Here is a 57671-nt window from a genome sequence, read left to right as displayed (position 1 = left end):
GATACATCACGAAGACCATCGCCAGAACAACGAGCATGACGCCGATGACAACGGCAAGGCCCTGAATGCCGGGTTGCTGGCCCGCAAGCAGAATCATCGTTGCAATCGAGCCGGGGCCTGCAATCAGTGGAATGCCCAGGGGAAAAACGGACGGGTCTGGATGTTCCTCTTCCTCGGCGCTGCTTTCGCGTCGCTTGGTGCGGCGTTCAAACAGCATATCCAGCGCGGTTAGGAACAGCAGGACGCCTCCTGCGACGCGGAACGCCTCCATCGAAATGCCAACAAACCCCAGAAGGGCTTCGCCAAAGGCAGCAAACAGGGCCAGGATAAAGCCTGCTGTCAGGCAGGCCCGAACCGCGATGGAGCGGCGCGTATGCCAGTCCATGCCTTGTGTCAGAGCCACGAAGATCGGAGTTTGCGCGGGCGGGTCAAGGACCACGAAAAGCGTTGTGAACGCGGTAATCAGGAATGCGCTGTCCATTGCTATTTGCTGCTCCGTTGCAGGTCTTGCAGGATATTCAGGGCATCTTGCGAACAACCTGACGGGACATAGACATGATCGTGGTGATACCCCGCGACCATGTTCGCTGGGATGCCCGCCTGAGCCAGCGCGCTGGAAACGGCCGCGGTCAGACCAACACCTTCCAGCGAGGAATGGACCTGCAAGGTAATGCAACGCATCGCGACGGCATCTTGCGGTGCCGCAGCGATCGGGACGACAAGAGACAGCCCTTCGGCCTCGACACAGCTGGCCCGCGTGCCCTCAGGCCAGGGTTTGTTCTCAGGCCACACGACAAAGGCAAATTCACCGGGCTGCAAGTCGGGATGCATACCGGAAATCATAGCTCCGGTGTCTTTGACGGGTGTTTTCATGCTGTTTCTGCCTGTTCAAGTCGTTCGGCGGCGGCGACCCATAGAGCCTCGGCTTTTTGCATGGCCTCGGTGACTTCGGTGAACTTGCGGCTCCAGGTTTCCAGATCGTTGATCTTATCGTCCTCGTACAACGCCGGGTCGGACAGTTTGGCGGAAAGCCTGTCATGCATATCGGTCAGCTTTTCGATCCGGTCTTCGCATTTGCGCAGATCGGCGCGCAGAGCCAACAACGCCTCGCGTGTGGGGCGTTTTGATTTGACAGTCTGGGACTTTTCCCTGACGGGTCTGTCGCGCGCCAGCAGCAGGGACCGATAGGCTTCAAGGTCGCCGTCAAAGGGTTTGGCCGTACCATCCGAAACCAGCCAGAGGCGATCCGCGACAAGGCTCAGCAGATGCATGTCGTGGCTGACCAGAACCACCGCGCCGGAATAAGCAGTCAGCGCCTCGACCAGCGCCTCGCGGCTTTCGATATCAAGGTGGTTGGTCGGCTCATCAAGGATCAGCATATGGGGCGCATCGATCGTGGCGAGCAGCAGTGAAAGGCGCGCTTTCTGTCCACCCGACAGACGCCCGACCTTGGTTTCCGCCTGATCCGCGTTCAACCCGAAACCGGCCAGTCGCGAACGCCACTTGCCGGGCGCCTCGTCAGGGCGCAGGCGGCGCAGGTGGTCCAGCGGTGTTTCGTCCACATAGAGCTCATCCACCTGATGCTGTGCAAAATAGCCGATGCGCAGCTTGTTGCTGCGGGTCATCCTGCCTGCCATCAGGGGCAGCCGGTCCGAGAGCAGCTTGGACAGGGTCGATTTCCCCTGACCGTTCTTGCCCAACAGCGCAATGCGGTCGTCTTGGTCGATGCGCAGGTTCAGACGCCGCAGCACCTCTGTCTCGCCATAACCTGTGACGCCGCCCTCAATCTGGATAATCGGTGGCGACAGTTCCTCGGGTTCCGGAAAGCTGAACGCACGGAGTGCTGCTTCTTGTGGGGTCGAGACCAGTTGGATGCGTTCGATCATCTTCAGGCGCGACTGGGCCTGAACAGCTTTCGATGCCTTATAGCGGAACCGATCCACAAAGCTTTGCAAATGTGCGATGCGGGCTTTGGCCTTGACGTTTTCCGATTCCGCCTGTGCCAGACGTTCCGCACGGCGTTCCGCAAACTTGTCGTATGGCACCGCGTAATAGGTCAGCTTGCGGTCTTCCAGATGCAGGATCGACCCCACGGCGCGGTTCAGAAGACCTCGGTCGTGGCTGATGATGATCACCGTGTGAGGATACTTGGCCAGATAGCTCTCGAGCCACAGCGCGCCTTCGAGGTCCAGATAGTTTGTCGGTTCGTCCAGCAGCAGCAGATCTGGTTGAGAAAACAGCACCGCCGCCAGCGCAACGCGCATCCGCCACCCGCCCGAGAAATCCGAGCACGGGCGCAGTTGGTCTTCGTCATCAAACCCCAGCCCCTTGAGGATCGAAGCCGCGCGGGCCTCGGCGGACCAGGCGTCGATATCGGCCAGACGGGTCTGAATTTCGGCGATACGTGTCGGGTCTTCGGCGCTTTCGGCCTCGGCCATCAATGCACTGCGTTCGGTATCGGCGGCCAGAACCGTGTTGATCAGCGAGACATCAGAGGAGGGCACCTCTTGCGCCACACCGCCAATCCGAGCGCGTTTCGGGACCGAGATATTACCGGATTCCAAAGCCAACTCGCCCCGGATCAGGCGGAACAGCGTGGTCTTTCCGGTTCCGTTCCGACCGACAAGGCCAACCTTGTGACCATCGGGAATCGTTGCGGTTGCGCCATCAAACAATGGACGACCTTCAACGGCATAGGTGATGTCTTCGATCCGTAACATGGAGCGCTCTTAGCAGAGCTGTGATGCCGCCGCCAGCGGCTTGGCATGTTCAATCTGCAAGCAATGTGTTAGCGCTGTATCGTTTGCTTTTCTGAACGGTTTTCACATGCGCGCGGCCCGGACGCCTCCACACTTGGTCACTCTGATCTTTGCCACAGCATTGTCGGTTTTGTCGCTGAATATGTTCCTGCCTTCTCTGGCCCATATGAGCGAAGACTTCGGGGTGGATTATGGCCTCATGAATCTGTCGGTCGCGGGGTATTTAGCGGTCTCGGCCGTGCTGCAACTGATCATGGGGCCTTTGTCGGATCGTTTCGGTCGCAGGCCGATCCTCTTGATCTGTATGTCCATCTTCGTCATCGCCTCAATCGGATGCTCTCTGGCCGGGTCCATCTGGACCTTTCTTGGCTTCCGTCTTTTGCAGGCCGCGGTGGTGGCTGGGTCGGTTCTGTCCAGCGCATCGATCAGAGATCGGTATCCGCCGAACGAGGCTGCAAGCAAACTCGGTTATGTCGCGATGGCCATGGCTTTGGCGCCAATGCTTGGCCCGATGCTGGGTGGGACGCTGGATATGCTGTTCGGCTGGCGTTCGGGATTTGTGCTCTACACAGTACTAGGGGCAGGGCTGTTGGGGCTGCTGTGGTTCGATATGGGTGAGACGAACATGAACCGCTCTTCGACTTTCGCGGCCCAGTTGCGGGAATACCCGCATCTTTTACGCGCCCGCCGGTTCTGGGGGTATGCCCTGTGCGCGGCGTTTTCCATCGGCGGGTTCTACAGCTTTATCACCGGTGCTCCGCTGGTTGCGGCCGCGTGGTTCGACCTGAGCCCCGCATTGCTGGGTCTTGGAATTGGCATTATCACGGGTGGGTTCATGGTCGGGAACTTCGTAACCGGCCGGATCGCGGCGCACACACGTCTGACCACGATGATCTTGATCGGCCGGGTTGTGGCTTCGACCGGGCCTTTCTGCGGACTGCTGCTATTTCTGGCTGATCTGGGGTCGGTCTGGGTGTTCTTCGGCTCGGCCATCTGTGTCGGGTTCGGCAACGGGCTGACCAATGCAAACGCCTCGGCGGGCGTCATGTCCGTTCGCCCCAAGCTGGCAGGAAGTGCGGCGGGGTTGTCGGGGGCGATGGTTGTAGCGCTGGGTGCGATCCTGACTTCGATGACCGGCGCATTTGTCAGCCCCGAAAACGGGCCGTTTCTGGTTCTGGGCATGATGTGGGCAAGCAGCTTTGCAGGCCTACTTGCAGTGCTTTACGTTCGGCGTCTGGACAGGAAGGACCCTTTACCGGACATATTCTGAACCTCAAAGCGGCAGGCAGACCATCATAACACTTTTCATGAGCGATAGACCGTGATACGCGGCGCGCGATGGATTTCGGCGCGGACCCGCGCCACATTGTAAGGAGAGGCCGACATGGCACTGGAACGCACATTTTCGATCATCAAACCCGACGCAACCCGCCGCAACCTGACTGGCAAGATCAACGCCAAGTTCGAAGACGCCGGTCTGCGCATCGTTGCGCAAAAGCGCATCCACATGACCAAGGAACAAGCCGGCAAGTTCTACGAAGTTCACGCCGAGCGTCCGTTCTATGATGAATTGTGCGAGTTCATGTCGTCGGCTCCGGTTGTTGTTCAGGTTCTGGAAGGCGAAGGTGCCATTGCAAAGAACCGCGAAGTCATGGGCGCAACTAACCCGGCAGACGCAGCACCCGGCACCATCCGTGCCGAGTTCGCTGAATCGGTTGGTGAAAACTCGGTTCATGGTTCGGATGCACCGGAAACTGCGGCTGTTGAGATCGCGTATTTCTTCTCGGGTATCGAACTGGTCGGTTAAGCCGGTTTTCTGCCGAAAGATCGGGCCGCTCTGCAAGGGGGCGGCCTTTTTTGTTCAGACTTGCTTTAGGTCTTTGGGAGCGACGCGAACGCCGATTGCGTCCAGGTCCGCAACCATCTGGTTCTCCGGCGCCGCGCTGTTACCGGCCTTGATCGCGTCGAAACGCTGTCGCAGCTTTTTTTTCTCTTCACCCTTGCAATCATTCCAGGGGCGTCCCTGAAGCCCCATCACCAAAACATAGTAGCCGATGAAATGTGCTTTGGTACCAGCCCGCAAAAGCCGGGCATAGGCTTCATCCGGCCCCAGTTCCCGCAACTCGTCAGCCGAGTGGATGCCGGCGCGCGCGCAGGCCTGCTCAAAGGCCGGGCCAAGGTTGCGGATCGAGGAAACGGGATCACTCATAAGTCTCTATTACTTACGCCTTCGGGGGCTGTCACCCATGTTTGTAAATTGCCAAAACATAATGGCTTGCTGTCGTCTCGAGTTTCAGCTCTCATGAAGTCATGCTGTCTCGGAGGGCCGAGTTTCAGAAGCCAGAAATACCGAAAGTGGCCCGGTCAGGGGCAAGACAAGCTCCTTGCAAAAATTGGAGGTGAAAACCCTGTACGTATTGAAGGATCAGAACCATCGAAGAGGAACCAGCGTGCAGAAGATCGTTGAGACAAATGTCAATGAATACCTGAAAGCGCCCCGGATCGGCGGATCATGACCGAACCTTCAGATGTTCAAGGCTTTCTGTCCAAACCGATTGACGAGGCGCTTCTTGAAAGGCTCATTCCCGGGTTTACGATCAGGATCGACTCAACTGGAGTTGCGAAACCTTTCGTGCATCTGGATTGCCACGATCAATCGTTGCGGAAATCAGGTCGTGTTCTGGTTGAGGTCGGGGAAACACTGTGGCTTTTCCAGAATGGCCGTGCGCCACTGTCTCAACGCTGCAAGGGGCAGGGGCGGTTTGTTCAAGACCTGCCGCAGGGCCCCGTTAAAGCAGCTTTGAAAGGGTTTCCGAAACTGCGCGCGCCGATGCAGATCGGAGCCGGGGAGATTCAGACGAAACCACTCGCCGTATTGGATGAGTTGGACAAAACGCTAGTCAGGGGAAAGGTTTGGTGCCTGTCCTCGACAACCGGTCAGGCGACGATTGTTCAGCTTCAGCGACTGCGTGGGTATGAGAGAGCGTTTCAAAAGGTAAACACCGCGATGTCTGCCATGTCAGGGGGCGGGTTGGGTGCCGAAGCGTTTTACACCGGGCTTTTCCCGGACATGGTTCCCTATCGGGCCAAGCCTGAGATCGATTTGGGAAAAGCTGAACCATCCATTCAGGTCGCTGCGGATATTATTCAAAACTATCTGAAAGTTGCCCGGCAAAACGAAGAAGGAATTATCGCCGATATCGACACGGAATTTCTACATGATTACCGGGTGTCTCTGCGGAAAGTCCGATCTGTGATCAGCCTGTTCAAAGGCGTTTTTTCCGACGCGCAGACCGTGCATTTGAAGCAGGTCTTTTCCGACCTCATGACCCCCACCGGCCGTATGCGTGATCTGGATGTGTACCTTCTGGAAAAAGATAAATACTTCAGGTTCTTACCGCCCATACTTCATGATGGCTTGCAAGAAATGTTCGACCTTTTCGAGACGGAACGCGCGCGGGAACTGTCACGCTTGTCCCGCCGGTTGCGCAGCGAAGAATACAACGCCTGTCTGACCAATCTGACAGCATTGTTCAACGGAATAGATCGTTTGAAACCCGGATCAAACGCAAAGCGCGGGGCACATGAATATGCATGCGCATTGATTTGGAAACGGTATCGCAAGGTATGCAAGGTCGCTCGTGGCATCACCGACGACACTCCGGATGACACGGTGCATGACCTTCGCATTGATTGTAAAAAACTGCGCTACCTGATGGAATTCTTTGGCCCTCTCTTTGATGCAAAGAACTTCAAGGAGATCATCAAACCATTGAAAAAGCTGCAGGACAATCTGGGTCTGTTTAACGATTACTCCGTTCAGCAAGAGTCTTTGCTGGCCTTTGTCGCGCAGCACAGCAACGCACAGGGCCGCGTGGATGCGCGGATTGGTCTGGCTGTGGGTGGATTGATCGCGGTTCTGGATCAACGCCAGAAGGCCGAGCGGAGCCGCGTGCTTTCCAGCTTTGAGAAATTCGACGGGCCGGAAACCCGGCACTTGTTCCGGACCTTGTTTCACCGGAAAGAGGAGTGAGGAATGAAGATCATTGCCTGTTACAGCAACAAGGGCGGTGTCGGTAAAACAGCAACCTCGGTGAACCTGGCTTATGCATATGCGCAGGCGGGGCAACAGGTGCTGCTGTGTGACCTTGACCCCCAGGGCGCATCGGGGTTCTATTTTCGGGTGAAGCCTTCGAAAAAGCTGACGGATGCGCGGTTTTTCGAAGATGTGGAACGGTTTACCAAGGCAATCCGGGCCAGCGATTTCGAAGGTTTGGACGTGCTGCCAGCGAATCTGACCTTTCGTGATTTTGATGTGTTCCTGTCGCGGATGCGAAACAAACGTTCGCGGTTGAAAAGAGCTTTGAAAGCCGCAGGTAGCGATTATGACGTGATCATTCTGGATTGCCCGCCCAATTTTTCGACCCTGTCCGAGAATATCTTCAAGGCAGCCGATGAAATCGTCGTGCCGGTCATTCCCACAACCCTGTCCGAACGGACGTTCGATCAGCTGGTTGAGTTTTTTGACAAACACAAGTTGCGCAAGAAAAAACTGCGGGCCTTTTTTTCGATGGTGCAACACCGAAAGGTTTTGCATCAGGAAACTATGGAGGCGATGCGCAAGCTGTATCCAAAGCGCTTTTTGCATACGACGGTTCCTTTCGCTGCGGATATCGAAAAGATGGGTCAGCATCGTGCCCCGATCAGTACCTTTGCCGGGCGCAGTGTATCCTGTGCTGCCTACCGGGCACTGTTTGAGGAATTGGAGAGCAGAGTGATTTCAAACCGATGAGCAAAGAAATCGAACGCAAGTTTCTGGTGGCAAACCTGCCGGACCTGAGCAAAGCGAAAAAAGCCGTGGTACGACAGGGTTATCTGACCGCGCCCGACGACTCCGCCGAGTTGCGGTTGAGGCAAAAAAACGATGCGTATTTCCTGACTTTGAAAGGTGTCGGCGGCCTGGTGCGGATGGAGCGCGAGGCCGAGATCACTGCGGAACAGTTCGATACCTTCTGGCCGGAAACAGAAGGGCGGCGGGTTGAGAAGATACGCTACACCGCTCAATTGCAGGATGGTCTGGTATTTGAGCTGGACGTCTTCGCGGGAGATCTGGCACCGTTGTGCCTGGTGGAAGTGGAATTCACCTCACAGGACCAGGCCGCAAGATACGTCCCACCGGATTGGTTCGGTACGGATGTCACTGACGATACGCGCTATAAAAACAAGACCATGGCGATAAATGGTGTTCCGGATTAACGCTGTTGAGCCAGATTGATCGTGGTTTCCAGCCCGGGGTCACAGTTCCGGGCGGCAAATTTCCCACCGTGCATATGTGAAATTGCTGCGACCAGAGCCAGGCCCAAACCCGCATTGCGTTCCGTCCGAGCGGGGTCAAGTGTCACGAATGGAAGCTGAAGGCGATCCAGTTCTTCGGGGGGAACGCCGGGTCCACGATCCCTGACGCTTAGCTGGGCAAGACCGTCGCGCGCATCGATAGAAATCGTGATCGCGGTATCTGCTGGTGCGTAACGCAAGGCGTTTTCCAACAGATTGGAAAGAGCTTGCGACAGAAGAGGCCGGTGCCCCTGAATGGCAGGGGCAGTGCCCCTGACTTCAAGTTGCACACCTTGATCGGCGGCGACCGGGTCATAAAGCTCTACAACATCGCCAACCAGTTGTTGCAAATCGATGGTTTCGAATTGCTCTCGTCCCAGACCGGCCTCGGCCCGTGAGATTTCGGTGAGTTGCCCCAGTACGCGCAAAACGTGATCAATTTCACCCGTTGCCCGTGCGATATCGATCTCGCGATCCAGATCGCTTTTGCCGGGTTCAGAGAGGGCCTCAACTCGTTGTCGCAGGCGAGACAAAGGCGAGCGAAGATCATGCGCAATCGAATTCGAGGTGGTGCGAAGGTTGCTGATCAATTCCTCGATCCGGTCGAGCATGTTGTTCAATGTGCCTGAAACCTGATCGAATTCGTCCCCGGTTCCGCGCAGCGGCATCCGCTTTGACAGATCGCCTGAAACGATATTCTCAGCCGTGCTGGCAATATCCGAGAGGCGCGAGAATACCAACCGCGTGAACAACCAACCGGTGATGACGCTCAGAACCAAAGCAATCCCCAGCGCCAGGGCAACTGAGCGAAACAGAACCCTGTCGAATTGCTGGCGCGACGCAGCATCCCGCCCAACCAGAAGGCGCTCGCCGCCCGGCAGGCGGACCGATGCGGCTGAGACGGACACGAGCTGATCATTGTCTGCCCGGCGTAATTCCAAGTCTACCCAACCACTTCCGGCGGCAATGTTCACCGGCCAGGACTTGAGATTGCCCACAAGTTTGAGGCCCAACCGATCTGTCAAAAGATAGAGCGCGTCCCGCTCTGCGGCACTTGGCAAACGGCGCTCAATTGCAGTGATCAACCCAATCAGCCCGCGCCTTTCGTATTCATCTGCAAGCCCCGTCAACTCTGCTGATACGACCGAGCGGGTCTCGGCTTCGATGCTTCGGTTGGCGGTCACATAGACGAACGCGAGCACAGACGCTGTCAGAATCGTGCTCAGAATCATGCTGGTTGCTACCAGCCTTGTTCTTGAATTGTTTAACGAAAGCCGAAGGTTATCCATCGGACATCATGTAACCCGCTCCGCGGACGGTTTCAATCAGCGGCGCGTCACCGCCTTCGTCCAGCTGGCGCCGTAATTTCGAGATATGAACGTCCACAACATTGGTGTTCGGGTCAAAGTGGTAATCCCAAACTCCTTCAAGCAACATGGTGCGCGACACCACACGGTTTTTGCGACGCAGGAAAAACTCGAGAATCTGAAACTCACGTGGTGTCAGTGAGATCTCGTGCCCGTCGCGCGTGACTTTGCGGGTCAACAAATCCATCTGCAGGTCTTTGCAGGTCAATGTCGGCGTCTCTTCGGATTCCTGAGGGCGACGCAACAGGGCTTCGATTCTGGCGTGCAGCTCCTGGAACGAGAATGGCTTGACCAGATAATCGTCGGCGCCCGAGCGCAGGCCCTTGACCCGTTCGTCCACCGCGCTCATCGCCGTCAGCATCAATACCGGGGTTTTCAATCCGGCCGCCCGCATGGATTTGATCAGTGACAGCCCGTCCAGACCGGGTAACATCCTGTCCAGAACAATGGCGTCAAACCCACCGTCAGTGGCATGGTACAGCCCCTCGCGACCGTCAGCCGCGGTTTCAACCACGTATCCCTCTTCGCCAAAACCCTTGGCGATGAAGTCCTTTGTGTCAGCATCATCTTCGACGATCAACAGACGGCGGCTCATGGTCGGGCTCCTTTCTTTTTATATTTAATCACAAATTTCAGGTAAAGCACATGGTTAGGAGAAGTTCTTGCCGGGTGCTGGGCCTGCACCCGGCAAGCCCGGCGGACAGTGGACAACTCTGATCCGCCGGGTGAGGCGTGCGCCGGAAATCCCCATCAAGCAGCGCACGCATGTTCAGGTTCAGGCCAGTTCGACCGCGACGAAAATCTGGCTGCCGCCACGATTGATCAGCACCAGGGCAGGATCGGTTTTTTCGCTGTCCAGCGCCGCCTTCAGAGCGTCCGGTGTGGAGGTGTCCTGATTGCCCAACTTGACGATCACGTCACCACGCTGCAGGCCGGCTTTTGCCGCGGGGCTGTCGGGCTTCAGGTCGGTGACGACGACGCCCTCGACGTTTTCGGCAACACCTTTCTCGGCCCGAACCGTTTCGGTCAGCGGTGCCACGGTAACACCGAGCGTTGTGCCTGCAACTTCTGCTTCGACCGGTTTGTCGGTCTCGGCCGATGCGGTCTGATGCTGGCCAACAGTAAGGGACACTGTTTTCTGCTTGCCCTCACGCAACACGGTCAGAGTGCTGTCGGTGCCGACTTTGGTCGTGCCCACAAGGATGGGAAGATCACCACTGGAGTCTACGGCATCGTCGTTGAATGACAGGATCACGTCGCCTTGCGTCAGGACGCCGTCTGCCGGGCTGCCTGAAACTACGTCGGACACCAACGCGCCCGTGGAAGCCTCAATCCCCAACGCCGCCGCAAGTTGTGGGCTAACGTTCTGGATCGACACGCCCAGCCAACCCCGGCTGACCTGCCCATCATCACGCAGATCGGCTGCGATGTGTTCAACGATGTTCGAAGTTACGGCAAATCCAAGACCGACCGACCCACCGCTGGGCGAATAGATGGCCGAGTTCACGCCAACAACTTCGCCTTCCATGTTGAAGAGAGGGCCGCCCGAGTTGCCCTTGTTGATCGCTGCATCCGTCTGGATGAACTCTGCATATGGACCTTCCGAGATGTTGCGGCCTTTTGCCGAAACGATACCTGTGGTCACGGTCGAGCTCAGGCCGAAGGGGTTGCCGATTGCGACCACGTCTTCACCTACGCGGATTGTGTCACTGTCGCCAAGTTCCACGGCTTGCAGGTCAGTCCCCGCGTCGATTTTCAGAACCGCGATATCCGTTAGCGGGTCCGTTCCGACCACTTCGGCGTCGAAGGTGCGATCATCGCTGAGGCGCACGGTCACGGTCGAGGCATTGTCGACGACATGGTGATTGGTGATGATGTATCCGGCCTCATCCAGAACAAAACCCGAGCCCAGGCCCTGGGACGGGCCACGTTGCGGCATGTTGAACCCTTCCGGGCCGCCGAAGCGTTTGAAGAATTCACCAAAGGGATGCCCTTCAAAGTCAAAGTTCTGACCCTGGGCTGAGGTCGGCACTGCGTCGTGTTCGGCGATGATGGTTACGACCGACGGTGAAACGGTCTCAACCAGATCAGCCAATGCCTCGTCCGCCATGGACGGCATGGCCGTCGTTGCCAGAAGGGCCGCGCCGAGCGCGCTGGCACCTGCCCAGTTGGAAGTGCGGGGAAGTAGAAGCGAGGATTTGCGGATGCTCATTTGTGTCTCCTGTTATGTTCACGCAGTTGCGGCTGCGCGTTGAGACAACAGATGCCTTCTCAGAATTGGCGTTTCCTGACTGATCAATTAATAAATCTTAATTTTGCCACAAAGCCGGTGTTGTGTGACGGCTGACGTCGATCGGGATTCGCGGGCTTTTACCGATCCGGACCAAAGCGAATCGGAGGATTGTTGCTAAAAATGGCGTCAAACTTTCAAAAACATTGAATTTGTTTTGTTTTGTTGACAATCATCCTTCCGAAAGACCGAGAAAAAGGCTGCTCTTCCAATGGTTGTGGGTGAGTCTGTGTGAGGCATGGCTTGACACAATAAACATGTTTTTGACTGCGGATATTGGTGAATAAGTTTGCGCTTAATCCCGAATCGCTACCGTTTCCCAAAGGGATTAATCTCCTTTAGGTTGATCTTGACGCAGCGCGATGTTGCGCAAAAACCATTCGAGGAAGACCCAAATTATCCCTTCCATCCAATTTTACATTGTTTCGCGCGATCGGATAAGTGAGGATGAAGGTGCCCAAGTGAGGGGAGCCAAAAGCGCTAGGGGGCGCTGGCGGCTAACTCGATCACCAAAAGTGATAGCGGCATGTTAACGAGGGGGTCTTGTTTAGGTTTAGCTGCTTGGGAGTCGGGGTGTTTCTGAAAGCACACTGGCCACACTTTGGAGATTGAGCAAAGTGGTAGTCCTGTTTTGGGCACCGGCCCGGTCGATTAGACCGGGCCGTGTTTGTTCAGAGGGTGTGTTTTCCGCGCCAGTCCTTCCAGTCTTCCGGGGTATCCAGATCCAACCGTGCATTTTGGGCGGGCAGGGGATGCAGATGAACGCTGTCCCGATATTTTCGCACAATCTCCTGCGCGCCGTCGTCCCCTTTCAGCCGTGACAGTTGATCGAAAAGAGATCTGTCAAACACGACCGGATGACCGGGCTTTCCATCCTCGGTTGTTCCACGCCAGATCAGGTTGTCGGGGTGGGCACGTCGCGCTTTCAGAATTGTGGTCAGATCTGTTTCGGTCAGATCGGGTAGATCGGCCAACAAAACCATAGTGGCTGGTGCATCCGACGGCAGCTTTTGGATCGCGGCGCGCAGACTGGCATTCATTCCTTCTGCCGCATCCCAGACCGGAACGATCTGAACATCAAAGCCATCAAGCGCGTCATATCTTGGATGCGGTTCAGGAGGCAGGGCGACGATCACAGGCCCAACGGCGCAGGCCATGCTTGCGGAACGGGCGAGCAACGGAATGCCGTTGATCGGTTGCATCAGCTTGTCGATGTCGCCCATGCGGCTGGATTGACCCGCAGCCAGAATGATAATGGGAATCTTAATCATCCCGCTACAATGCCGTTGACCCGGGCGCGAGTCATCCCCTCATTCGGGCGCCGTCAGCGTCAAACAAGGGTGTCGAGATAACCTTTGCCTTGCGCATCTGGCCCAGTATTTCGATCTCAACTTCAAGCCCATCTGCTACGCGTTCAGACGGCAGGAAACCCATGGCGACAGACTTTCGTGCGTAGTGTGAATAGCCACCTGAGGTGCAGAAACCAACAACCGCGCCATCCAACCAGATCGGTTCATAGGCGTTGACGTCTGTGTCATCGGCTTCGACTTCGAAAGCGACCAAGGTGCGTGTCGCGCCTTTGGCATGGTCTGCCTCAGCAGCTGCGCGACCAATGAAGTCTGCATTCTTGCGGAACGAGATGAACCTGTCCAACCCGGTTTCCGCAGCGGTGTAGTCGGGTGAAAACTCTCGCATCCACGACCCGAAGAACTTGTCCAGACGCAGGCTCATCATTGCGCGCATTCCAAAGGGAACCATGCCATGGGGCTGCCCCGCTTCCCACAATGCCCACCAAAGTTGCCGCTGCGCCATCGGATCGCAGTAGATCTCGAATCCAAGATCGCCGGTATAACTGACCCTCTGTGCGATGCATTCCGTCATGCCCACGGCCATGCGGCGCACATCGAGGAAGCGGAAATCACTCAGGTCATCGCGGGAGCACGCAGCCAGAACCTGCATTGCCTTGGGTCCCGCGATCTGAAAGCCGTTCAAGCGGTCGCTGATATTCTCAATCGTCACGCCGTCCTGTGTGTGCTGCTGGAACCAACGCATGTGGAAGGCCTGACTGCCGTAGGAAGCCGTGAGTTGAAACTCAGTCTCACTGAGGCAGGAAACAGTGAAGTCCCCGATCAGTTTGGCCTTGGGCGACAGCATCGGGGTCAACGACAGTCGTCCGGGTTTCGGTATCCGACCTGCCATGATCCGATCCAGCCAACCGCGTGCGTTGGGTCCTGAGATGCGATACTTGCCGAAATTGTGGACTTCGTTGATACCCACACCCTCGCGCACGGCACGCACTTCGCGACCTGTCGCGGCAAACGCATTCGAACGCCGGAACGAAGGCGTCTCATATCCCGGCTCGTCTCCTTGCGCGAAGTAGTTGGCGACCTCCAGACCGTATTGCTGCCCCCAGACCGCCCCCAGATCGGTGAAGATGTCGTACATCGGGGTCGTGCGGTTGGGGCGCGCTGCGGGCAGTTCTTCGTTTGGATAGGCGACGCTGAAGCGTTTCTGATAGTTCTCGATGACTTTTGGGCGGGTATAGCCCGGGCTGATCCAGTCGCCGAAACGCGCAACATCCATGGCAAAGACATCGCGTTCGGGTTCGCCTTCGATCATCCATTGCGCCAGTGTCAGGCCAACGCCGCCACCCTGGCTGAAGCCTGCCATGACTCCGCAAGCCGACCAGTAGTTGCGTATGCCCGGTACCGGCCCGACCAGAGGGTTGCCGTCGGGTGCAAAGGTGAACGGACCGTGGATCACCGATTTCACCCCCGCTTCTGCCAGAACCGGAAAACGGCGATAGGCGAATTCGATACTGTCCGTGATCTTGTCATAATCGTCGGGCAGCAATTCATGGCCAAACTCCCACGGCGTGCCATCAACAGCCCAAGGTTTGCAGGGTTGTTCATAGAACCCAATGCACAAACCGCGCCCTTCCTGCCGCAGGTAGCTTTCGCCGGCCGGGTCCATGACGTGTGGATGTTCGCCACCCGCGTCGATGATCGCCCCGATCTGAGGGATCGAGTCGGTCACCAGATACTGATGTTCCATAGGGTGCAGCGGGAAATAGACACCGGCCATCGCGCCAACCTCACGCGCCCAAAGCCCGCCTGCGTTTACGACATGTTCGGCGTGAATCGTACCTTTGTCGGTCACCACATCCCAGGTCCCATCGGGGCGTTGGTTGGTTTCACGTACCATGCAATGAGTTTCTATGGTGGCACCGCCCATGCGGGCTGCCTTGGCATAAGCATGCGTGGTACCCGATGGGTCAAGATGCCCATCCAGAGGATCATAGAGCGCACCGATAATGCCGTCTGTGTTGGTGATGGGCGCAATCTGCTTGATCTCGTCCGGGCCAACGATTTCGGTTTCCAGCCCCATGAACCTGTGCTTGGCGCGTTCGGCCAGCAGCATGTCGAACCGGTCCTGGTTGTCGGCCAGTGTCACGCCGCCCACATGGTGCAGGCCACAGGACATTCCGGTGATCTCTTCCAGTTCTTTGTACAGCCGGATCGTATACCCCTGCAGCGCCGCCATATTGGTGTCGCCGTTCAACGTGTGAAATCCGCCTGCGGCGTGCCATGTCGATCCGCTGGTCAACTCGGACCGCTCCAGCAGCATAACGTCGGACCAGCCCAGTTTTGTCAGGTGATACAGAACCGAGCATCCGACAACGCCGCCTCCGATAACTGCGACACGGGTGGTGGTTTTCACGATGTATCTCCCTATGGTTTTGGGAAAAACTGTCGAGCCGATACGGATTTTACTGTTCTGTTAGCGACAGCAGATGTCGTATGTTACGTTTTGCACCAGCTTTGGATTTGCAGAGCCTTCTCGCGCAGCCAAAGTGCGTCAAAACCTCCGACCAGACGATAGCCGCGAGAAAACAAATCGGTTGCCTGCGCTTCGTTCAGCGCCACATTGCCCAGTGGTATTTCGGCATTGAAGGCGGCATTTTCCACTTTCCGGACGGCTGAAACAAAGTCCGGGTGATCAAACTGGCCCATCACGCCCAACTCAGTGCTCAGGTCGAACTGTGCGATGATCAGCATATCCACGCCTGGAACAGCGCAAATGGATTCGATATTTTCAAGGGCTTCAACCGTTTCGACCAGTATGCAACAGATTAGTTCCGGCCCCACAACGCTTGGGTAGGTGGTGAGAGTTTCGCCCCAACGCGACTGCGCGAGAAACGGTCCGAAACCACGGGTTCCATCGGGGGGATAGCGCAGGCTTTCGACGGCGCTCCGGGTGTCTTCCACGGTTCGGACAAGGGGAAACACGATACCTTCTGCGCCCAAATCCAAAGCGCGCTTTACGTCCGCTGGCTGGTTTTGCGCCACGCGTACCAACGGCGCACAGCTTGTTCCCGCAGTTGCGGCAATCATAGCGTGAGCCGAGGCATAGTCGATTGCTCCATGCTCAAGATCGATAATCACGGAGTCGACCCCGCATGCCGCCAGCGCCTGCGTAACGGTCGCCGAAGGTATCGTACATACCACCGAGCTGAGTCGATCTTTTGTGTCCTGCAATTTCGTCTTGAGGCTGGGCATAATGAGTTTGTCCTGCAATCGATTGGCAAAATTGATGACAGTCAGTCTAGCAGCGCCCGGAACATTTCAGAAAAAAAATCGCAGCCGTTATAGCGGGCGCACCTTCAGTCCGGTGATACGGTTGCCTTCACGTGCCGTGACCTCGAACCGGAAACCGTGGAACGAAAACACCTGACCGACGACCGGGATCATCTGCGCCTCGTGAATCACAAGGCCGGCCAGCGTGTTGGCCTCGTCATCCGGCAGTGACCAGTCCAGCGCACGGTTAATGTCTCTGATGGTCATGGCGCCTTCGACCAGGTACTGGCCATCTTCGGTGCGGGTGACCGGGACCTCTTCGTCTATGTCGAACTCATCGGCAATCTCGCCCACGATCTCTTCGAGAATATCTTCAAGTGTAATTAGACCTCGAAGAGACCCGTATTCATCCACCACTAATGCAAAATGGCTGTGCATTCGCAGAAATTCCCGCATCTGGTCGTCCAGCGTGGTGGTTTCAGGCACAAAATACGGGGCGTTTGCCACTTTTCCGATGTCAAAGCTGGCCAAACGGTCGGTGCCGCCGTCGCTGCCGCCTGCCTGCGCGTACATGGCGCGAAAGAGGTCCTTGGCATGTACAACGCCTACAATGTTTTCCGGCTCGTCCCGGAAAACAGGCAGGCGGGTGTGGCGGCTTTGCAGACATTGTTTCAGGATTTCCTCGGGGGCCGCATTGGCGTCGATCATCTCGATGTTCGAACGGTGCAACATGATTTCTTCCACCGTCCGATCGCCCAGATCCAGCGCGCCCAAGATGCGGTCGCGGTCTTCTTTTTCGACCACACCTTCGGAATGACCAAGTTGCAGAGCGCCGGCGATTTCTTCGCGTACGGCCAGAATGTTGCTGTCAGGATCGATCTGCACGCCGAACAGGCGCAAGACACCGCGCACCAGCAGTCGCACCGCGGCCACAATGGGTGAAAACACCGTCACGACGACGCTGATGATCGGCGCGACAGCCGCCGCGGCCTTTTCGGAATTGGTGATGGCATAGGTTTTGGGCAGCACTTCGGCAAAGATCAGCACCAGCAGAGTCATGACCAGTGTCGCCAACGCCACGCCGCTTTCGCCGAACAAACGAGTGAACAAGGCCGTCGCCAGCGAGGCTGCCAGAATGTTGACAAGGTTGTTGCCCAGAAGAACCGAGCCGATCAGGCGTTCATTGTCATCGGTGATTTCGAGTGCCTTTTTCGCCCCGCGTGATCCTTTGTCGGCTTGTGCCCTCAGCTTTCCGCGTGAGGAGGCTGTGAGCGCTGTTTCCGAACCCGAAAAAAAGGCGGACAAAACGAGCAATAAAAGGATTGCACCTGACGTAAACCAGAATGTGCTGTCGATCAGAGAAGGTGAAGGTTCCATTGGTCCTTGGTGGGTTAGGATGGTGCATCCGTTATGGGGATGCCGACCCGCTGGATCAAGGGCTTAGCCCCTGTCTTCGTCAGGGTCTTTGCTCAGCGGGTGGTGTTGCAACACCAGTTCAGTCAACCGTTCATCCAGAACATGAGTATAAATCTCGGTCGTTGCAACGTCGGCGTGGCCCAATAAAGTCTGGATCGAACGCAGGTCAGCGCCGTTGGCCAGCAGATGCGTGGCAAAGGCGTGACGCAGGGTATGTGGGGTGACTTTTTCGGGCGAAACGCCGCCCTGAACGGCCAGTTCCTTGACCAGCAGAAAAAACCTGTGCCGCGTCAGGTGGCCGGACTTACCGCGCGACGGGAACAGAAAGCGAGATCTTTGACCGCCTTTCTCAACAGTCTGATCTTCGGCTTCGTCTCGTACGGTCAACCAGGCAGCCAATGCATCCCGCGCCGGAGGGGACAGGGGCACCATGCGTTCCTTGCCACCTTTACCCAGCACCAACAGCATGCGCGGATCACCACGGGCCGAGGAAACGGGCAGGGACACAAGTTCGGTGACGCGCATTCCGGTGGCATACATGACTTCCATCAGACACGTGTTACGTACGCGATCAGCCTTGCTGCGCCCGGTTTGTCGGGCAGCCTGAAGCAGGCGGTCGACTTCTGGCACGTCCAGCGTTTTGGGCAGTCGCTTCTGCCGTCCCGGACCTTTGATCTGGATGGCGGGGTTCGTCTCGCTCCAGCCTTCCTCGAACGCAAATCGGTAGAGCTGTTTGATGGCTGACAATCGCCGTGCGCGGGTGGAACGCGACAAGCCCTGTGCCTCGCAGTCGATCAGGTAGGCTTCGATCTGATCGCGATCTGCCTGATTGAACCCGGAGTCCCTGTGCTGCAACCAGGATGCAAAGTCTTTCAGATCGCGCCCATAGGCCAGCAACGTGTTTGTCGCCGCCCCAAGTTCCGCCGCCTGAGCCTGTAGGAAGGTCGAAATCCAAAGTTCGTTTGTTGCGGGGGAGCCCATCATCAACGCTCTTGCAGGATCAACAGGCTCAACGCTGCGCGCCGCGCGGTGTCTTCCAGGCCCACGCGTCGGAAGGTTGCGATTGCTGCGGTCAGATCCACCAGATTGCCCCGTGCACCATGCGCAAACAGTTGCATGGCTTCCAGTATGGCTTCACCAAGTTGACCGTTGTCGAGCAAGGCGTCGATATCGTTGGGTACGGGCGCCGCCCATTCAAACCCCTGAGCAACCGCGTCCGCCCAAGGAGAAGGAGAAATCGCCCGCCCCGGATCACCCTGTGCCAGTGCCGCGAGGAATAGGGTGTCAATTGAGTCGTCCGGCGCGGATTGTGCTGCCTGTTCGTACAGGTCAGACAGCATCAGAATGCGCCAGCGCAGGTTTTCAGTCGCCGGCACCGCCAGGGTAGTGTTCGACAAACGCTTGGCAAACAATTCGGCGAAGGGCACTTCAAGCCCGACGCCACGCATCTGCTGCCAGACCGGTGGCAGTGTTTTTCCAATGGCTTCAGCGTTTCGGGTATCCAGCGCGCTTTCAAAACGTTGGATGGCTGCAACCCTGTCCCAAACAGCGCCGGACGCCGCCGGGGACCGCTCGGTATAAAGGCCCAGCAAATGATTGGGCGTCAAAGCGCCAATGCGTGTAAGCCGTTCGGCGGCTTCGATCTGTGCTTTCCATCCGGCCACATCCCGAAGATCTGGATTTGCAAAAGCTCTTGGCAACGAGGCGGTCGGAAGCCGTTCACCAATCGCCTCATAGAGTCGGAAACTCAGTGGATCCGGGTTTTCAGGTTGAGGCAGATAAGCCGCGCCTTCATAGAGTTCCGGGCTTAGAAAACGATCCAGAACCGCCAAGTCTTCTGGTGGCAGGATGTCCAAGGCATGCGCCGCTTCCAGCGTCAGCGCGGCCGACGCCCAATCCCCGCGCCGGGCTTTGCAGAACACTTGCGCGGCGTAGTTCCTTGACAGGTGCGGTTCAGCGATAAGGGCGGTGCAACTGCGATCCTCATCACCGGTCAGCAGCGTCGCGTCAAACCAGCGTTGAAACCGTTCCTGTGTATCGGTCGGCCCGGCCAACTGAACCAGCGATTGAACGGGATCTGCTGCGCCCAGTTGCATCAGACGGTCCAGTCGCGCCAGCAGCATGACCTCTTGGGCATCAGGGCCAGCCGGTGCGCGGGTTTCTGAAAGAAGCAACGTAAACAACAAGCGTTGCATCGCCGGGTTGTCGCGAACGGGCGTCTTTGCGATCAGGGCCGCCAGCCGGCTTGCATCGCTGCCTTGCCACAAATCTACGGGCAACCCTGTGATGGACGACGCAACCAGGCCCAACGGTTGTGACAGCGCTTCAAGCGGCGTCACCTCAATCTCTGGCAATCCTCCATTCTGCGCCACCGGCGGTTCTAGCAAAACCGTTCCGGGCAGGTTTTCCGGCGGATTCGCGAGCCAATCAATCGCAGACAACGGGGTTTGCGCATGTGCCGATCCCGCCAGAAGGATCGCCAACAGCGCTTGTTTAGTCGACATCCAATACGACCGGTTCGCGGATTTCACTTTGAGGCGCAGAAAAATCCGCGCCAAAGAACGGTCCGACATAGGCATAGACAACCAGCCCAATGAACCCCAGGCAAAGAACATATATCAGGAATTTGATCAGTCGGCCCATGGCGCCACGCTGCCTCAATTTTTGCTTTTGGCCAAGTTATAACTGGCATTTTTCCCAAGATCACGTCATTCACGGTTAAATGAGCGAAATTAAGCATAACACACACTCGGCAGACACACAGGGTGGCTTTGAACTGCACAAAACGGTGGTTCTTGTGGGTATGATGGGGGCTGGCAAGACTGCGGTGGGGCGCGCTTTGGCCGCCCGTCTGGGCGTTCCGTTTCTGGACAGCGATGCCGAGATCGAATCAGCCGCCAACATGACCATTCAGGAAATCTTTGAACGTGACGGTGAACCTTTTTTTCGCGCCAAGGAATCGCAGGTCATCGGGAGATTGCTGAACGAGAAAAAGGGCATTCTTTCAACGGGCGGCGGGGCGTATCTGCAGCCGGAAAACCGTCGCATCATTGCCGAAAAGGGTGCTGCAGTCTGGCTGCGGGCGGATCTGAATGTTCTGTGGAATCGTGTTCGCCACAAAGACACACGTCCTTTGCTGCGTACAGCCGATCCGTATGCGACGTTGAAAGCCCTCTATGAGGCCCGCGTGCCGGTTTATGCTCAGGCAGATCTGGCAGTGGATTCGGATGGCGAGACTTCGATCGAAAATATGGCAGGCCGCGTTGTCGACGCGCTGATGACACGCCCTGATGTTTTGGAACTCAAATAAATGCATCAAACAGTACATGTAGACCTTGATGACCGCTCGTATGATGTTGAAATCGGTCCAGATCTTCTGACGCGGGCAGGGGGCTGGATATCACCACTTCTGGCCCGGCCAAAAGTGGCGGTTTTGACGGATGAAAACGTGGCCGGTCTGCATCTTGAGACCCTGCGCGCCGGGTTGATGGCTGCGGGGATCGAGATGACCGCACTGGCATTGCCCGCCGGAGAGGCGACCAAAAGCTGGCCGCATTTCGAGCGCGCTGTCGAGTGGTTGCTTGCTGAAAAAGTCGAACGTCGGGATGTCGTCGTGGCCTTGGGCGGCGGGGTCATCGGAGACCTTGCAGGCTTTGCAGCGGCGGTTTTGCGGCGTGGTGTTCGTTTTGTGCAGATTCCAACGTCCTTGCTGGCGCAAGTGGACAGTTCGGTTGGGGGAAAGACCGGGATCAACGCACCTCAGGGGAAAAACCTGATCGGCGCGTTTCATCAACCGTCTCTGGTTCTGGCCGACACCTCTGTTCTGGGGACCATGACCCAGCGAGATTTTTTGTCAGGGTATGGCGAAGTCGTGAAATACGGTTTGCTTGGCGACGCGAAATTCTTTGATTGGCTAGAGGCGAACGGGCCAAGCGTTTCCTCGGGTGACATGGTGGCCCGCGTACGCGCGGTAACGCGTTCAGTGCAAATGAAAGCCGATATCGTCGCGCGGGATGAAACCGAACAAGGCGACCGGGCTCTTCTCAATCTGGGGCACACGTTCTGCCACGCTCTGGAAGCTGCAACAGGCTATTCTGACCGCCTTCTGCACGGTGAAGGTGTGGCAATAGGTTGTGCGCTGGCGTTTGAGCTGTCGTCTCGGCTGGGTTTGTGTTCGCAAGAGGATCCAAGCCGGGTGCGCGCGCACTTGCGTGCGATGGGGATGAAGACGGATCTGGCTGATATTCCGGGCGAATTGCCAAGTGCCGACGCGCTGGTGGATCTGATGGGGCAAGACAAAAAAGTCGTGGACGGTCAGCTTCGGTTTATTCTCGCGCGCGGGATCGGAGAGGCGTTTGTGACGCCAGATGTGCCGAAAGATGCGGTTCTTTCGGTTCTGTCGGATGCCCTTGCGACGGCTTGAACTGAAAGCCTAACGACCCTGAATAACCACCAACTCACCGATGTTTTCGCGGGTGATGTAACCCATCATCCGACCGGCCCGAGTGACCACGGCAATTGCCGGAGCCCCCTTATGCAGATGTTCCAACACGGTCTCGAGGCCGGTGGTAAGCGAAACTGCGGGGACATCGGCATTCATGATCGAGGTGGCAGGTGCCGATCTGGGTTGATCGCCTGCGAGCGCGGCAAACAGCCGATCTCGGGTCACAAAACCAAGCAGAGATTGATCCGTATCCAGTACAGGGAATTCGTGCTGCGTGGTGTGAATTACGGCTTGTGCTGCTGTGCTCAGCGTATCGTTGGGGGAGAGCGCGTGAAACTCGGTGATCATCGCGTCCCGGGCCAGAACGCGACGTGCCGCAGATCGCAAGGCGACGTCCTGGCTTTCTGCGTTGGCGGCGATGAACACGAACACTGCGATCAGCACAAGAAACGGGTTGCCCGAACTCAGCCCCACAAAACCCAGGCCAACGGCGACGATCTGGCCACCGAGCGCAGCCACGCGTGTTGCTTTGACACGATCCATGCGCAGGCAAAGAAGGGCGCGGAACACGCGTCCTCCGTCCATGGGGAAGGCAGGGATCATGTTGAATACTGCCAGCAGAAGGTTGATATAGGCCAGCCTGTTCAGAAACCCGATGCCCGGTGAATCGATCTGGGAAAGCGTCTCGATCGGCAATCCAGCACCAAACGCGACCAGAATGACCCAGATCACGATGTTCACCGCCGGACCTGCAAGTGCCACCAAGACTTCTTGCAACGGCTTTTCCGGCATCCTTTCAAGCCGGGCCAACCCACCGATCGGCAACAGTGTTATGTCTGGGGTCTTGATTCCATACCGCCGGGCCATGAGGGCATGACCGAACTCATGGGCGACCACACAGGCAAACAAGGCCAAAACAAACAAGAGGTTGTCAATGGCTGCCAGCAGGCCGCCTGCTGAATAGGCCGCAAAGCCCACCCAGGCCAGCAGTAAGAAGAATGTGACATGGACCCTCAGTTCGGACCCGAGCAATCGGCCGAGAGAGAAGGACCATGTCATGTCGTGTCTCCGATTTGCTTAGAACGGAATCTCGTCGTCGTCGATTCCGCCCGATGCCGGTGCCGGTGCCGGGGAACTGGACGGACCGCCATAGGGGTCTCCGTACCCGCTGCCTCCGGCTTGGCCACCGCCATAACCACCGCCACTGCCGCCACCGCCTTCGCCGCGCCCATCCAGCATCACGAGGGTAGAGCCAAAGCCCTGCAGGACAACTTCGGTAGAATAGCGGTCCTGGCCTGACTGGTCCTGCCACTTGCGGGTCTGCAATTGCCCTTCAAGATAGACCTTTGAACCCTTGCGCAGGTATTGCTCTGCCACACGGACCAAGCCTTCGTTGAAGATGGCGACCGAGTGCCATTCTGTGCGTTCGCGGCGTTCACCCGTGTTACGGTCTTTCCAGTTCTCTGACGTGGCAATACGCAGATTGCAGACTTTGCCGCCATTCTGGAATGTCCGCACTTCGGGATCACGCCCCAGATTTCCGACCAGAATGACCTTGTTGACTGAACCCGCCATGTAATTCCTCGTTCCGTTCTGACGTAAATGCGCCGAATCTGGCGCGACTTGTTTTGTGAGACCCTATACGGCCTGCATCATGGTTGAAAACAGTAGATACAACAGTGTGGAACAAGAGTCTTACTTTGGTCTTTACCAAGCTTTCATTTTTTGCGGGAATACCTATACTCCGACTGGTTTCTTATCGAGCAGGATAGGCATTGATGCGTTCTTGGGTTGCCGGGTTTTCTGTTGTCTGCCTTGTGCTGGCTGTCGCGCCTGTGCAGGCGCAAACGCTGTCCACCAAAAGCCGTAAGGATATCTTCCTCAAACAGTCCAAGATTTTGGATTCCCGCGCGGCGACGCAATATCGTGATTCCGCGCGGTTGAAACCAAAGACATCCCGTGCGCAGACCAGCAAGCGATATACCGGAAAGTACCGCGGTCAGTATCTGGATCTGGCGAAACAGGCTGCCCGCCTTCATGACGTTCCCGAAGACTTGTTTCTGCGCCTTGTGCAGCAGGAAAGCGGATGGAACCCACAGGCGAAGTCTCACAAAGGTGCTCTGGGATTGGCGCAGCTGATGCCCCAGACCGCCGAGCTTTTGGGGGTCAACCCCCATGACCCCCAGCAGAATCTTGAGGGTGGGGCCAGATACCTGTCCTGGCAGTATCGCAAGTTCAAATCCTGGCCATTGGCTTTGGCCGCTTACAATGCGGGCCCAAAAGCGGTGGAAAAGCATGGCGGCATTCCGCCATACAAGGAAACCCAGAACTACGTGAAGGTCATCTGGGGCGGTTAAACCCGATGCCGCGGCGCAGAGCGTCCAGTTCTTGATTATGTGCAACCTGACCCGCTAATCTGAAAGGGTATCGCCCAGTAACTGGTGAGGCCCTAAATGCCTGTTGACCACCCAGAGATTCCCAGAGAAACGCTGGCCAACTGGCAGCAACTGGTTGATCTGGTCGCAGAGTTGGCGGATGTGCCTGCAAGCCTGATCATGAAAACCGACGCGCCGGATCATGCGGTGCTGATCACCTCGGATCATCCCGAAAACCCATATCCGGTCGGCTTGAGCTTCCAGTTGAACCCCAAGCTTTATTGTCAGGGCGTCTTGCAGCGGGACGAGGAATTGGTGGTCAAAGATGCTGCGTGCGATCCGGTTTGGGCGGACAATGACGATCTGGAACATGGGATGACATTTTACATCGGCCTTCCACTGAAATGGCCTGATGGATCGGTATTTGGAACTATTTGTGTTCTGGATCGCAAGCAGAACCGACGTGCCTTGTTGTTCCGCGAAGGGCTGGCGCAGTTCGCACGCATGGTCGAGTCGGATTTGGCTTTGTTGCAAGAGGTTTACCTGCGTCGCGCGCTGGAAGGAAAACTCAACGAAACACTGGCACAGCTGGAAACACGTGTCGCGAAACGCACGCGTGAGCTGCAGGAAACCAACACGGCGCTGCGCGTCCTGCTGTCCAGTCTGGATGACGATCGCAAAAGCCGCGATCACGAAATAGTCGAACAGGTGCGCAGCAGAGTGCTGCCATATCTGGAAAAAATTCGAACGCAGCTTTCCGGGGATGAGGCGCAGTATGTCTATCTTGAACTGGCCGAGAAGAACCTGAACGAGATCACGTCTGCATTGTCGGACAAACTGACAGATGCATTTGCAGTGATGACCCCGACAGAGATCGAGATTGCGCAGATGGTCATGTTTGGAAAAACGACCAAAGACATTGCCAAGGCCCTGTCGCGAGAAACATCGACAATTGATTTTCACCGCAACAACATCCGCCGCAAGCTGGGGCTCGAAGGACGCGACCAGAATTTGCGCAGTCATTTGCTCTCGATTTCGTGAACATGAAATGTGGGGTTTCTCCCCATATTTCGCCCCCATTTTTTCGGTCTGAGCCGATATGTTTTGAATTGTTATCTTTAGCTGGGACGCGCGGAAAAACTGCGAGGGTCCAGCAGAGAGGTACACAAAAATGGATCGCAAAGATCTGAAACCAACCATCCTGATCGGGGACAAAGATCATCTGGCGCCGGGGCTGTCGCGCCGGTCGTTCTTCATGGCGGCAGGCGCTGCCGGGGTCGGCGCGACCGCTTCTGTGCTGGGTGCACAACCGGCCCAGGCGCAATCTCAGGCGTGGCTACAGCCGGGCAACAACAACCATGTGATCGATCTGCAAGGCGCAATGGGTCAGGCCAGCACTGGGACGGTTGGCATCGACTATTATGGGCATTGTGCGATCAAGATCACCTCGCCCAACGGGGCAACAGCGCTGTTTGATCCCTGGCGGGATGATCCGTCGGGCGCGTGGGGTCTTTGGTTCCGCAACGAGTTCCCGCAAATCCCGGTAGACATCACCCTGTCGACCCATGCACATTTCGATCACGATGCGATTGAACGCCCAAACTCGACCATGGTGCTGGATCGTATGGTAGGCAAATTCGAGTTTTCTGACATCAAGATCACGGGTTTTGCCGACAAACACGCTTGTGTCGCGCCGGGATGGTATGACTGGACCAATGCGCTGGCCGAATTTGGGGTGGAAGCCTGCCCGCCGAACAATGTAGGTCACATGGATATGGTAGTCTATCTGGTCGAGACCGGCGGCATTCGCACGCTGATCTGGGGCGACAATCGCCATAACCCGCCGCAGGAGTTCTGGGACGCAATCGGTCAGGTGGATGTTCTGACTCTGCCGGTGGATGGCTCGGAACACATTCTCAGCTTCGATCAGGGCAACGACATTGTGTCCAAGCTCAAGCCCAAGGTGATCATCCCCACACATTACCTGAATGAGGTCACGTCCTACACGTTGACCACGCTACAATCTGCGGACGATTGGGTGAAGGGACAGCAGAGTTACAAGATGCTCGACAGCGCCAGCCTTCAGCTTGAAGCCGGTGGAATTGCAGGAATGAACCAGGAATTCATGCATTTTGGAAACAACGTCATGACCGGTTGACGAATTACTAAAGGTCGCCACTCACACACACTTCCACACGCCGTCTGTCTCCCCACAAACCACGGCGTCAAGAGAAAGGGCCGGTCTCCGACCGGCCCTTTCTAAATGCTAGCAACAGGTTTATTCCGCCGCGACTTTTATCACCGGCTCCATCCGGGCCAGAATATCTTCGGCCAGGTGACATTTTACCTGATGCCCATTTGCCAGCGTCTGCACCGGCGGCACATGCGATTCACACCGTCCATCAGGCACTTCGGATTTCCAGCGGCAACGTGTCTGGAACGGACAACCCGGCGGTGGGTTCATCGCCGAAGGAATATCACCTTCCAGAACGATGTGCTGTTTCTCGACCGAGGTATCCGCAATCGGAACCGCGCTCAGCAACGCTTCGGTGTAAGGGTGATAGGGCGGGGCAAAAACCTGATCCGTGGTGCCCAATTCCACAACATGGCCCAGATACATCACCATGACCCGGTCGCTCAGGTAACGCACGATGGACAGGTCGTGGCTGATGAACAGCAGCGTGGTTTTGTGTTCTCGCTGAATCTCCATCAACAGATCCGTCACGGCTGCCTGAACCGACACATCCAGCGCCGAAACGGGTTCGTCCGCCACAACGATTCGCGCATCCCCGGCAAAGGCGCGTGCGATACCCACGCGCTGTTTCTGACCACCCGACAGTTGTCGCGGCATTCTGTCCGCAAAGGCGCGCGGCAGCTTCACCAGATCAAGCAGTTCCAGCATCCGCTTCTTGCGCTCGGCCTCAGAGGTTCCGACGCCGAAGATTTCCAGCGCACGGATGATCTGACGTCCGACGGTCATCGACGGATTCAGCGTGTCGAACGGGTTCTGGAAAACCATCTGAACTTCGCCGACCGTCTTGGCATCACGCTCTTCGATGGGCACCTGCTCGATGTTACGGTTGTCCAGCAGAATCTGTCCGTCCGTGGCCGTCTCCAACCCCATAAGAACCTTGGCGAAGGTGGACTTGCCGCAGCCGGATTCCCCCACGATAGCCAGTGTCTCAGATTCGTGCGCCTCGAAGCTGAGCGTCTCGTTGGCCTTCACAACCTTCTTCTCACCGCCACCAAACAAGGCATTTGCAGCGACCTCGTAGTATTTCTTGAGATTGTCTATTTTCAGTACCGTCCGGCCGATTTCACCTTTTTCCTTCTGATCCGCCAGAGTGAGAGGGGCATTCCAGTCGATCTCCTGGAATTTCAGACAGCGCGTATGGTGCCGGTCATTTCCGGGCACAGCCTCCATCAGGATGTCTTTCGCGTCACAGCGACCCTCTTCGAAATAGTCGCAGCGCGGTCCGAAGTTGCAGCCCGGAGGCCGCTCGTGGGGCAATGGGAAGTTCCCCGGAATGGCCACCAACGGACGCGAATTCTTGTCTGCGCCCGGCAGCGGGATCGAACGGAACAGCGCCTGTGTATAAGGGTGCTGCATCTCGTCGAACACATCCTTGATCGAGCCGCGCTCGACCGCTTCACCCGAATACATCACGCATAGTCGGTCGCAGGTTTCCAGAACCAGCCCGAGGTTGTGCGAGATAAACAACATCGAGGTGCCGTATTTCTTACCCAGATCCTTGACCAGTTCGACCACAGCGGCCTCAACCGTCACGTCCAAAGCGGTTGTCGGCTCATCCAGGATCAACAGCGCCGGTTTCGACATCAGCGCCATAGCAATCACGATGCGCTGCTGCTGACCGCCCGACAGCTGGTGCGGAAACGAATTCAGCATCCGCTCGGGGTCCGGCAGGCGAACGTCCGTCACCACTTCCAGTGCACGAGAGTAAGCCTCTTCCTGACTTACACCCTCGTGGATCATCGGCACTTCCATCAGCTGTTTGCCGATCTTCATCGCCGGGTTCAGCGAGGCCATCGGCTCCTGGTAGATCATCGCGATTTCATTTCCGCGAATGTCGCGCAACTCCTCGCTCGACATCTCTGCCAGATCGCGGCCCTTGAACTTGATTGTGCCTCCGACGACGCGGCCGTTTTTGCCAAGGTCCTGCATCACGCCCAGCGCCACGGTCGATTTACCACAACCGGATTCGCCAACCAGCCCCACGGCTTCGCCGGGCTGTACGCTGACCGAGAAATCCATCACGGCGGGAATTTCCCGCAGGCGGGTAAAGAATGAGATGGACAGCTTGTCGATCTCCAGGATCGGGCCGTCATAATCCGCCATTTTGCTCATCTTGCTTACTCCTCACCAAATGCGGGGATCCCCTTCATCTGGCCGAAAATATCCCGGGGGGTCCGGGGGGGCTGGCCCCCCGGCCTCGATCACATCAGTCCTTCAAGCTTTCTTCGCGCAGGCCGTCGGCCAACAGGTTCAGACCAAGAACCAGCGACAGCAGCGCAAAAGCAGGCGGAAGGGCAGGGTGCAGGTAGATCGACAGAAGCTTCCGCCCCTCATTGATCGTCGACCCCCAATCCGGGCTTTCAGGCGGCAGGCCCAGCCCGAAGAAACCCAAGGTACCCAAAAGGATGGTGGTGTAACCGATACGCAGACAGAAATCGACGATCAGCGGACCACGGGCGTTGGGCAGGATTTCCCACAACATGATGTACCACGGACCCTCGCCACGCGTCTGGGCCGCGGCCACGTAGTCACGTGTCTTGATGTCCAATGCCAGTCCGCGCACAATACGGAAAACCGTGGGTGAGTTTACAAAAACCACCGATACGAAGACCACCAGAATACCGCCGGGGATATCGAACAGGTCCAAATAGGTTGGCAGGCCCCAGATCCGATAAGCCTCGGTGTTGATGACGTAGCCTCCAGTTGAAATCAGTGACAGATACAGCCAGATCGCAACGCCCAGAACACCGATCAGCAGAGGGGTGCGGAAATTCGGGCGTGTGTAATAGCGCGAGTTCAGCAACACACAGATGAACAGGATCGGGAACACGAACAGAACGGCCGCCATGTAGTTTGGCACCCCGGTCGCCACGATTTCCGGTGTCACCAGAAGATAGAACAGCAAGATGACCGGGAAGGCGAGGATCAGGTTGGCCAGGAAAGACAGGAACGTGTCCAGACGACCGCCGTAATACCCGGCGGGAAGTCCCAGCGTAATACCGACCATGAAGGCGAACATCGTTGCAAGCGGTGCTATCTGCACCACGACCCAGGCCCCTTTGACCATCCGGCTGAATACGTCACGTGCCAGGTTGTCACCGCCCAGAAGATACCAGGCGTACTCGCCGTCCTCCAGGTTCGGTAAAGGTGTTCCCGGCACTTTGTTCTTCATGCCAGAGATCTGTGTCAGCGGGTCATGGGTAACGATCAGGTCAAGCGCGCCGAAGATGCCGGTAAAGACCCAGAACATCACAAGGCCAAAGCCGATCATACCGATGGGACTGTCATACAGTTTGCCGTATAACCCCAACCGCCTTTTAAAGGCGATCGACATGGCGAACATGATGATCAGCGCGACCCATACTGGCAGGAATTGCTGGGAAATGGCGCCGATGATCCCGGCACCTGTGCCCATCAGGATACCCAGCACCAGATAGGCCACGGCCAATCCTACGCTGGCCAGAAAACTGTAGTGCAGCGCAAGTTGGATCAGTCCGCGGACACCGCCGCCTGAACTGACGGATCCATCCGGGTTCACGACAATCTGCTGTTCAGGCTGGAATATACTGACGATGATCCAGACCAAGATCGACAGGATCAGTGCTGCCAGTGCGATCATCAGCAGCGGGTTCAGGAAGGCAATAGAGCCGGTCCAGGATAGTGGTTCCATAATCTCTCCCTCCTTATGAAATGCGGATGCGCGGGTTGAGGTAGACGTAGCCGATATCCGAGATCAGCTGCGTTATCAGAACAACAAAGACCGACACGACCGAAATCGCCAGCAGAAGCTGGATGTCGTTGTTGCCTGCTGCCTGAACAAGCGCCCAGCCGAAACCTTTGTAGTTAAACAGGGTTTCAACAATTACGACGCCGTTGAGCAGCCATGGGAACTGCAGCATGATAACCGTGAACGGCGCGATCAACGAGTTGCGCAACGCGTGTTTCATGACGATGTTCGGGAACGAGACGCCTTTCAGCCGCGCGGTTCGGATGTATTGCGCCGTCATCACCTCGGTCATCGAAGCGCGGGTCATCCGGGCGATATAGCCCATACCGTACAGCGCGATGGTTAGGACCGGCAGGAAGAAGTTCTCGAATGTCGGGTTCTCCATCGCTTGCGTCGCGGTTCCCTTGAACCACTTCAATCCAACCGTGGACGAGGTGAAGATTGCGATGAAGATAACGCCGGACACATATTCCGGTGTCGCTGTCGTTATGATCGAGAAAGTTGAAAGGGATCGATCCAGGGCTGATCCCTCTCGCATCCCGGCCAGAACACCAACAATCAATGCAGAAGGCACCATCAGGACCAAAACCCAGAACATGAGGTAACCTGTGTTGCCCAGACGCTTACCAACAATGGTTCCGACTTCGTCCTTGAATACGGTCGAGTATCCCCAATCGCCCTGAAGAACCCCGCAATATCTTGCCGTGTCTTCTGCCGTCGAACCGGGTCTCGTGCAGGTTCCCACAAACTGGCCATCTTCCAGGGTGTTCTGAAATCCGGGCATCACGCCCAGCCATTGGCCGTATTTCACGAGTGTTGGCTGTAGGTAACCGCGGTTATCCAACCAGGCTTCGACCTGCTCATCCGACATGCGCTGGTTGCCCTGCGTTTTCGCCAGCTTTTCAAGGTTCGGGTAAAGGTTGGTCAGGAAAAAGACGACGAATGTCAGACATAATGCCGTAAGCAGCATCACTCCGAACCGTCGTAGGATGAATAGTCCCATGGTGGCCCCTGTTGTTCAGGTATTCCGCAGATCATTGGACCATTTTCTGGCCTCGGACGTCCGACCCCGCGTCGGCAAGTCTGCGGCTGGAAAGGGGCGCCCGTGTCAGGCGCCCCTTGTGTGTCATTGGCAGTGCTTAAGAAGCCCAGCCCCACTTGTAGTGGTGGTGTTCGAAGGTCACGTGCATATCCGTATCCACAAGGCCTTCTTTCATGTGACGATAGAGCGAACGCCAATAGGGCTGGATCGTGACTCCATCTTCCTGCAGCAGGGCTTCGCCACGCGCCATGACTTCGCGACGTTGATCTGCGTCAGCAATGGCAAGCGCTTCTTCCAGAATGGCGTCAAATTCCGGGTTCGCATAGCCAAACTCGTTCCAGGCTTCGCCCGAACGATAGGCAAGTGCCCAGACCTGCACACCCAGCGGACGCGGGTTCCAGTTGGTCGAGCTGAACGGGTACTTTGCCCAGTCGTTCCAGAAGGTATTGCCCGGCAGAACGGTCCGCTTGACCTTGATTCCGGCGTCGCGCAGCTGCGCGGCAACGGCATCAGTGGTGTTGCGACGCCAGTCATCGTCGATCGAGATGATCTCGTGCTCGAAGTCACCGAAACCAGCTTCGTCCATCAGCGCCTTGGCTGCCGCAGGATCAACTTTTTGCGGTGGAAGTTCTGCGTATTCCGGATGTAGCGGTGCCACGTGATGGTTCTCCGCCGGGGCTCCGCGGCCGCCATAGCCCAGTTCCAGACAAACAGAATTGTCTACGGCCATCTGAATCGCCTGCCGAACACGTTTGTCCGCATAAGGTTTCTGACCGTCGATCTCGGCCAGCTGGTTGGGACGAACAACGATAGTCGCAGCGGTCACAACTTCGGATTTCACATAACCTAGGCCATCCATCACGTCGATGAATTCGCCCACGGATTCATAAAGCATGTCAACTTCGTCGGATTCCAGTGCTGCCAGCCAGGCAGACGGGTCAGTTCCGTAGTCGATGTACTCGATACGATCCAGGGCAGGGCGGCCAAATACTTCTTCGCCCCACCAGGTGTGATCCGGGTTGCGAACCAGAACGGCTTTTACACCGACTTCAAGCTCATCAATCAGGTAGGGGCCGGTTCCCACGTTGTTCAGCAGGTCTGTCTCGCTGAACGAGCTGTGAACAATCGCGCCGGGATAATCGGCCATGCCAGGAATAAGGGTGATATCCGGTTTGGGCAGGTTCAGCTTGACCGTGGTTGCGTCGACAACTTCGATGACACCTTCACCGGCCTGACCAGTCTCGGCGTCGATCAAGGTCGCGAAGCGGCCGGCCATCGAGTTGGTTTCCGAGCTCTTGTCGCACCAGCGCGCGATGTTGCGGGCGACGTCGTCAGCCGTGAAATCATCGCCGTTGTTCCACTTGACGCCTGGGCGGACATTCAGAGTGTATTCGGTTGCGTCATCGTTGACTTCCCAACCTTCGAGCAGCATGCCGCGGAACGAACCGTCCGAGTTGTATTCGACCAGATATTCCAGTGTGCCGCGTGTCACGTTTGCGATTTGCGACCAGTCATAGGTACGGGGGTCTTTAAGTGCGCGTACTTCCATCTGCACGCGCAGTGTGCCGCCGTCTTGCTTTGCGGTTTGGGCCAAAGCAGGTGTCGGCAATCCGATCATGCTGTAGGCCACGGCGGCTGAAACTCCAAGACCGGTGGCGCGCGTCATGAATTCCCGTCGGCTTAGCTTGCCGTCGCGGTATTCCTGAGCGTGCATCTCGGCTGCCCAGTGCACCTTGTCTTTGGTGGATTCGGTATTCGTCATGGATGTCTCCCTGTGACACTGATTTTATTGATTGATTGTGGCTCTACGCGACCCGGATTTTCACGGTCGCCAGAGCGAAGGATTTTGTTTTTTGGACTCTGTACATCCCCATGTCGTTATTCGGCACCAGAATTCTAGTAAGGTCAATGTTCGAAATCGTCATAAGTAGTACAAAAACGACATTCGCGATCAGTTGCAGTCGTAGAGGTGTTTTCTTCAAACGGCCCAAAGCGATGCCGGCATTCCCATTGTTTTCTTAGTTTGTTAAGGGAAACCGCAGCAAATCATTAAGTTCTGTTAAGCTTTGAGACTTGGTGGTCGTCTTGCTTAAGCAAAGTCGAAAGCTCTGGGTATCACTATGAAAAATCGACGTGATTCCATGCCTTCATACGGGCGCGAAACCAGGTGCGCTGACGCTTGGCGAATTGCCTTGTTGCAATGGTTGCGCGCTCGCGCGCCTGATCCAAAGTCATCGCGCCGTCCAGATACGCCCTGAGTTCCGGAACACCTATGGCCTTGCAGGCCGGAAGGGTTGGGTCGAACCGGTCCTGCATGGCGCGCACTTCCTCGATTGCACCCTGTTTGAGCATCTGATCAAAGCGGCGTTCTATCCTGTCCAGCAGCCATGTCTTGTCGACATCGAATACGATGGGAACCGTATCGTGAAGCTGCAGTATCGGCGGAGGGGTTTCGGCCTGCCAGGACAACAGGCTGCGACCTGTGGCGCGCTGCACCTCCCAGGCGCGTTGCACGCGGGCACGGTTCTGTGCGTCCAGCCCTGCAAGCGTGTCTGCATCGACCCCCTCCATAAGGTCTGCCATGGGCATCTGATCAGCCTCGGCCCGAACCGCAGGTGGAGTCGCTGGGATTTGCGCCATGCCTTCGGTCAGCGCCGAGAAATAAAGGCCCGTCCCACCGACAATGATCGGGCGTTGATCCCCTGTGAGCAGGGGCACGACCTCGCGCAGCCAATGGCCGGTAGAATAATCCTGATCATAGGCGACATGTCCGTACAGCAGATGTGGCACGCGGGTTTCTTCTTCAGTGGATGGCCTGGCCGAGATGACGCGCCAGCAGTCATAAACCTGACTTGCATCCGCGTTGACGATAACTCCGCCATGCCGTTCGGCAATCTCCAGCGCCAACGCTGATTTCCCCGATGCCGTCGGCCCTGCAATCAGAACCGGCTTGTCTTCGGGAATTGGAGACAGTCGCTGAAAAAGCAGGTCTGTTGATCGCCGGGTCATGCGCGGTTGCCTCTATCCTCACCAACCGCATTGAACCTGCGGAGCTTTTGCTTCATTTTGCGCCGGAAATTAACCCCGTGCCAGCCCGGAGCGCAACATGAGCCTTTCCCCTGCTACTGAAACTGCTGAGTCCCCGAAAACAAAGTACAAACGGGTCATGTTGAAAATTTCAGGGGAGGCGTTGATGGGGGATCAGGGATTCGGTCTGCACCCGCCAACCGTGCAACGCATCGCACAGGAAGTGAAATCGGTCCACGATCTGGGCGTCGAGATTTGCATGGTCATTGGCGGCGGCAACATTTTTCGGGGCCTGAGCGGTTCAGCCCAGGGGATGGAGCGGACCACAGCGGATTATATGGGCATGTTGGCTACGGTAATGAACGCGCTGGGGATGCAATCCGCACTGGAAGAGAACGGAGTGTTCACCCGCGTGATCTCGGCCATTCGCATGGACGAGGTATGCGAGCCTTATATCCGCCGCCGCGCCGTACGGCACCTCGAGAAAAAGCGGGTCTGTATCTTCGCCGCCGGTACTGGCAATCCATATTTCACGACAGACACCGCAGCCACCCTGCGCGCCAACGAAATGGCGTGCGAGGCGATCTTCATGGGCAAGAACGGAGTGGATGGCGTGTACGACAAGGACCCTGCGGAACATGCTGACGCAGTGCGTTATGATACCGTGACCTATGATGACGTGCTGGCCAAGCGACTGCGGGTCATGGATGCCTCGGCCATTGCGTTGGCACGCGACAACAATCTGCCCCTGATCGTCTTCGGGCTTGATGAGCCCGGTGGCTTCCGCGGAATTCTCGCAGGCGAGGGGACCTATACCAAGGTTCAGGGTTGAGGCCGGTGCAAGCGCCGGGCAACTCTGCAAGCTTTCAAAGCCCCGGCCTTATGTCGGGGCTTCTGCGTTTTGCTTTTGCTTGACGGTTGAGGACGGCGCTGTCTAAGTATCGGTGTCCTTCCAAGGCGAAGGGCTGCCCCGTGCTTTGTTGGCCCAAGGCCCGAGCACAGGCTGGGCTGGAAGACCTGCCATGATTTCTGAGATGTCCGGAAACATGCGTGGGCATCACATTGATCTGAAAGCATAAATAAGGAGCAATGAGGCATGAGCTCTCTGGATATCGATTTCGTTCGGGCGCAATTCCCGGCCTTTTCCGAACCCAGCCTGCAAGGCCAGGCGTTTTTCGAAAACGCGGGTGGATCTTACACCTGCAAGCCGGTGATTGACCGGCTGACACGGTTCTACACGCAGCGCAAGGTTCAGCCCTACGCCCCATATGAGGCCAGCTGCTTGGCGGGCGTCGAAATGGACGAAGCGCGTGCGCGCATGGCCGCCATTCTGGGCGTTGACACGGATGAGTTGAGTTTTGGCCCCTCAACCACCCAGAACACTTATGTCTTGGCGCAGGCGTTCCGACAATGGATGCAGCCCGGCGAGGCAATCGTCGTGACCAATCAGGATCACGAAGCCAACTCTGGCCCATGGCGCCGTCTGGCTGAGGACGGGATTGAGGTGAGGGAATGGCAGATCGATCCGGAAACCGGATCGCTGAACCCTCAGGATCTGGAAAACATGTTGGACGAAAAAGTGCGTCTGGTCTGTTTTCCTCATTGCTCAAATGTTGTTGGTGAGATCAATCCGGTCACAGAGATCACTGCTATTGCGCATGCGGCGGGTGCGTTTGTCTGCGTTGATGGCGTATCCTACGCCCCGCACGGATTTCCGAATGTTGGCGATCTGGGGCCGGATATCTATTTGTTTTCTGCGTACAAGACCTATGGCCCGCATCAGGGGTGCATGGTCATCCGCCGCACACTGGGAGAGCTGCTGCCCAACCAGGCGCATTATTTCAACGGTGACGTCTTGTACAAGCGATTCACCCCGGCTGGCCCCGATCACGCGCAGATCGCAGCCAGTGCTGGTATGGCGGATTATGTTGAGCTGCTGTGTGCCCACCATGGCGGGCCCGAGACGGGCGCGGCAGAGCAGGGTGCGTTTGCCCATGATCTGATGCGGTCGCACGAAGTGTCGCTGCTGCAACCGGTTCTGGATGCGGTAAAGGACCGTAACGCGGTACGTCTGATCGGTACGTCTGACGCCAACCGGCGCGCGCCCACCGTTGCGCTTTCGTTGAACCGTCCGGCTGAACCAGTTGCAGCAGAACTGGCGCAATATGGTGTCATGGCAGGTGGCGGAGACTTCTATGCGGTGCGTCCCTTGCGGGCGATGGGTGTTGATCCGGTACAAGGTGTTTTGCGCGTCAGCTTCACACATTACACTACACAGCACGAAATTGATCAGCTTTTAGAGGCTCTTGAGCGCGTTTTGTGATCCACTACCCTTGAGAGTGCGTATAGATAAGAACCTCAAGGGCGGATTGTAGTGCAAGAGCAGGCTCCGATCGTTTTGTGGTTTCGACGGGATTTACGTCTGTCGGACCACCCCGCGTTGACTGCGGCGGCCGAAAGTGGCCGTCCGGTCATACCACTTTTTATTCATGACGATATTGTCGACCAGATGGGAGCCGCGCCAAAGTGGCGTTTAGGCTTGGGGTTGGAGGCATTCAAAGCGTCACTGGCCAATATGGGCAGCCGACTGATCTTTCGACGCGGTGATGCGCTTGAACAGGTGCAGCGGGTAATGGCCGAGACCGGCGCAACCTCTGTCTTCTGGTCCCGCGCTTACGATCCTGCCTCGATTGAACGCGACAAGAAGATTAAGTCTGTACTTGCAACAGAAGGTGTGACTGCAAAGTCATTTTCCGGGCATCTGCTTTTTGAACCCTGGACTGTCGCCACCAAATCGGGTCATCCGTTTCGGGTTTTCACACCGATGTGGCGTGCGGTTCAGGGGCGGGAAGTACAACTTCCTGACGCGCCAATTACTGCGCTTAAGGCACCTGTGTCGTGGCCTGCTTCTGACGGCTTGAGCGATTGTCGGTTGGGGGGGGCAATGAACAGGGGAGCGAGGGTCGTGCGCCCTCATGTGCAACCTGGCGAGCGAGCCGCTCTGGATCACCTCGAAGAGTTTCTCGACCGGATTGTTCAATACTCCGATCTTCGGGACAGGCTGGATCAGGATGGGACGTCCAACCTGTCAGAGTACCTCTCTTTGGGTGAGATCGGGCCACGCACCGTCTGGCACATGATCCAGCGGGCCGCGTTGACCGGAACACGGGGAACCGACGCTTTTTTGCGCCAACTTGTCTGGCGTGAGTTTGCTTATCATCTTATGTTCCATACGCCCCAACTGGTGACATCCAACTGGAAGCCGGAATGGGACAGTTTTCCCTGGAACACCGATCCGGACCATCCCGAGGTCACTGCCTGGCGGCAGGCCAGAACCGGAATCCCTGTTGTCGATGCCGGCCTGCGGCAAATGTATGTGACAGGTCGGATGCACAACCGGGCCCGTATGATCGTCGCAAGCTATCTGACCAAGCATCTGATGACCCATTGGAAAATAGGGATGGAGTGGTTTGAGGATTGTCTGGTCGACTGGGATCCGGCCTGTAATGCCATGGGCTGGCAGTGGGTTGCCGGCTCGGGGCCCGATGCATCCCCGTTCTTCCGGATTTTCAATCCCCAGACACAAGCAGAGAAATTCGATCCTGACGGGGTGTTTGTGCGCCACTGGATCGCTGAAGGCCATGCCGAACCCGGCAACACGGCCCTTTCATATTTTGATGCCGCGCCGAGATCGTGGGGTCTGCGCCCGGATGCGAATTACCCCAAGCCGATCGTTGAATTGTCCGAAGGGCGGACCCGCGCCTTACGCGCATACGAAAGCCGAAAACCCCACTAAGGAACTGAAAACTTGCCAGAAACAATTTCGCCGCCTAGCTTTGTACAAGTACCGCAGAGGGGAGAGCGGATGATCCTGACGACGACCGAAGGGCAGAAAAACCTGCCCAGATATTTCGCCCAAGTCTTCAAAATGTTGAACCGGATGGAATCCGGGCGACTGGATATCAAACTGCCCGATGGTCGCACGTTTCGCGCAGAAGGCGCAAAGGCCGGACCGGTTGCTCAGGTCGAAATTCACGACGACGACGTCTTTGCACGCCTGATCCGCGAAGGCGAACTGGGCTTCTCCGATGCGTATCTGGACGGACATTGGAGTACACCTGATCTGCGGTCTTTCATGGATCTTGTGCATCTAGGAACCGAAACCGTTTATGACGGGTTTACGGGCCAGTTTCTTGTTCAGGCCTATGAACGGCTGCGGTTCTGGCTGCACCGAAACAACAGGGCGCAAGCCAAGAAGAACATCTCGTATCACTACGATCTGGGAAATGATTTTTACAGCTCATGGCTGGACGAGACGATGACTTATTCCAGTGCGATATTTGAAACCGGGCAGGAAAGCCTCGAGAATGCGCAGACAGCCAAGTACGCCAGTCTTGTGGATGAGATGGGTGCAAAACCGGGGGATCATGTTCTGGAGATCGGATGTGGCTGGGGCGGTTTCGCGGAATATGCCGCAAAGGAACGGGGTTTGCGTGTCACCGGCCTGACCATCAGTCAGGAACAATTTAAATACGCCAAGGAACGTATTGAAAAGGCAGGATTATCAGATCAAGTCGAATTCAAGCTGCAAGACTATCGGGATGAACGCGGGGTCTATGACGGCATAGCATCCATCGAGATGTTTGAGGCGGTGGGTCAAAAATACTGGCCGGTTTATTTCGAAACCGTTCGTGAGCGGTTGAAGCCTGGCGCTCAAGCGACTTTTCAAATCATAACGGTGGGTGATCACCGCTGGGATTTTTACAAGAATGGCGTTGATTTCATTCAGAAATACATCTTCCCGGGTGGAATGCTTCCGTCACCGACAATCCTGCGTCAGCAGATAGATCAGGCCGGGTTGCAGGTTGTACGCTCGAAAGAATTCGGGAAAAGCTATGACCTGACTCTGCGCCGCTGGTATGAAACATTCAACGACAAATGGGATCAGATCTCGGACTTGGGGTTTGATGAGCGTTTCCGCCGCATGTGGAATTATTATTTGACCGCGTGCGGTGCGGCCTTTGACACGGGCAATTGCGATGTGACACAGATTACAATATCGAAACCAAGTTAACTCCCGGACCGTCACATGCCCACTGCCTCGCGTCTCGTAGCCGCTGTTTGTCTCATCGTGCTGGCTTTTCTTGTTTCAAGCATGGTTATCGAAAATGGTGAAGAGGGTAAGGACTATGGTTACTTTACCTATGTGAACATGGCTCTTGGCGCGATCTGTGGCTGGAAAATCATGGGCAAGCGCGCCGGGCGCGGGTGGACTGCCGGTATTAACAACGGCTTGACCGGAGTTGCCTCACTGGTTTTTTGGGCGCTGTTTGTGCAGGGGTGCTATCGTATGTTCGATCTTGCAATGCGCAATCGCTATGGTGGCCCGTTCGAAGCCGTGATGGCCATTTTTTCGATTGGAATCGATTACGGCAAGCAACTGATCTATCCCGAGATTCTCATCACATTCGCCGTTGGTGCCGTTGTCGCCGGGCTGGCCACGGAACAGGCCAGCCGCAAATGGCGCTGAACCATTTCGTCACAAGAGAGATTGAATTTGTCTGATCTGTTCTTCTATGGAACGCTGCGGTATCTGCCGCTGTTGCAGCGCGTTCTGGGCCGTCCGCTGGGCGAAATAACGTTTCATACTGCCAAGCTGTGCGATCACGCGGTTCACGCGGTTCAGGGGCAGGATTTCCCGATGATCCTGCCCGCCAAGGGCGCCGCTGCCGAAGGCTTGCTGGTGCAGGGTTTGTCATCCGATGATCTGGCCAGGCTGGCCTATTACGAAGGATCTTTTGACTATGACCTGAAATCGTTGAAGGTTATTCTGGAGGACGGGGGCGAAGCCCCGGCGCAGGTCTTTTTCCCGACCCCGGGCGCATGGCAGCCTGGTGAGTTGTGGTCGTTACAGGACTGGGTGGACAAATTGGGCGAGGTTACAGCTCTCGCTGCCGAAGAGGAAATGGCCTATTTCGGCAAAGTCGATCCCAAAGTCATGGCACGCAGCGTACGCGCCATTCAAACCCGTGCCTGGGCAAAGATCATGGCCAGCCAGCGGCGAACCGGCGACCCGCGGAACATAGACGAAGACGTAATTGTGCACCGCCACGACCGGGTCTATGTGGACTATTTCGGGATGGAGGAAATCGACCTTCAGTTCCGGCAGCATGACGGCAGCATGGGCCCCGTGCTGCACCGGGGCGGTTTGATGCAGGGCAGTGCCGTGTCGGTTCTGCCGTATGACCCGATCCGGGACACCGTGCTTTTGGTTGAGCAGTTCAGGCCGCCGGTGTTTTTGATCAACGATCCGGAGCCCTGGCTTTGGGAAGCAGTTGCCGGGATGATCGACCCCGGCGAAACGCCTGAACAGACGGCGCATCGCGAGGCCATGGAGGAAGCAGGAGTTAGATTTGACAGGCTGGAATATGCGGGCGGCGCGTATTCTTCCAGCGGTTCCTCTACGGGTTTCATGTATCTTTATGTCGGACTTGGCAATTTAACTGAGACAACAATCACCGGTGGCTTGGACACAGAGGGTGAAGATATCCGCAGCCGGATTCTGCCATTCGACGAATTTATCGATATGACGGACCGCCATCTTTTCAAGGATTTGCAACTGGTGTCCCTGGCGTACTGGCTGGCCCGCCATCGGGATCGTTTGCGAGCGTGACTATCTCGCTTGTGGTCGCGGCAGTGCGGCTGTAAATCTTCGAAGATACCAAATGACAAGGGGCGACCATGCGCATTGCACGAGATCTTGCTGACGCAGTAGGAAAAACACCGCTGATCCGGCTGCGCCGCATCAGCGAAGAGACTGGATGCGAGATTCTTGGCAAAGCCGAGTTCATGAACCCGGGTCAGTCGGTAAAGGATCGTGCTGCTCTTTTTATCATTAAAGATGCAATCGCTCGGGGGGATCTGAAACCGGGCGGTACCATCGTGGAAGGCACAGCCGGCAATACCGGTATTGGTCTGGCTCTGGTCGGTGCATCGATGGGATTCAAAACGGTTATCGTTATCCCCGAGACCCAGTCGGAAGAAAAGAAGGATATGCTGCGTTTGGCAGGCGCTCAGTTGGTTCAGGTGCCCGCAGCCCCGTATCGCAACCCAAATAATTTTGTGCATTATTCCCGCCGTCTGGCTGAGGAACTGGCGCAGACAGAACCCAATGGCGCAATCTGGGCCAACCAGTTCGACAATGTGGCGAATCGTCAGGCACATGTGGAAACCACGGGGCCCGAGATCTGGGAACAGACAGGCGGCAAGGTTGACGGGTTCGTCAGCGCCGTCGGGTCGGGTGGAACGTTGGCAGGCGTCGCCGAAGTTTTGCAGCCCAAGGGCGTCAAAATCGGTCTTGCCGATCCCATGGGGGCTGGCCTGTATTCGTTTTACACGACGGGTGAGATCGCGATGGAGGGTGGTTCGATCGCCGAAGGCATCGGGCAGGTGCGTATCACCAAGAACCTGGAAGGGTTTACACCGGATTTTTCGTATCAGATCACCGACAACGAAGCGCTGCCGTACATCTTTGACCTGCTGCGTGAGGAAGGTCTGGTCATGGGCGGCTCAACCGCAATCAACATGGCAGGGGCGGTGCGCCTGGCTAAGGAAATGGGGCCAGGTCATACCATCGTGACCATCCTGTGCGATTACGGCACTCGGTATCAATCAAAGCTGTTCAACCCCGAGTTCCTGCGAGAAAAAGAGCTTCCGGTTCCGGATTGGATGACCGAAGCGCCACGCAGCATTCCCGGCGTATTCGAGGACGTGTGATGCTTGGACAGGTCCGCCTGTTTTTTACCCTGTTATTCCTGTGCTTTGTCTGGTTTTCAACTAGCGCTGTCGCGCAACTGACGGATCGTCAAAGCGAGTATTATCAAGGTTGGATCAAAACGGCGAACCGGGCCGAATCCGTGATTGAGGCGAACCGGGCTTCGGATGCCGCACTAGAGAAATTGCGTTCAGAAATAAATAGGTACAGGGAAGACTTCAATCGGGCCCGAGGTGCTAACACCGACCGCATCACGACGCTTGAAAGTCAGATAAAAGCGTTGGGCCCCAAACCCGAAGGGGACGCGACCGAACCCGAAGATATAGCCAATCTTCGCGCGCATCTGGAAGAACAGCTCAACAGTCTGCGCGTGCCGCGCATCATATCCGAAGAAGCGTATAGCCGTGCGAATGGCCTGATCAGCGAAATCGATCGGATCCTTCGCGCGCGGCAGAAAAAAGAATTTTTTGAACAGGGCCCGTCGCCGATCAACCCGGCGTATTGGGGGCCGGCATGGGTGGATGTCAAAGAGGCCATTCAAAGCCTTGTAAACGAAACGATCACGAATTTGCGTTCAGATGTCGTGCGCGAGCAAGTTCGTGCTCGTGGGCTCGCAATCTTCATACTTCTGATCATTTCAGCCGTGCTGCTGATTTTTGGCAAACGGTGGTCCGAACTTGGAGGCGACTACCTCAGGTTACTCGGCGGGGCCGGGACGGGGGTATGGTCGTTCGTAATCTCACTACTGCGAATTCTATTGCCATGGATCGGAGTGGTTGCCGTGGTCACGGCGATCAGTCTCACCGGTGTTCCGGGGCTGAGGGGCAGCCTTTTGCTTCAGAATGTTCCGTATTGGGCAGCGATCCTGTTTTTCTATGACTGGATTGGTCGCCAAGTGTACGTGATCGGCGCCTCGCAGGGGTTCAAACGTCTGTCCGCAGCGCGTATCACCGAACTGCGCGTGTACATAGACCTGCTTGCCCTGATACTGGTTTTGCACGAATTGGCGCTGCTGTTTGAGCGGATCGAAAACATTTCCGACGCGACCCGCGCCGTCGTCAGCTTCCCGATCATTGTCGCTACGGCTTTGTTGTTGTTGCGAATACGCCAGATTCGAACAACCGACGGCCCGCCGGATCAATCTGCCTCGACCCGTTCCGCAGGTTTCAGCCAGTTGGTCGAGTTCCTGCGCCGGGCTTTGTTCCTGTTGGGCATCGTGTCTCCTTTGTTGGCGATTTTCGGATACACCAATGCGGCCGAAGCAATCGTGTTTCCTGCGGTCAAGACATTGGTGCTGATCGGGGCCTTGGTCATCCTGCAGCGGTTCATCAGTCAAATTTACGGTTGGATCACAGGGCAGGGAGAAGCCGCGCGAGATTCGCTTTTTTCCGTACTGGTCGGGTTTGCATTGGCCATCACGGCACTGCCAATTCTGGCAATTTATTGGGGCGCACGCAAGACTGATCTGCTGGAAGTATGGTCGCGCCTGCTGCTTGGGTTTGATCTCGGCGGAGTTACGATCTCGCCAAGCAACTTTCTGACCTTTGTTGCCGTTTTCGCAATCGGTTATACGCTGACGCGTCTGTTGCAAAGCGGACTGCGGAATTCGCTTCTGCCGAAAACCAGCATAGACCCGGGTGGCCAAAACGCGATTGTCGCCGGGTCCGGATACGTTGGGATATTTCTTGCCGCGTTGGTGGCAATCATGGTGGCCGGATTTGATTTGTCGTCGCTGGCGATTGTCGCCGGAGCGCTGTCTGTTGGGATCGGCTTTGGTTTGCAGACAATCGTGTCAAACTTCGTCTCAGGCATCATCCTTCTGGTCGAGCGCCCGATTTCCAAGGGGGATTGGATCGATGTGAATGGCATGATGGGATATGTGCGGGACATTTCCGTTCGCTCGACCCGGATCGAGACGTTTGACAGGACGGATGTAATTGTTCCGAATTCTGACCTGATCAGCGGTGTTGTTACAAACTATACCCGTGGCAATACGATTGGGCGGGTGATTGTTCCGGTGGGTGTTGCCTACGGAACTGACACGCGTCTGGTCGAAACCATTCTGGGTGAAGTCGCCAACAACCATCCGATGGTTTTGGCCAACCCGGCGCCAAGCGTTGTATTCCAGGGGTTCGGAGCGGACTCTTTGGACTTTGAAATACGGGCGATCCTGCGGGACGTGAATTGGGTTCTGTCGGTGAAATCCGACATGAACCATGAAATCAACCGCAGATTCTCGGAGGCGGGGATCGAGATTCCATTCGCACAGCGTGATATCTGGTTGCGAAATCCTGAAACCCTGCAAGCCTCGGGAAAAGGTAAGCAGGATGCTTCCGTATCTGAGCAGGATCAACCAAGTAAAGTCGCACAAGCTCCCGCGGATTTGACCGAGGCAGATATGGACTCGGATTCGGGTGATGAGGTTTGAGCGACCAGATCCCAGCACGTGCTGGCCTTTTGTCACCCCACAGAAGGTGAACAGAATAATTTAAGCATTCACCTGAATTCACCGAATTGGGGCCTTGCAAATTCGATTGCATTCGTCCAAACATCGCCGGCACGGAGAGGTGGCCGAGTGGTCGAAGGCGCACGCCTGGAAAGTGTGTAGGCGGGAAACCGTCTCCAGGGTTCGAATCCCTGTCTCTCCGCCATTAGTTTTTCTATCAGTTTGATTTTATTAAATTATTATCGGCAGATTTTATGTTGTCCGTCATCTTCCCCCCTTCGAATCTGCGGTTCGTCAAGTTTTGACGCCCAAACAGATGGGTTGTTGAAAACTAAACCTGTGCGAAAATCTCCGCAGTGTTAAGTCAGCCCTGACCTCGCTCCTATTGCTATTGCAATAGTGTGACCAGAAAACTGGTAGCCACACTAAGCGAGAAGAAAACAAAAACCGGGAATTAGATGAACTTAGACCGGCATTTTCAGAGGAAACCGGCTTGAGGCGGGTAGGGTGGTTCCGTAGCTTCTTGGGATGACAAAACCCAATCCAATTCGCTACTTCGAAACCAGCCCAGAGATCATTCGCCTGGCCGTTATGATGTATGTCCGGTTCCCGCTGTCGCTGCGGAACGTGGAAGATCTTCTGCATGAGCGTGGCATCGACGTAAGCCACGAAACGGTGCGGTTTTGGCGGAACAGATTTGGTCCAGTGTTCGCAGCTGAGATCCGCAAAAACAGGGTGAGCCGGATTCGTTCTTACTCGAACTGGCAGTGGCACTTGGACGAGGTTTTCGTGAAGATCAATGGCAAGACACACCACCTTTGGCGGGCCGTTGATCACGAAGGTGAAGTGATGGAAAGCTTTGTCACTAAGCGCCGGGATCGTAATGCAGCGTTGAAATTCTTAAGAAAATCAATGAAGAGGTATGGCCGGCCGGAAGTGATTGTGACGGACAAACTTCGGTCCTATGGCACCGCTTTGAGAGTTATTGGCAACGCGTGAAGGCAGGATACGGGATGCTGGGTGAACAACCGAGCGGAAAATTCACACCTTCCATTTCGACGAAGGGAACGAGTGATGCTGCGTTTCCGACAGATGCAATGTTTGCAAAAATTCGCCGCTGTCCATTCTTCGGTGCACAACCACTTCAATCAGGAACGCCATCTTTATTCACGACACAATTTTAAAGTTAACCGAACCGCCGCCCTCGCCGGGTGGCGCCAGCTTTGTTCCGTATAAGTTCACGCATCTGCCGGCAAACTGAGATTGGTTCGAATTCGTCTGAAAGCACCATCGAGCGCGCCTTTCAAGCACCCAATGATATCGCGTTCTTGGTTTCAATCATTGCCTTAACGTGACATGAACTAAGCTAACGTTATCCGCGCAAAGCCATTGTTTATAGAACAAAGGAACGACTCATGACCTCAGCCAAACCAAATGTAGGCGCGCAAATCGAGCAAATGAGTTTTATGAGACTGGGGTCTGAGGACAAGGTTACGATCGGTCAGCAAAGAGACCGCTGGACCATGCTGTTTGTCTATCGAGGCAAGCATTGTCCACGCTGTAAGCGCTTCTTGAACAAGTTGAATGCGGCGCTGCCGGCATGGGATGACGTTATGGACGTTGTTGTTGTCTCTGCTGACACCAAGGAAAAAGCTGCGGCAGACAAAGCGGAATTTGGCTGGGATTTTGATCTTTGTTATGGAATGACCGAAGCGCAAATGCGCTCGCTTGGTCTTTATGTGTCATCACCTTTATCTGAAGCAGAAACAACGGGTCTATTTGCCGAACCTGGTGCGTTTGGTATCCGTCCGAACGGGACGCTGATGCTGGTCGATATCTCTAACGGCCCTGCGGCACGTCCCGATTTGGACGAGCTTTTGGACGGAATGAAATTCAATATTGATAATGACCGTCCGGAACGAGGAACGGCCTGAGACCACCAGATCGCTTGGCCTCGGTTACTCAAAGTAGTCTGGGTGCGTCTTGTGAATGAAGTCGATGGTTTCGTCGAGGCGGGACAGGTGTTTTCTGACAGAGGATTGCGCTTGGTCATGGTCTCCTGCCGCCATAGCCTCTGCAATCTCACGGTGGTCGGCGAGGATGGCTTCTGCGGCACTACTCTTTTCAAGGCTGAGCATACAAAGCCGGTCAACCTTTTGCTTTGATTCTAGCATCACATCAAAGGCCATCGGATTGCCGCTGAGCACATAGATCAGTTTGTGAAAATCATAGTCCAGCGTGTGAAACGCCGATAGATCACCTTCACTGATCGCCTGCTCTTGTAAGGCGAGATTTTCTGCAAGTTTTGCTTCACGTGTTGCGTCCCAAACTTCCATTGCTCGATGGACGATCTCCAACTCTACCGCCATTCTAACCAATCGAGCGAGAGCCACACGCTCCATCGAAAATCCCCGAACTACGGTCGCCTTTTGTGGTCGTATTAAGAGCAGATCTTCGTTGCCGAGCCTTGTGAACGCGTTGCGAACAGGTTGGCGTGATACACCGAATCGGCTCGCTACCTCAGATTCGGAAAGCTTCGTACCGGGAAGAATTTCAAGCGAAACGATTTCGTCGTGTAGCGCTTCATAGACCGCATCGGTTGTGGTTCGTCTGACTATATCTTCCACGGAATGTTGCTTGCGCCCTCTGTCTTGATCACGTTTTAGTATTCCCGATTCACCGTTAGGGCATTGAAATCAATATTGTTTTCTATTGACTTCCGCTTGAGCGAACCAATTTGGACCTTTCACCTATCAAATGCCCTGCGCCTTCGACTGTCAAGCAATCTGACATACTAGATGCTCACAGTTGACAGAACTTGGATACTAGTGTCCCTTTAGTGACAGCAGCGATTCTGGTTCTTGGGGAAATCGAAAGCTATGTGGCTTACGGTCTCTGAAATTCCATGAAAGCCAAATCCTGTCCAAAATTAATCGGGGAGGAGAACCCATGACTTTCACGAAATCGTTCTTTGCGACTGCGACCGCCGTGGCACTGATTGCAACATCAGCTTCAGCCGAAAACTGGCGGGCCTGGAACATCCACAACGACGGCCATCCCAACACGGCTGCAATGGACAAGTTTGCCGAACTGGTTGACGCTGCTACAGACGGCGAAGTTACCGTCGATGTGTTCCACGGTGGTGTTCTGGGTTCTCAACCGGATGCCCTTGAACAGGTTCGTATCGGCGCAATCGAGGTCGGTAACTTCAACCTCGGTCCCATTGGCCCAATGGTAAAAGAAGCTAACCTTGTATCGCTTCCTTTCATCTTTAAGGATGTACCGCACATGTTCCGCGTGCTGGACGGCGAAGCCGGTGAGGTTGTTTCAGCTGCAATGGGTGAAGCAGGCGTTCTGCCACTGGCATGGTTTGATGCCGGTGCGCGTTCTTTCTACAGCCAAAAGCCGATCAACACGCCCGCAGATGTCGAAGGTCTGAAAATCCGTGTGATGAACAACGATCTTTATACATCGATGATTTCGGCTATGGGCGGAAACCCGTCTCCAATGGCTTTCTCCGAAGTTCAGCAAGCTCTGAAAACCGGCGTTGTTGATGGTGCGGAGAACAATTTCCCGTCGTTCAAGAATGTCGGTCACTATGAAGTGACCACAAATTATTCTTTGTCCGAGCACCTGATTATCCCCGAGTGCATCTGCGTGAACACGGCCAAATTCAACGCGCTGTCGCCTGAGTTGCAAGCCGCTGTGCGCGGTGCAGCAGAAGAAGCCGCACTGGTCCAGCGTGAGCTTTGGGCAATTGGCTCTGAGCAAGCGCGTAAAGATGTTGAAGCGGCTGGTATCACGGTCAACGAAATCGCCGACAAAGGCCCATTCCAGTCCGCAATGGATTCGGTTTATGCAGACTACTTGGCTGCAAATCCTGACATGAAAGCGTTGGTGGAAATGGCGCAAGCTACTGAATAAGTTGCTTTAAAAGTCCAACTTTGAGCGCCCGGCTCCACCAATTGGATGCCGGGCGTTTTGTCTCAAAGGAAATCCAATGCAAGAGCCAGATACCCCACCTGCCGCCATGCGCAACATGGACAGGATCCTTGATCTGCTCGCACGAGTTTGCATGTTGCTGTCCGGCGTCGCCATTGTTGTTATGACAGCGATCTTTGCCTGGCTGGTATTCGGCCGCTACGTTCTGAACAACACGCCCACGTGGGTCGAGCAGGTTTCACTGCTTTTGGTCATGGTCATCGCGTTCCTCGGTGCGGCTGCGGGCGTGCACAATCACACGCACCTCTCTGTTGTCGTGTTCCGCAATATAGTTCCGCCCTCTTTGCGAACGGTTTTCGTCGTGGTCTCTGATGTCCTGATGGCAGGTTTCGGTGGCATGATGTTTTGGTACGGAATCGAGTTGACCACATTCAAATGGAACACCCTGATCCCGCTCATCCAATGGTCAGAGGGCTTGCGCTCCTTGCCTCTGACAATCAGCGGCGCGCTGGTGTTCCTTTTTTCTAATGGCCATCTGATCCGCCTGTTTTTGGGCCGAGACGAACGCCAAGACAACATAGATCAGGGATAGTCATGGGACTCATGATTCTGTTGGGGGTTTTTGCCCTATGTGTCATCATAGGCGCGCCAGTGGCATACGCCCTTGGTATCGCTGCATTGGCTTCCTTTTGGTTTGAAGGATTGCCGCTGTTTGTTGGATTCCAGCGTATCGTGTCGGGGATCAACGTCTTTTCGCTAATGGCGATCCCGTTCTTTATCTTTGCAGGCGAGCTTATGTTTCACGGTGGTATCGCGATCCGGTTGGTTCGGTTCGCGCAGGCTGCCGTAGGCGCTGTGCGCGGTGGGCTTGGTATCGTCAATGTGTTCTCTTCCATGTTGTTTGGTGGCATTTCCGGGTCGGCAATTGCCGATATCTCGGCGCTTGGGTCGATCCTGATACCGGTGATGAAAGACAAAGGTTATGATGCCGACTATGCGGTGAACGTCACAGTGACATCATCAATTGCCGGGATCATCATCCCGCCCAGCCACAACATGATCATCTTTGCCCTTGCAACAGGCGGTGCTGTTTCAATCTCAAAACTGTTTCTGGCTGGCGTTGTGCCCGGCGTCCTTATGTGTTGCTGCCTTGCAATTGCAGCGTATGTCGTAGCGGTCAAACGTGGTTATCAGGCCGAGCAGTTTCCAGGTTGGACCGCACTTGCCATTGCTTTTGTGGGTTCGATTCCGGGTCTATTGACGGCCGTGATCATTGTCGGAGGCGTCTTGTCAGGCGTCTTTACGGTGACTGAATCCGGCGCGTTTGGGGCAATGTATGCCTTTGTGGTGACGCTTGTTGTCTATCGCAGCCTGTCCTGGGAAAACTTCAAAACCGCCGTTATCTCTTCGGTGCGCACAACGTCTATGGTGATGATCCTGATCGCCTGCGCTGGTGCCTTTGCCTATATGCTGACGTTCAACCGGGTGCCGACAAAAACAGTCGAATTCTTGTTGGGTATCACAGAAAACCCGATCCTGATCTTGTTGATGATCAACGCTGTGCTGTTGCTCTTGGGGATGATCATGGACATGGCCGCGCTCATCCTTATCTGCACGCCGATTTTCCTGCCGGTGATGAACATGCTGGGTATCGACCCGCTGCAGTTCGGTATGATCCTTTTGGTGAACCTCGGTCTTGGTCTTTGCACGCCACCTGTCGGGACCTGTCTCTTTGTGGGGTGTGCTGTTGGAAAACTACCGATGGAGAAAGCGGTCAAAACGATTTGGCCTTTCTACCTCGCCATCTTTGCCGCGCTAATGCTGATCACTTTTGTACCGGCAATATCGCTGACGCTACCGAATCTGATCATTGGACCCTAAATCAAAGGAGAATGAGGCGATGCTGACAATAAGACGCCTGGACATCGATGACGCGGGCAAGTTAATCGCAGGAGCGCGAGCCAAAGCGCAGGAAATCGGCGTGCCAATGTGTATTGCCGTCACCGATGAAAGCGGCAACCTCATCGCGTTTGAGCGGATGGACGGCGGCAAGATCACCAGCATCAACCTAGCCATCGACAAGAGCTTCACCGCGGCCGGCATCCAAAAAGGTACGGACGCTCTTGGTGAAGCTAATCAGCCGGGTATGGCCGCACATGGAATATCTTCATCGTTGGGGGGGCGCATGGTGACCGTTGCAGGTGGCCTCCCTGTGACGGTTGACGGACATGTTGTCGGCGGGGTCGGAGTGAGCTCGGGCTCACCAGCGCAAGATCTCGAAGTCGCGCATGCAGCGGTCACGGCGCTCTGCGAAGTCTAATTGGAAAGAGTTTAAGGAGTCAGATATGACAAAACCCGTCATCGGTTTCATAGGCCTCGGTCTCATGGGCGGCAACATGGCAGAATGCCTGCAAAACAACGGTTTCGATTTGGTTGTCATGGGCCGCAACAGGGAAGCGGTGGCCGCCACAGTCAACCGCGGCGCTGTGGAGGTTGCGACCCCACGAGAGCTTGCTGCGAACAGCGACATCGTGATGCTTTGTGTAACGACATCGGAAGTCGTCGAAAGCCTGATCTATGGCGACGACGGCATCCTGGCAGGCATAAAAAAAGGTGCTGTGGTCATTGACTTTGGGACTTCCATTCCGGCGTCCACCCGCAAAATTGGCGCTGATTTGGCCGCCAAAGGTGCCGGTATGGTAGACGCACCGCTCGGACGCACGCCCATGCACGCCAAGGATGGTTTGCTGAATATCATGGCAGCGGGGGATATGGCCAACTTTGAGAAGGTGAAGCCTGTCCTGGATGTACTGGGGGAAAATGTCTTTCACCTCGGCGAACTGGGTGCGGGCCACGTGACCAAGCTCATCAACAACTTTATGGGTATGACGACGGCTTGCACCATGAGCCAAGCCTTTGCTGTAGCTGAACGCTCAGGGGTTAACAAACAGCAGCTTTTTGACATCATGTCAGCTGGACCGTCCAATTCCCCCTTTATGCAGTTTTGTAAGAACTACGCGGTGGATGGTGTCAGCGATTTGGGGTTTTCGATTAACAACGCCAACAAGGATCTTGGTTACTTCCTGAAGCTGGCCGAGGACGTGGGCACTCGTGCCGAGATCGCTGAAGGAACCGCGAACAACCTTCAGGCAGCCGCGGACGCAGGCATGGGCGACGGCAACGTGCCGGAAATCTTCGACTATTTTGCCAAGCTTTAACGTCAGATCAATCAGTCACGCATAGCAGCACCAATTGAACGGGGAAGAACAACCATGAGACTTCAGGGAAAGACCGCAATTGTCACGGGTGGCGGCCGCGATATCGGGCGCGCCTGCGCTGTCAAACTTGCCTCCGAAGGGGCAAATGTCGCGGTGAACTACTTCGCCAGTAATGCCGGCGCCGAGGAAACCGTAACCGAGATCAAAAAGATCGGTGGACAGGCGTTTGCAATGCAAGGCGACCTGAACAAACCCGAAGAGGTCGATGCGTTGATCGCCAAGACGGTCGATACCTATGGCAACCTGAACATTCTGGTGAATAATGCCGGAGGTTTGATCGCGCGCAAGAAAATCACCGAGATGTCGCTTGAACATTGGCAGGCTGTCATGGATCTCAACCTGACCAGCACGTTTCTTATGGTCAAAGCGGCGCTGCTGCATATGAAGTCCGGGGCGATTGTAAACATCGCCAGTCAGGCGGGTCGCGATGGCGGCGGCCCGGGTGCTTCGGCTTATGCAACATCAAAAGGCGGGGTCATGACGCTCACCCGTAGTCTTGCAAAAGAACTGGGTCCCGATATTCGTGTCAATGCAGTCTGCCCAGGCATGATCGACACGGATTTCCATAACATCCACACTCCCGATGCAGGCCGTCGCGGGCTAGAAGCAGCCGCTCCGCTCAAGCGGCAAGGCCGGTCTCAGGATGTTGCGAACCTAGTGGCGTTTCTAGCAAGCAAGGACGCGGCTTATCTGACCGGAACCAATGTCGATATCAATGGTGGGATGCTGTTCTCGTGACCACGGCAGAACAGGTTACATAATTGTCGAACGCTACCGTTTCTCGAACTTCGAAGTACTGGAAACCGAAAAATGCGTATTCTTGCGATAGGTGAATGTATGGCCGAAATGGCCCCTTCCGTCGTCAGGATTTTTGGAACCAATTGCGTGTTAAGCTATGAGAGAGTTTGGCTCATCCGTCGTAGTGATTATGCGGCGCGTTGCCTGTGATGCAAGCGTGTCTGAACTTTGAAAACGGTCGGGGCAACATCAGTTTCAGTGCCTATTGGCAGATGGTCATACGTGGAGTCTTTCTTTTTGCGGTCATCCTTTTACAGTCTCGGGTTATTGTTAGGCAGCAGAAGGTCTTAGGTTCGTGAATCGCATAGAAAGTGTTTCAGCGCGGCTGTTCAACGTCCCGCTCGCCGAAGTCCTGGTCGATGCCAAGCATGGGGATCACACGTTCTTTCAATTGATCACCGTCACCATTCAAACGACGGATGGGATCGAGGGGGTCGGGTATACCTATACGGGGGGCAAGGGAGGTCATGCCATCCTGGCGATGATCCAGCATGACCTGGCGCCGTTCCTTGTAGGAAAAGACGCCGAACAGATCGAAAGCCTGTACGATGCCATGCAGTGGCACGTGCACTACGTCGCACGGGGCGGGATCGCCTCGTTTGCCATCTCCGCCGTGGATATTGCCCTGTGGGATATTCGCGGCAGAACGCAGAATGCGCCATTGTGGCAGATGGCCGGCGGAGCGTCCAAACGATGCAAGGCCTACGCTGGCGGGATCGACCTGAATTTCTCGTTGAAGAAACTGCTGCGCCAGACCGAAGGTTACCTTGCGCGTGGGTTCAACGCAGTCAAGATCAAGGTCGGGCAACCGGATCTGGCCGACGATCTTGCGCGTGCCCGGGCGGTGCGCGAGATGTTGGGACCGGACCGGTTCTTCATGGTTGACGCGAATTATTCGATGACCGTCGAACAGGCAATCGTCGCGGCCCGAGGGTTCGCCGACTGCGATATCTTGTGGTTTGAGGAACCGACTATTCCAGATGACTACAAAGGCTATGGCCGAATTGCCGAAGCGACAAGCGTTCCCCTTGCCATGGGTGAAAACCTGCACACCATACACGAGTTCGAATACGCTTTCGATGACGCGAAGCTGAGTTTCATCCAGCCCGATGCCTCAAACTGCGGCGGGATCACCGGCTGGTTGCGCGTGGCCGCGCTAAGCGCACAGCACGGTATTCCGGTTTGCAGTCATGGGATGCAGGAGCTGCATGTCAGCCTTGTTTCTGCGCAACCCAAAGCAGGGTGGCTAGAAGTACACTCATTCCCAATAGACCAGTACACGACCCGTCCGCTGGTTGTGGAAGACTGTCTGGCAGTAGCCCCGGATACTCCGGGAACCGGAATAGAATTCGACTGGGACAAATTGAACGCGGAACACAGGGAGATGCATACATGACGACCCAGACGATCTCTGCGGCATACTACAGGGGCAACAAGAGCTTTGCTGTAGAGCAAGCCCAAGCGACGGCTCCGGGCCCCGGCGAGGCTGCGGTTCGCGTTGCCTATTGTGGGATTTGCGGGACGGATATGCACGTCTACCACGGCAACATGGATGCCCGTGTCGGCCTGAACCGGGTGATCGGGCACGAGATGTCTGGTGTCGTCGAAGCAGTGGGCGAGGGGGTGCATACGGTACAACCCGGCCAGAAGGTCGTTGTCCGGCCGCTTGATCATTGTGGCGAATGCCCGGCCTGCAAGCGGGGGCATCAGCATATCTGCCAAAATCTCAAGTTTCTCGGCCTGGATACCGATGGCGCCATGCAAGAGATATGGACCGTTCCGGCCCACACATTGCACGTTCTGCCGGACGACTTGCGCATGGATCACGCAGCATTGATCGAGCCAATCGCCGTTGCTTGCCACGATGTGCGCCTGTCTGGCCTGCAACCTGCTGAGGACGTTGTCGTTATCGGCGGCGGCCCGATCGGTATCCTGGTTGCCATGGTCGCGCGGGATGCAGGTGGAAATGTTGTGATTTCCGAGGTGAATCCGAACCGTCTGGCGATAGCCGAAAAACTTGGCTTTGACACGATTAACCCGACCGAATCCGATCTGGTGGCCACGATTAACGCACGCACGGGCGACAAGGGTGCAGATGTGGTTTTCGAGGTGTCGGGAACGCAGCCCGGTGTTGATGCGATGACCGCGGTTGCCGCGACGCGGGCCCGGATCGTAATGGTCGCGATCCATGCTCAAAAGCCCCAGATCGACCTGTTCCAGTTCTTCTGGCGAGAGCTGCAGCTGATCGGTGCTCGGGTCTATGAGCCAGAGGATTATGAAAAAGCCATCGCAGTTGTTGCCTCGGGCGGAGTGGACGCGGATGTTGTGATTACCGACGTCAACCCTCTGTCAGACATTCAGGCCGCGTTCGAAGCACTGGATAGCAGCCCAACCGCAATGAAAAGCCTGATCGAAGTAGGACCGCGTTCATGAGTGTTTTGCAAAGTTTCGACCTGACGGGAAAGACCGCCCTTGTGACCGGGTGCAAACGCGGCATCGGGCGCGGCATGGCCGAGGCACTGGCGTCGGCCGGAGCCGATATCATCGGCGTGTCTGCCTCGCTCGAGCTGTCCGGGTCGGATGTCGAAAAAGCAGTCACGGCGATGGGGCGCAATTTCCGGGCTTACCAATGCGACTTCTCGGATCGGGCCGCGCTGCATGGGTTCATTGATCAGTTGAGGGCCGACGGACAAGCCCCTGATATCCTTGTCAACAACGCCGGTACAATCAAACGCAAACCCGCCGCCGAGCACCCGGACGACTGGTGGGACGAAGTGATCGAGGTGAACCTGTCCTCGCAGTTCGTTCTGTCTCGCGAGATCGGCAAGGACATGCTGGTTCGGGGTTCGGGAAAGATCATCTTCACTGCCTCGTTGCTGACATTTCAGGGAGGGATCACTGTGCCAGGCTATTCGGCCTCGAAAGGTGGGATTGGACAGCTGACCAAGGCATTGGCCAACGAATGGGCCGGGCAGGGCGTGAACGTGAATGCGATCGCCCCCGGCTACATCGCGACCGACAATACCCAGGCCCTGCAGGACGATCCGGTCCGGTCGAAGTCGATCCTGGAACGAACACCACAGGGTCGTTGGGGTACGCCCGATGATTTTGCCGGACCGGTGGTCTTTCTTGCCTCTGCCGCGTCGGACTTCGTCAACGGAGAAATCCTTGTCGTCGACGGGGGGTGGATGGGTCGGTAGCACCGGCAACGCACCATTTGACCCAAAGCGTCAAGTCCCGATGTAGTGCACCTTCAATCGGCGCGTTTTGGGCGTCTAGCGATGTTCGAACAGGTACAGGCTTTGCACGCGACCCAACGGAAGCTGCCCCTGTTCGACCGGGATCGATACTTGAGTTTGCGTCAACAGCGCCCGCAGATGCGACGGAGCGTTGTCGTCCTCGGTCGGGCGGTGGTGATACTTGCCTGGTGACTTGGGTATGAGTTCCTCGAAGAACGTCTCGATATCCTTGAGTACCTCGGGATCGGCATTGGCCTGCACCAACAGCGCAGCACCCGTGTGGACGCACCAAAGGGTCAGCAGGCCCGAGCCAAATCCATGTTCAGACACCGCACGCTGAACGATCCCGCTGATGTCGGTGAGGGATTTGCCGGACGTTTCAATTGACAGGTTAAAAAACTCTTGTTTCATCCAGCAGGCCCTTTTCCTGATCCCGCGCGAACGCGCCCAGTCTCCTACACCCCATTTGGCGTTCAGCTTTACGGTGCATCCATTGAATTTGTAACGCTGTTTGCCTCGATGTTCATGCAAACAGGCTTTTAAACCTGTCCACACACAGACGAAAACCATCTTCGAAGTTTCCGTTGCCGGGGTGATAAACACTCTCGAAGGAAATGACGCCATCATAGCCGTCGGATCTGAGCGCGTCGGCGATGGGTTGAAGCAGAGGCGCAAGCTGGCCTTCACCCATGCGGCACACTTCCAGCGTTGCCCGCGGCGTGTCGACCTTCACGTCCTTGATGTGAATGTGACCCACGTAGCCGCCGCGCAGTTCTTCATAGCCATCCGGGTATGCCAGTTCATGACACCAGCAGTTGTTTCCAGGGTCCCACAGCACTTTCAACGCGTCTTTTGCGTCCAACTCGTCAATCAGCTTGCGGGCCGTATAGTTGGAATTGACCAGTGTGCCGTTTCCGGTTTCCACGACAAGCTTCACCCCCTCAGTTCTTGCCAGTTCAACCGCAGGCGCGATAAGCGGGGGCATCGAGTTCCATACCCCATGCGCTACGTTCCACTTCTCGGCGCCGTTTTTTCCCCAGAGTATCTGCTCTTTTCGTTGGGTCATGATCCGAACCAGCGAAGACCCCACGATATGCGCCATGTCGATCACGCGTTTCAAGGCGTCCATGTGCCGAGTGTGCAGATCGTCGCCTGGCCTGTTGGCAGCTGTCATCCCTGCAAAGATATGGCGCGACAAACATGACACAGGCTTGCCCCGGTCGCGCAAGAGCGCATCGATCTCGGCAATTTCCTGCGGGGAATGGTCCCCGACCTCCGTATCACCAACGAACTGAAGCTCTGCATAGTCCAAGCCGAACTCGTCCATCACGTCCACGGCATGCCGCAGATCGCGGGAAATGCCGTCGCAAATCACACCTAGTTTCATGTTCGCTCCCCCTCAGCGATGCAATTCTGCGCCAACGATCTCTTCGATGACGCGAGTACACACCCAGTTGTCGCCTTTCGGGTATTTGGTTTTTCCTGCGTGAAAGATCTGCATTGCGGATGACGCTGTGTGCATTGGAACGCCCAACGCACCGGCTAGTGCCAGAGAGATCGTCAGGTCCTTATGCATGGTTGC

The 57671-nt window shown here is 56.1% G+C and carries 53 protein-coding genes, 1 tRNA gene and 1 pseudogene (2 of these 55 running past the window's edge); 30 read left to right on the top strand and 25 right to left on the bottom strand.

Going from position 1 to position 57671, the window contains the following annotated elements:
- The 3 genes in view from AC2FEB_RS03895 to AC2FEB_RS03885 are tightly spaced (at most 2 nt apart) and all read right to left on the bottom strand, a layout consistent with a single transcriptional unit that may run on beyond the window.
- Positions 1–481, bottom strand: partial view of a MarC family protein gene (locus tag AC2FEB_RS03895; protein ID WP_117869219.1) — the 5' portion only. It extends 137 nt beyond the left edge of the window; only the first 481 of its 618 coding nucleotides appear in the window; it begins with the start codon at positions 479–481; the stop codon falls past the left edge of the window.
- A gap of 2 nt (positions 482–483) precedes the next feature.
- Positions 484–873: an ACT domain-containing protein gene (locus AC2FEB_RS03890; RefSeq protein WP_496671835.1), complete on the bottom strand. Its 390-nt coding sequence runs from the start codon at positions 871–873 to the stop codon at positions 484–486.
- The gene (locus tag AC2FEB_RS03885; RefSeq protein WP_496671838.1) at positions 870–2720 is read right to left on the bottom strand and encodes an ABC-F family ATP-binding cassette domain-containing protein; all 1851 of its coding nucleotides are present in this window, start codon (positions 2718–2720) and stop codon (positions 870–872) included. The genes AC2FEB_RS03890 and AC2FEB_RS03885 overlap by 4 nt, the downstream gene beginning before the upstream one ends.
- A gap of 106 nt (positions 2721–2826) precedes the next feature.
- Between AC2FEB_RS03885 and AC2FEB_RS03880 the strand changes: the two genes are divergently transcribed.
- Together AC2FEB_RS03880 and ndk are read left to right on the top strand one after the other, a co-directional pair.
- Positions 2827–4029: a multidrug effflux MFS transporter gene (locus AC2FEB_RS03880; protein WP_496671841.1), complete on the top strand. Its 1203-nt coding sequence runs from the start codon at positions 2827–2829 to the stop codon at positions 4027–4029.
- Positions 4030–4143: 114 nt separating this feature from the next.
- Positions 4144–4566 carry a nucleoside-diphosphate kinase gene (ndk, locus tag AC2FEB_RS03875; RefSeq protein WP_039530342.1) on the top strand — a complete coding sequence of 141 codons (423 nt, stop codon included), beginning with the start codon at positions 4144–4146 and terminating at the stop codon, positions 4564–4566.
- 54 nt (positions 4567–4620) lie between these two features.
- On the opposite strand, the gene AC2FEB_RS03870 is transcribed toward ndk, so the two are convergent.
- Positions 4621–4968 carry a TfoX/Sxy family protein gene (locus tag AC2FEB_RS03870; protein WP_117869216.1) on the bottom strand — a complete coding sequence of 116 codons (348 nt, stop codon included), beginning with the start codon at positions 4966–4968 and terminating at the stop codon, positions 4621–4623.
- 303 nt (positions 4969–5271) lie between these two features.
- Here AC2FEB_RS03870 and AC2FEB_RS03865 point away from each other — a divergent pair, with 303 nt between their 5' ends.
- The 3 genes from AC2FEB_RS03865 to AC2FEB_RS03855 are packed head-to-tail and all read left to right on the top strand — an operon-like array spanning position 5272 to position 8015.
- Positions 5272–6792 carry a CHAD domain-containing protein gene (locus tag AC2FEB_RS03865; protein ID WP_496671845.1) on the top strand — a complete coding sequence of 507 codons (1521 nt, stop codon included), beginning with the start codon at positions 5272–5274 and terminating at the stop codon, positions 6790–6792.
- A 3-nt stretch (positions 6793–6795) separates the two neighbouring features.
- The gene (locus tag AC2FEB_RS03860; RefSeq protein WP_496671847.1) at positions 6796–7551 is read left to right on the top strand and encodes a ParA family protein; all 756 of its coding nucleotides are present in this window, start codon (positions 6796–6798) and stop codon (positions 7549–7551) included.
- Positions 7548–8015, top strand: coding sequence for a CYTH domain-containing protein (locus AC2FEB_RS03855; protein ID WP_117869213.1), 468 nt, complete (start codon positions 7548–7550; stop codon positions 8013–8015). Before AC2FEB_RS03860 ends, AC2FEB_RS03855 begins: the two co-directional genes overlap by 4 nt.
- Here the strand turns inward: AC2FEB_RS03855 and AC2FEB_RS03850 are convergent.
- The 10 genes from AC2FEB_RS03850 to AC2FEB_RS03805 all read right to left on the bottom strand — a co-directional run bounded on the left by AC2FEB_RS03850 (position 8012) and on the right by AC2FEB_RS03805 (position 20386).
- Positions 8012–9325 (bottom strand): ATP-binding protein, encoded by a 1314-nt coding sequence (locus AC2FEB_RS03850; RefSeq protein ID WP_496671850.1) that lies wholly within the window; start codon positions 9323–9325, stop codon positions 8012–8014. The two genes, AC2FEB_RS03855 and AC2FEB_RS03850, sit on opposite strands and share 4 nt — an antisense overlap.
- Positions 9326–9374: 49 nt before the next feature.
- The gene (locus AC2FEB_RS03845; protein ID WP_496883844.1) at positions 9375–10055 is read right to left on the bottom strand and encodes a response regulator transcription factor; all 681 of its coding nucleotides are present in this window, start codon (positions 10053–10055) and stop codon (positions 9375–9377) included.
- Between the two features lie 180 nt (positions 10056–10235).
- Complete coding sequence (locus AC2FEB_RS03840; RefSeq protein WP_496671853.1) at positions 10236–11672, bottom strand: DegQ family serine endoprotease; 1437 nt, start codon at positions 11670–11672, stop codon at positions 10236–10238.
- 749 nt (positions 11673–12421) lie between these two features.
- Complete coding sequence (locus AC2FEB_RS03835; RefSeq protein WP_496671856.1) at positions 12422–13021, bottom strand: nucleotidyltransferase family protein; 600 nt, start codon at positions 13019–13021, stop codon at positions 12422–12424.
- Between the two features lie 31 nt (positions 13022–13052).
- Positions 13053–15470 carry a GcvT family protein gene (locus AC2FEB_RS03830; protein ID WP_496671859.1) on the bottom strand — a complete coding sequence of 806 codons (2418 nt, stop codon included), beginning with the start codon at positions 15468–15470 and terminating at the stop codon, positions 13053–13055.
- Positions 15471–15553: 83 nt separating this feature from the next.
- Positions 15554–16309 (bottom strand): HpcH/HpaI aldolase family protein, encoded by a 756-nt coding sequence (locus AC2FEB_RS03825; RefSeq protein WP_496671862.1) that lies wholly within the window; start codon positions 16307–16309, stop codon positions 15554–15556.
- A gap of 87 nt (positions 16310–16396) precedes the next feature.
- On the bottom strand, positions 16397–17704 hold the full coding sequence (locus AC2FEB_RS03820) for an HlyC/CorC family transporter (protein WP_117869206.1): 1308 nt from the start codon (positions 17702–17704) through the stop codon (positions 16397–16399).
- A gap of 63 nt (positions 17705–17767) precedes the next feature.
- On the bottom strand, positions 17768–18724 hold the full coding sequence (locus tag AC2FEB_RS03815; protein WP_117872779.1) for a site-specific tyrosine recombinase XerD: 957 nt from the start codon (positions 18722–18724) through the stop codon (positions 17768–17770).
- Between the two features lie 2 nt (positions 18725–18726).
- Positions 18727–20247, bottom strand: coding sequence for a hypothetical protein (locus AC2FEB_RS03810; protein ID WP_496671866.1), 1521 nt, complete (start codon positions 20245–20247; stop codon positions 18727–18729).
- A complete protein-coding gene (locus tag AC2FEB_RS03805) occupies positions 20237–20386 on the bottom strand; it encodes a hypothetical protein (protein ID WP_162896777.1) in 150 nt (49 codons plus the stop codon). Before AC2FEB_RS03805 ends, AC2FEB_RS03810 begins: the two co-directional genes overlap by 11 nt.
- A 79-nt stretch (positions 20387–20465) precedes the next feature.
- Between AC2FEB_RS03805 and AC2FEB_RS03800 the strand changes: the two genes are divergently transcribed.
- Complete coding sequence (locus tag AC2FEB_RS03800) at positions 20466–21053, top strand: shikimate kinase (protein ID WP_496671869.1); 588 nt, start codon at positions 20466–20468, stop codon at positions 21051–21053.
- Positions 21054–22166: a 3-dehydroquinate synthase gene (aroB, locus tag AC2FEB_RS03795; RefSeq protein WP_496671872.1), complete on the top strand. Its 1113-nt coding sequence runs from the start codon at positions 21054–21056 to the stop codon at positions 22164–22166.
- 9 nt (positions 22167–22175) lie between these two features.
- On the opposite strand, the gene AC2FEB_RS03790 is transcribed toward aroB, so the two are convergent.
- Entirely contained in the window at positions 22176–23246 is a 1071-nt protein-coding gene (locus tag AC2FEB_RS03790; protein ID WP_496671875.1) for a site-2 protease family protein, read from the bottom strand.
- Positions 23247–23264: 18 nt separating this feature from the next.
- Entirely contained in the window at positions 23265–23762 is a 498-nt protein-coding gene (gene ssb, locus AC2FEB_RS03785) for a single-stranded DNA-binding protein (protein WP_299896436.1), read from the bottom strand.
- Between the two features lie 203 nt (positions 23763–23965).
- Between ssb and AC2FEB_RS03780 the strand changes: the two genes are divergently transcribed.
- From AC2FEB_RS03780 to AC2FEB_RS03770, 3 genes are all read left to right on the top strand, one after another.
- A complete protein-coding gene (locus AC2FEB_RS03780) occupies positions 23966–24544 on the top strand; it encodes a lytic transglycosylase domain-containing protein (protein WP_496671878.1) in 579 nt (192 codons plus the stop codon).
- Positions 24545–24640: 96 nt separating this feature from the next.
- On the top strand, positions 24641–25603 hold the full coding sequence (locus tag AC2FEB_RS03775; protein ID WP_299896442.1) for a LuxR C-terminal-related transcriptional regulator: 963 nt from the start codon (positions 24641–24643) through the stop codon (positions 25601–25603).
- A gap of 130 nt (positions 25604–25733) precedes the next feature.
- Positions 25734–26720, top strand: coding sequence for an MBL fold metallo-hydrolase (locus AC2FEB_RS03770; RefSeq protein ID WP_496883843.1), 987 nt, complete (start codon positions 25734–25736; stop codon positions 26718–26720).
- Between the two features lie 120 nt (positions 26721–26840).
- Here AC2FEB_RS03770 and AC2FEB_RS03765 read toward each other — a convergent pair whose 3' ends face one another.
- From AC2FEB_RS03765 to miaA, 5 genes are all read right to left on the bottom strand, one after another.
- Positions 26841–28928, bottom strand: a complete 2088-nt coding sequence (locus AC2FEB_RS03765) for a dipeptide ABC transporter ATP-binding protein (protein WP_117869197.1) — start codon at positions 28926–28928, stop codon at positions 26841–26843.
- Between the two features lie 94 nt (positions 28929–29022).
- Positions 29023–30486, bottom strand: coding sequence for an ABC transporter permease (locus AC2FEB_RS03760; RefSeq protein ID WP_299896452.1), 1464 nt, complete (start codon positions 30484–30486; stop codon positions 29023–29025).
- A 13-nt stretch (positions 30487–30499) separates the two neighbouring features.
- Positions 30500–31546: an ABC transporter permease gene (locus tag AC2FEB_RS03755; protein ID WP_496671885.1), complete on the bottom strand. Its 1047-nt coding sequence runs from the start codon at positions 31544–31546 to the stop codon at positions 30500–30502.
- A gap of 136 nt (positions 31547–31682) precedes the next feature.
- Positions 31683–33347 (bottom strand): ABC transporter substrate-binding protein, encoded by a 1665-nt coding sequence (locus AC2FEB_RS03750; RefSeq protein ID WP_299896458.1) that lies wholly within the window; start codon positions 33345–33347, stop codon positions 31683–31685.
- A 356-nt stretch (positions 33348–33703) separates the two neighbouring features.
- Positions 33704–34594 carry a tRNA (adenosine(37)-N6)-dimethylallyltransferase MiaA gene (gene miaA / locus AC2FEB_RS03745; RefSeq protein WP_496671888.1) on the bottom strand — a complete coding sequence of 297 codons (891 nt, stop codon included), beginning with the start codon at positions 34592–34594 and terminating at the stop codon, positions 33704–33706.
- Positions 34595–34691: 97 nt separating this feature from the next.
- Between miaA and pyrH the strand changes: the two genes are divergently transcribed.
- The 11 genes and pseudogenes from pyrH to AC2FEB_RS03690 all read left to right on the top strand — a co-directional run bounded on the left by pyrH (position 34692) and on the right by AC2FEB_RS03690 (position 46766).
- Positions 34692–35444, top strand: a complete 753-nt coding sequence (gene pyrH / locus AC2FEB_RS03740) for a UMP kinase (RefSeq protein WP_496671891.1) — start codon at positions 34692–34694, stop codon at positions 35442–35444.
- Positions 35445–35708: 264 nt separating this feature from the next.
- Positions 35709–36935, top strand: a complete 1227-nt coding sequence (locus tag AC2FEB_RS03735; protein ID WP_496671894.1) for an aminotransferase class V-fold PLP-dependent enzyme — start codon at positions 35709–35711, stop codon at positions 36933–36935.
- A gap of 51 nt (positions 36936–36986) precedes the next feature.
- Positions 36987–38408: a cryptochrome/photolyase family protein gene (locus AC2FEB_RS03730; protein ID WP_117869190.1), complete on the top strand. Its 1422-nt coding sequence runs from the start codon at positions 36987–36989 to the stop codon at positions 38406–38408.
- A 69-nt stretch (positions 38409–38477) separates the two neighbouring features.
- Positions 38478–39686 carry an SAM-dependent methyltransferase gene (locus AC2FEB_RS03725; protein ID WP_117869189.1) on the top strand — a complete coding sequence of 403 codons (1209 nt, stop codon included), beginning with the start codon at positions 38478–38480 and terminating at the stop codon, positions 39684–39686.
- A gap of 15 nt (positions 39687–39701) precedes the next feature.
- Positions 39702–40142 carry a TrgA family protein gene (locus tag AC2FEB_RS03720; protein ID WP_496671898.1) on the top strand — a complete coding sequence of 147 codons (441 nt, stop codon included), beginning with the start codon at positions 39702–39704 and terminating at the stop codon, positions 40140–40142.
- A gap of 27 nt (positions 40143–40169) precedes the next feature.
- On the top strand, positions 40170–41285 hold the full coding sequence (locus tag AC2FEB_RS03715; protein ID WP_496671901.1) for an NUDIX domain-containing protein: 1116 nt from the start codon (positions 40170–40172) through the stop codon (positions 41283–41285).
- Between the two features lie 68 nt (positions 41286–41353).
- A complete protein-coding gene (locus tag AC2FEB_RS03710; protein WP_117869187.1) occupies positions 41354–42388 on the top strand; it encodes a cysteine synthase A in 1035 nt (344 codons plus the stop codon).
- A complete protein-coding gene (locus AC2FEB_RS03705) occupies positions 42388–44814 on the top strand; it encodes a DUF3772 domain-containing protein (protein ID WP_496883842.1) in 2427 nt (808 codons plus the stop codon). The genes AC2FEB_RS03710 and AC2FEB_RS03705 overlap by 1 nt, the downstream gene beginning before the upstream one ends.
- A gap of 133 nt (positions 44815–44947) precedes the next feature.
- Positions 44948–45037: transfer RNA gene (locus AC2FEB_RS03700), tRNA-Ser, on the top strand.
- 323 nt (positions 45038–45360) lie between these two features.
- Positions 45361–46068, top strand: a pseudogene (locus AC2FEB_RS03695) (IS6 family transposase).
- A gap of 179 nt (positions 46069–46247) precedes the next feature.
- Positions 46248–46766 carry a redoxin domain-containing protein gene (locus AC2FEB_RS03690; RefSeq protein ID WP_496671906.1) on the top strand — a complete coding sequence of 173 codons (519 nt, stop codon included), beginning with the start codon at positions 46248–46250 and terminating at the stop codon, positions 46764–46766.
- Positions 46767–46790: 24 nt separating this feature from the next.
- Here the strand turns inward: AC2FEB_RS03690 and AC2FEB_RS03685 are convergent, their stop codons facing one another.
- Positions 46791–47459, bottom strand: coding sequence for a GntR family transcriptional regulator (locus AC2FEB_RS03685; protein WP_496671909.1), 669 nt, complete (start codon positions 47457–47459; stop codon positions 46791–46793).
- A 322-nt stretch (positions 47460–47781) separates the two neighbouring features.
- On the opposite strand from AC2FEB_RS03685, the gene AC2FEB_RS03680 reads away from it, so the two are divergent.
- From AC2FEB_RS03680 to AC2FEB_RS03640, 9 genes are all read left to right on the top strand, one after another.
- Positions 47782–48756: a TRAP transporter substrate-binding protein gene (locus tag AC2FEB_RS03680; RefSeq protein WP_117869183.1), complete on the top strand. Its 975-nt coding sequence runs from the start codon at positions 47782–47784 to the stop codon at positions 48754–48756.
- A 76-nt stretch (positions 48757–48832) separates the two neighbouring features.
- Positions 48833–49366, top strand: coding sequence for a TRAP transporter small permease (locus tag AC2FEB_RS03675; protein WP_496883841.1), 534 nt, complete (start codon positions 48833–48835; stop codon positions 49364–49366).
- A 2-nt stretch (positions 49367–49368) separates the two neighbouring features.
- Positions 49369–50655, top strand: a complete 1287-nt coding sequence (locus tag AC2FEB_RS03670) for a TRAP transporter large permease (protein ID WP_058272447.1) — start codon at positions 49369–49371, stop codon at positions 50653–50655.
- A gap of 19 nt (positions 50656–50674) precedes the next feature.
- On the top strand, positions 50675–51094 hold the full coding sequence (locus AC2FEB_RS03665) for a GlcG/HbpS family heme-binding protein (protein ID WP_496671914.1): 420 nt from the start codon (positions 50675–50677) through the stop codon (positions 51092–51094).
- Positions 51095–51119: 25 nt separating this feature from the next.
- Positions 51120–51992, top strand: coding sequence for an NAD(P)-dependent oxidoreductase (locus AC2FEB_RS03660; protein WP_496671917.1), 873 nt, complete (start codon positions 51120–51122; stop codon positions 51990–51992).
- A 54-nt stretch (positions 51993–52046) separates the two neighbouring features.
- Positions 52047–52790: an SDR family NAD(P)-dependent oxidoreductase gene (locus AC2FEB_RS03655; RefSeq protein WP_496671920.1), complete on the top strand. Its 744-nt coding sequence runs from the start codon at positions 52047–52049 to the stop codon at positions 52788–52790.
- Positions 52791–53145: 355 nt separating this feature from the next.
- On the top strand, positions 53146–54246 hold the full coding sequence (locus AC2FEB_RS03650) for a mandelate racemase/muconate lactonizing enzyme family protein (RefSeq protein ID WP_496671923.1): 1101 nt from the start codon (positions 53146–53148) through the stop codon (positions 54244–54246).
- Complete coding sequence (locus AC2FEB_RS03645) at positions 54243–55283, top strand: zinc-dependent alcohol dehydrogenase (RefSeq protein WP_117869177.1); 1041 nt, start codon at positions 54243–54245, stop codon at positions 55281–55283. Before AC2FEB_RS03650 ends, AC2FEB_RS03645 begins: the two co-directional genes overlap by 4 nt.
- Entirely contained in the window at positions 55280–56050 is a 771-nt protein-coding gene (locus tag AC2FEB_RS03640) for an SDR family oxidoreductase (protein WP_117869176.1), read from the top strand. The genes AC2FEB_RS03645 and AC2FEB_RS03640 overlap by 4 nt, the downstream gene beginning before the upstream one ends.
- A 75-nt stretch (positions 56051–56125) precedes the next feature.
- Here the strand turns inward: AC2FEB_RS03640 and AC2FEB_RS03635 are convergent, their stop codons facing one another.
- From AC2FEB_RS03635 to AC2FEB_RS03625, 3 genes are all read right to left on the bottom strand, one after another.
- Positions 56126–56500, bottom strand: coding sequence for a secondary thiamine-phosphate synthase enzyme YjbQ (locus AC2FEB_RS03635; RefSeq protein WP_496671930.1), 375 nt, complete (start codon positions 56498–56500; stop codon positions 56126–56128).
- Between the two features lie 112 nt (positions 56501–56612).
- Positions 56613–57476, bottom strand: a complete 864-nt coding sequence (locus tag AC2FEB_RS03630; RefSeq protein WP_117869174.1) for a sugar phosphate isomerase/epimerase family protein — start codon at positions 57474–57476, stop codon at positions 56613–56615.
- 12 nt (positions 57477–57488) lie between these two features.
- Positions 57489–57671, bottom strand: the 3' portion of a protein-coding gene (locus AC2FEB_RS03625; RefSeq protein WP_496671935.1) for an NAD(P)-dependent oxidoreductase. 708 nt of this gene lie beyond the right edge of the window; the window shows 183 of its 891 coding nt (coding positions 709–891); its start codon lies off the right edge, out of view — the gene reads right to left on this strand; its stop codon occupies positions 57489–57491.

It is taken from the genome of Ruegeria sp. YTSC106, from assembly GCF_059609765.1.
The sequence above is the reverse complement of the archived record's forward strand: the minus strand, read 5'-3'. Positions and strand labels throughout refer to the sequence as shown.

Excerpts from the sequence above, each read along its gene's own strand:
- AC2FEB_RS03890 (WP_496671835.1), bottom strand. The coding sequence starts at position 873 with ATGAAAACACCCGTCAAAGACACCGGAGCTATGATTTCCGGTATGCAT.
- AC2FEB_RS03885 (WP_496671838.1), bottom strand. The coding sequence starts at position 2,720 with ATGTTACGGATCGAAGACATCACCTATGCCGTTGAAGGTCGTCCATTG.
- AC2FEB_RS03880 (WP_496671841.1), top strand. The coding sequence starts at position 2,827 with ATGCGCGCGGCCCGGACGCCTCCACACTTGGTCACTCTGATCTTTGCC.
- ndk (WP_039530342.1), top strand. The coding sequence starts at position 4,144 with ATGGCACTGGAACGCACATTTTCGATCATCAAACCCGACGCAACCCGC.
- AC2FEB_RS03870 (WP_117869216.1), bottom strand. The coding sequence starts at position 4,968 with ATGAGTGATCCCGTTTCCTCGATCCGCAACCTTGGCCCGGCCTTTGAG.
- AC2FEB_RS03865 (WP_496671845.1), top strand. The coding sequence starts at position 5,272 with ATGACCGAACCTTCAGATGTTCAAGGCTTTCTGTCCAAACCGATTGAC.
- AC2FEB_RS03860 (WP_496671847.1), top strand. The coding sequence starts at position 6,796 with ATGAAGATCATTGCCTGTTACAGCAACAAGGGCGGTGTCGGTAAAACA.
- AC2FEB_RS03855 (WP_117869213.1), top strand. The coding sequence starts at position 7,548 with ATGAGCAAAGAAATCGAACGCAAGTTTCTGGTGGCAAACCTGCCGGAC.
- AC2FEB_RS03850 (WP_496671850.1), bottom strand. The coding sequence starts at position 9,325 with ATGATTCTGAGCACGATTCTGACAGCGTCTGTGCTCGCGTTCGTCTAT.
- AC2FEB_RS03845 (WP_496883844.1), bottom strand. The coding sequence starts at position 10,055 with ATGAGCCGCCGTCTGTTGATCGTCGAAGATGATGCTGACACAAAGGAC.
- AC2FEB_RS03840 (WP_496671853.1), bottom strand. The coding sequence starts at position 11,672 with ATGAGCATCCGCAAATCCTCGCTTCTACTTCCCCGCACTTCCAACTGG.
- AC2FEB_RS03835 (WP_496671856.1), bottom strand. The coding sequence starts at position 13,021 with ATGATTAAGATTCCCATTATCATTCTGGCTGCGGGTCAATCCAGCCGC.
- AC2FEB_RS03825 (WP_496671862.1), bottom strand. The coding sequence starts at position 16,309 with ATGCCCAGCCTCAAGACGAAATTGCAGGACACAAAAGATCGACTCAGC.
- AC2FEB_RS03820 (WP_117869206.1), bottom strand. The coding sequence starts at position 17,704 with ATGGAACCTTCACCTTCTCTGATCGACAGCACATTCTGGTTTACGTCA.
- AC2FEB_RS03815 (WP_117872779.1), bottom strand. The coding sequence starts at position 18,724 with ATGGGCTCCCCCGCAACAAACGAACTTTGGATTTCGACCTTCCTACAG.
- AC2FEB_RS03810 (WP_496671866.1), bottom strand. The coding sequence starts at position 20,247 with ATGTCGACTAAACAAGCGCTGTTGGCGATCCTTCTGGCGGGATCGGCA.
- AC2FEB_RS03805 (WP_162896777.1), bottom strand. The coding sequence starts at position 20,386 with ATGGGCCGACTGATCAAATTCCTGATATATGTTCTTTGCCTGGGGTTC.
- AC2FEB_RS03800 (WP_496671869.1), top strand. The coding sequence starts at position 20,466 with ATGAGCGAAATTAAGCATAACACACACTCGGCAGACACACAGGGTGGC.
- aroB (WP_496671872.1), top strand. The coding sequence starts at position 21,054 with ATGCATCAAACAGTACATGTAGACCTTGATGACCGCTCGTATGATGTT.
- AC2FEB_RS03790 (WP_496671875.1), bottom strand. The coding sequence starts at position 23,246 with ATGACATGGTCCTTCTCTCTCGGCCGATTGCTCGGGTCCGAACTGAGG.
- ssb (WP_299896436.1), bottom strand. The coding sequence starts at position 23,762 with ATGGCGGGTTCAGTCAACAAGGTCATTCTGGTCGGAAATCTGGGGCGT.
- AC2FEB_RS03780 (WP_496671878.1), top strand. The coding sequence starts at position 23,966 with ATGCGTTCTTGGGTTGCCGGGTTTTCTGTTGTCTGCCTTGTGCTGGCT.
- AC2FEB_RS03775 (WP_299896442.1), top strand. The coding sequence starts at position 24,641 with ATGCCTGTTGACCACCCAGAGATTCCCAGAGAAACGCTGGCCAACTGG.
- AC2FEB_RS03770 (WP_496883843.1), top strand. The coding sequence starts at position 25,734 with ATGGATCGCAAAGATCTGAAACCAACCATCCTGATCGGGGACAAAGAT.
- AC2FEB_RS03765 (WP_117869197.1), bottom strand. The coding sequence starts at position 28,928 with ATGAGCAAAATGGCGGATTATGACGGCCCGATCCTGGAGATCGACAAG.
- AC2FEB_RS03760 (WP_299896452.1), bottom strand. The coding sequence starts at position 30,486 with ATGGAACCACTATCCTGGACCGGCTCTATTGCCTTCCTGAACCCGCTG.
- AC2FEB_RS03755 (WP_496671885.1), bottom strand. The coding sequence starts at position 31,546 with ATGGGACTATTCATCCTACGACGGTTCGGAGTGATGCTGCTTACGGCA.
- AC2FEB_RS03750 (WP_299896458.1), bottom strand. The coding sequence starts at position 33,347 with ATGACGAATACCGAATCCACCAAAGACAAGGTGCACTGGGCAGCCGAG.
- miaA (WP_496671888.1), bottom strand. The coding sequence starts at position 34,594 with ATGACCCGGCGATCAACAGACCTGCTTTTTCAGCGACTGTCTCCAATT.
- pyrH (WP_496671891.1), top strand. The coding sequence starts at position 34,692 with ATGAGCCTTTCCCCTGCTACTGAAACTGCTGAGTCCCCGAAAACAAAG.
- AC2FEB_RS03735 (WP_496671894.1), top strand. The coding sequence starts at position 35,709 with ATGAGCTCTCTGGATATCGATTTCGTTCGGGCGCAATTCCCGGCCTTT.
- AC2FEB_RS03725 (WP_117869189.1), top strand. The coding sequence starts at position 38,478 with ATGATCCTGACGACGACCGAAGGGCAGAAAAACCTGCCCAGATATTTC.
- AC2FEB_RS03720 (WP_496671898.1), top strand. The coding sequence starts at position 39,702 with ATGCCCACTGCCTCGCGTCTCGTAGCCGCTGTTTGTCTCATCGTGCTG.
- AC2FEB_RS03710 (WP_117869187.1), top strand. The coding sequence starts at position 41,354 with ATGCGCATTGCACGAGATCTTGCTGACGCAGTAGGAAAAACACCGCTG.
- AC2FEB_RS03705 (WP_496883842.1), top strand. The coding sequence starts at position 42,388 with ATGCTTGGACAGGTCCGCCTGTTTTTTACCCTGTTATTCCTGTGCTTT.
- AC2FEB_RS03690 (WP_496671906.1), top strand. The coding sequence starts at position 46,248 with ATGACCTCAGCCAAACCAAATGTAGGCGCGCAAATCGAGCAAATGAGT.
- AC2FEB_RS03680 (WP_117869183.1), top strand. The coding sequence starts at position 47,782 with ATGACTTTCACGAAATCGTTCTTTGCGACTGCGACCGCCGTGGCACTG.
- AC2FEB_RS03675 (WP_496883841.1), top strand. The coding sequence starts at position 48,833 with ATGCAAGAGCCAGATACCCCACCTGCCGCCATGCGCAACATGGACAGG.
- AC2FEB_RS03670 (WP_058272447.1), top strand. The coding sequence starts at position 49,369 with ATGGGACTCATGATTCTGTTGGGGGTTTTTGCCCTATGTGTCATCATA.
- AC2FEB_RS03665 (WP_496671914.1), top strand. The coding sequence starts at position 50,675 with ATGCTGACAATAAGACGCCTGGACATCGATGACGCGGGCAAGTTAATC.
- AC2FEB_RS03660 (WP_496671917.1), top strand. The coding sequence starts at position 51,120 with ATGACAAAACCCGTCATCGGTTTCATAGGCCTCGGTCTCATGGGCGGC.
- AC2FEB_RS03655 (WP_496671920.1), top strand. The coding sequence starts at position 52,047 with ATGAGACTTCAGGGAAAGACCGCAATTGTCACGGGTGGCGGCCGCGAT.
- AC2FEB_RS03645 (WP_117869177.1), top strand. The coding sequence starts at position 54,243 with ATGACGACCCAGACGATCTCTGCGGCATACTACAGGGGCAACAAGAGC.
- AC2FEB_RS03640 (WP_117869176.1), top strand. The coding sequence starts at position 55,280 with ATGAGTGTTTTGCAAAGTTTCGACCTGACGGGAAAGACCGCCCTTGTG.
- AC2FEB_RS03635 (WP_496671930.1), bottom strand. The coding sequence starts at position 56,500 with ATGAAACAAGAGTTTTTTAACCTGTCAATTGAAACGTCCGGCAAATCC.
- AC2FEB_RS03630 (WP_117869174.1), bottom strand. The coding sequence starts at position 57,476 with ATGAAACTAGGTGTGATTTGCGACGGCATTTCCCGCGATCTGCGGCAT.